40 protein-coding genes (2 of these 40 running past the window's edge) are annotated in these 57671 nt (G+C 71.4%); 18 read left to right on the top strand and 22 right to left on the bottom strand.

The genetic code is table 11. The features are described 5' to 3' along the window. Together Q8X39_RS03505 and Q8X39_RS03500 are read left to right on the top strand one after the other, a co-directional pair. Window positions 1–552, top strand: the 3' portion of a protein-coding gene (locus Q8X39_RS03505) for a heme utilization protein (protein WP_305748221.1). The gene continues 8022 nt to the left of window position 1, outside the view; 552 of the gene's 8574 nt are visible here — the last part of the coding sequence; the start codon falls outside the window, past its left edge; it ends in the stop codon at window positions 550–552. Window positions 553–827: 275 nt separating this feature from the next. Then, on the top strand, window positions 828–2783 hold the full coding sequence (locus Q8X39_RS03500) for an O-linked N-acetylglucosamine transferase, SPINDLY family protein (protein WP_305748220.1): 1956 nt from the start codon (window positions 828–830) through the stop codon (window positions 2781–2783). A gap of 7 nt (window positions 2784–2790) precedes the next feature. On the opposite strand, the gene Q8X39_RS03495 is transcribed toward Q8X39_RS03500, so the two are convergent. The 3 genes from Q8X39_RS03495 to Q8X39_RS03485 form a co-directional block, all read right to left on the bottom strand. Next, a complete protein-coding gene (locus Q8X39_RS03495) occupies window positions 2791–3237 on the bottom strand; it encodes a four-helix bundle copper-binding protein (RefSeq protein WP_305748219.1) in 447 nt (148 codons plus the stop codon). A 141-nt stretch (window positions 3238–3378) separates the two neighbouring features. Next, the gene (locus tag Q8X39_RS03490; protein ID WP_305748218.1) at window positions 3379–4158 is read right to left on the bottom strand and encodes a helix-turn-helix domain-containing protein; all 780 of its coding nucleotides are present in this window, start codon (window positions 4156–4158) and stop codon (window positions 3379–3381) included. A gap of 107 nt (window positions 4159–4265) precedes the next feature. Continuing rightward, the gene (locus Q8X39_RS03485) at window positions 4266–4673 is read right to left on the bottom strand and encodes a DUF2946 family protein (RefSeq protein WP_305748217.1); all 408 of its coding nucleotides are present in this window, start codon (window positions 4671–4673) and stop codon (window positions 4266–4268) included. 288 nt (window positions 4674–4961) lie between these two features. On the opposite strand from Q8X39_RS03485, the gene glf reads away from it, so the two are divergent. The 7 genes from glf to Q8X39_RS03450 all read left to right on the top strand — a co-directional run bounded on the left by glf (window position 4962) and on the right by Q8X39_RS03450 (window position 15716). Further along, window positions 4962–6173 carry a UDP-galactopyranose mutase gene (gene glf / locus Q8X39_RS03480; protein ID WP_305748216.1) on the top strand — a complete coding sequence of 404 codons (1212 nt, stop codon included), beginning with the start codon at window positions 4962–4964 and terminating at the stop codon, window positions 6171–6173. Next, entirely contained in the window at window positions 6170–7159 is a 990-nt protein-coding gene (locus Q8X39_RS03475) for a hypothetical protein (protein ID WP_305748215.1), read from the top strand. The genes glf and Q8X39_RS03475 overlap by 4 nt, the downstream gene beginning before the upstream one ends. A 46-nt stretch (window positions 7160–7205) precedes the next feature. Beyond that, window positions 7206–8636, top strand: a complete 1431-nt coding sequence (locus Q8X39_RS03470; protein ID WP_305748214.1) for a hypothetical protein — start codon at window positions 7206–7208, stop codon at window positions 8634–8636. A 53-nt stretch (window positions 8637–8689) separates the two neighbouring features. Continuing rightward, on the top strand, window positions 8690–9910 hold the full coding sequence (locus Q8X39_RS03465) for a glycosyltransferase family protein (RefSeq protein ID WP_305748213.1): 1221 nt from the start codon (window positions 8690–8692) through the stop codon (window positions 9908–9910). A 190-nt stretch (window positions 9911–10100) separates the two neighbouring features. Further along, window positions 10101–12461, top strand: coding sequence for a type I secretion system permease/ATPase (locus Q8X39_RS03460; RefSeq protein WP_305748212.1), 2361 nt, complete (start codon window positions 10101–10103; stop codon window positions 12459–12461). A 26-nt stretch (window positions 12462–12487) separates the two neighbouring features. Next, window positions 12488–14098: an HlyD family type I secretion periplasmic adaptor subunit gene (locus Q8X39_RS03455; protein WP_305748211.1), complete on the top strand. Its 1611-nt coding sequence runs from the start codon at window positions 12488–12490 to the stop codon at window positions 14096–14098. 145 nt (window positions 14099–14243) lie between these two features. After that, the gene (locus tag Q8X39_RS03450) at window positions 14244–15716 is read left to right on the top strand and encodes a TolC family protein (protein ID WP_305748210.1); all 1473 of its coding nucleotides are present in this window, start codon (window positions 14244–14246) and stop codon (window positions 15714–15716) included. Window positions 15717–15734: 18 nt separating this feature from the next. On the opposite strand, the gene egtD is transcribed toward Q8X39_RS03450, so the two are convergent. The 3 genes from egtD to Q8X39_RS03435 are packed head-to-tail and all read right to left on the bottom strand — an operon-like array spanning window position 15735 to window position 18200. Next, window positions 15735–16697: an L-histidine N(alpha)-methyltransferase gene (egtD, locus tag Q8X39_RS03445; RefSeq protein ID WP_305748209.1), complete on the bottom strand. Its 963-nt coding sequence runs from the start codon at window positions 16695–16697 to the stop codon at window positions 15735–15737. Continuing rightward, window positions 16697–17911 carry an ergothioneine biosynthesis protein EgtB gene (gene egtB / locus Q8X39_RS03440; RefSeq protein ID WP_305748208.1) on the bottom strand — a complete coding sequence of 405 codons (1215 nt, stop codon included), beginning with the start codon at window positions 17909–17911 and terminating at the stop codon, window positions 16697–16699. The genes egtD and egtB overlap by 1 nt, the downstream gene beginning before the upstream one ends. A 7-nt stretch (window positions 17912–17918) precedes the next feature. Continuing rightward, the gene (locus tag Q8X39_RS03435; RefSeq protein WP_305748207.1) at window positions 17919–18200 is read right to left on the bottom strand and encodes a DUF427 domain-containing protein; all 282 of its coding nucleotides are present in this window, start codon (window positions 18198–18200) and stop codon (window positions 17919–17921) included. Window positions 18201–18460: 260 nt separating this feature from the next. On the opposite strand from Q8X39_RS03435, the gene Q8X39_RS03430 reads away from it, so the two are divergent. From Q8X39_RS03430 to Q8X39_RS03415, 4 genes are all read left to right on the top strand, one after another. Next, window positions 18461–18784, top strand: coding sequence for a BufA1 family periplasmic bufferin-type metallophore (locus Q8X39_RS03430; RefSeq protein ID WP_305748206.1), 324 nt, complete (start codon window positions 18461–18463; stop codon window positions 18782–18784). 94 nt (window positions 18785–18878) lie between these two features. Then, a complete protein-coding gene (bufB, locus tag Q8X39_RS03425; protein ID WP_305748205.1) occupies window positions 18879–19730 on the top strand; it encodes an MNIO family bufferin maturase in 852 nt (283 codons plus the stop codon). Continuing rightward, window positions 19727–20503: an HvfC/BufC N-terminal domain-containing protein gene (locus Q8X39_RS03420; protein ID WP_305748204.1), complete on the top strand. Its 777-nt coding sequence runs from the start codon at window positions 19727–19729 to the stop codon at window positions 20501–20503. Before bufB ends, Q8X39_RS03420 begins: the two co-directional genes overlap by 4 nt. Beyond that, window positions 20500–21054, top strand: a complete 555-nt coding sequence (locus Q8X39_RS03415) for a DoxX family protein (protein WP_305748203.1) — start codon at window positions 20500–20502, stop codon at window positions 21052–21054. Before Q8X39_RS03420 ends, Q8X39_RS03415 begins: the two co-directional genes overlap by 4 nt. Before the next feature lie 63 nt (window positions 21055–21117). On the opposite strand, the gene Q8X39_RS03410 is transcribed toward Q8X39_RS03415, so the two are convergent. The 7 genes from Q8X39_RS03410 to Q8X39_RS03380 all read right to left on the bottom strand — a co-directional run bounded on the left by Q8X39_RS03410 (window position 21118) and on the right by Q8X39_RS03380 (window position 34089). Next, window positions 21118–26262: a DUF7151 family protein gene (locus tag Q8X39_RS03410; RefSeq protein ID WP_305748202.1), complete on the bottom strand. Its 5145-nt coding sequence runs from the start codon at window positions 26260–26262 to the stop codon at window positions 21118–21120. A 319-nt stretch (window positions 26263–26581) separates the two neighbouring features. Beyond that, window positions 26582–27613, bottom strand: a complete 1032-nt coding sequence (locus Q8X39_RS03405) for a class 1 fructose-bisphosphatase (RefSeq protein WP_305748201.1) — start codon at window positions 27611–27613, stop codon at window positions 26582–26584. A 37-nt stretch (window positions 27614–27650) separates the two neighbouring features. Then, window positions 27651–30344 (bottom strand): aminopeptidase N, encoded by a 2694-nt coding sequence (gene pepN, locus Q8X39_RS03400; protein WP_305748200.1) that lies wholly within the window; start codon window positions 30342–30344, stop codon window positions 27651–27653. Between the two features lie 48 nt (window positions 30345–30392). Next, entirely contained in the window at window positions 30393–31091 is a 699-nt protein-coding gene (locus tag Q8X39_RS03395; RefSeq protein WP_305748199.1) for an HAD family hydrolase, read from the bottom strand. Then, a protein-coding gene (gene prfB, locus Q8X39_RS03390; protein ID WP_305748198.1) for a peptide chain release factor 2 occupies window positions 31091–32195 on the bottom strand; the annotation gives its coding sequence in 2 pieces (ribosomal slippage) (window positions 31091–32113 and window positions 32115–32195; 1104 coding nt in all). The genes Q8X39_RS03395 and prfB overlap by 1 nt, the downstream gene beginning before the upstream one ends. Before the next feature lie 146 nt (window positions 32196–32341). Further along, the gene (locus Q8X39_RS03385; protein ID WP_305748197.1) at window positions 32342–33301 is read right to left on the bottom strand and encodes an alpha/beta fold hydrolase; all 960 of its coding nucleotides are present in this window, start codon (window positions 33299–33301) and stop codon (window positions 32342–32344) included. Next, window positions 33298–34089, bottom strand: a complete 792-nt coding sequence (locus Q8X39_RS03380; RefSeq protein WP_407067950.1) for a 2OG-Fe dioxygenase family protein — start codon at window positions 34087–34089, stop codon at window positions 33298–33300. Before Q8X39_RS03380 ends, Q8X39_RS03385 begins: the two co-directional genes overlap by 4 nt. 110 nt (window positions 34090–34199) lie before the next feature. Between Q8X39_RS03380 and Q8X39_RS03375 the strand changes: the two genes are divergently transcribed. Continuing rightward, entirely contained in the window at window positions 34200–35990 is a 1791-nt protein-coding gene (locus Q8X39_RS03375; protein ID WP_305748196.1) for an acetate--CoA ligase, read from the top strand. Here the strand turns inward: Q8X39_RS03375 and Q8X39_RS03370 are convergent. The 3 genes from Q8X39_RS03370 to Q8X39_RS03360 form a co-directional block, all read right to left on the bottom strand. Beyond that, window positions 35981–36328 carry a hypothetical protein gene (locus Q8X39_RS03370; RefSeq protein ID WP_305748195.1) on the bottom strand — a complete coding sequence of 116 codons (348 nt, stop codon included), beginning with the start codon at window positions 36326–36328 and terminating at the stop codon, window positions 35981–35983. The two genes, Q8X39_RS03375 and Q8X39_RS03370, sit on opposite strands and share 10 nt — an antisense overlap. 14 nt (window positions 36329–36342) lie before the next feature. Beyond that, a complete protein-coding gene (locus tag Q8X39_RS03365) occupies window positions 36343–38463 on the bottom strand; it encodes a S8 family peptidase (RefSeq protein WP_305748194.1) in 2121 nt (706 codons plus the stop codon). A 141-nt stretch (window positions 38464–38604) separates the two neighbouring features. Next, the gene (locus Q8X39_RS03360) at window positions 38605–39840 is read right to left on the bottom strand and encodes a hypothetical protein (RefSeq protein WP_305748193.1); all 1236 of its coding nucleotides are present in this window, start codon (window positions 39838–39840) and stop codon (window positions 38605–38607) included. A gap of 353 nt (window positions 39841–40193) precedes the next feature. Here Q8X39_RS03360 and Q8X39_RS03355 point away from each other — a divergent pair, with 353 nt between their 5' ends. From Q8X39_RS03355 to recD, 4 genes are read left to right on the top strand one after another with little or no spacing between them, the layout of a single operon-like run. Next, window positions 40194–41192, top strand: a complete 999-nt coding sequence (locus Q8X39_RS03355) for a helix-turn-helix transcriptional regulator (RefSeq protein WP_305748192.1) — start codon at window positions 40194–40196, stop codon at window positions 41190–41192. Continuing rightward, window positions 41192–45145 (top strand): exodeoxyribonuclease V subunit gamma, encoded by a 3954-nt coding sequence (locus Q8X39_RS03350; protein WP_305748191.1) that lies wholly within the window; start codon window positions 41192–41194, stop codon window positions 45143–45145. Before Q8X39_RS03355 ends, Q8X39_RS03350 begins: the two co-directional genes overlap by 1 nt. Next, window positions 45138–49133, top strand: a complete 3996-nt coding sequence (locus Q8X39_RS03345) for a UvrD-helicase domain-containing protein (RefSeq protein ID WP_305748190.1) — start codon at window positions 45138–45140, stop codon at window positions 49131–49133. Before Q8X39_RS03350 ends, Q8X39_RS03345 begins: the two co-directional genes overlap by 8 nt. Beyond that, on the top strand, window positions 49130–51454 hold the full coding sequence (gene recD, locus Q8X39_RS03340) for an exodeoxyribonuclease V subunit alpha (protein WP_305748189.1): 2325 nt from the start codon (window positions 49130–49132) through the stop codon (window positions 51452–51454). The genes Q8X39_RS03345 and recD overlap by 4 nt, the downstream gene beginning before the upstream one ends. Window positions 51455–51610: 156 nt before the next feature. Here recD and Q8X39_RS03335 read toward each other — a convergent pair whose 3' ends face one another. The 6 genes from Q8X39_RS03335 to Q8X39_RS03310 all read right to left on the bottom strand — a co-directional run. Next, entirely contained in the window at window positions 51611–52804 is a 1194-nt protein-coding gene (locus Q8X39_RS03335; RefSeq protein ID WP_305748188.1) for an ABC transporter substrate-binding protein, read from the bottom strand. Between the two features lie 174 nt (window positions 52805–52978). Then, window positions 52979–54523 carry a TRAP transporter large permease gene (locus Q8X39_RS03330; RefSeq protein WP_305748187.1) on the bottom strand — a complete coding sequence of 515 codons (1545 nt, stop codon included), beginning with the start codon at window positions 54521–54523 and terminating at the stop codon, window positions 52979–52981. After that, window positions 54520–55128, bottom strand: coding sequence for a TRAP transporter small permease subunit (locus Q8X39_RS03325; RefSeq protein ID WP_305748186.1), 609 nt, complete (start codon window positions 55126–55128; stop codon window positions 54520–54522). Before Q8X39_RS03325 ends, Q8X39_RS03330 begins: the two co-directional genes overlap by 4 nt. Window positions 55129–55324: 196 nt before the next feature. Further along, a complete protein-coding gene (locus Q8X39_RS03320) occupies window positions 55325–55963 on the bottom strand; it encodes a response regulator transcription factor (protein ID WP_305748185.1) in 639 nt (212 codons plus the stop codon). Further along, a complete protein-coding gene (locus Q8X39_RS03315) occupies window positions 55941–57440 on the bottom strand; it encodes a cache domain-containing protein (RefSeq protein WP_305748184.1) in 1500 nt (499 codons plus the stop codon). Before Q8X39_RS03315 ends, Q8X39_RS03320 begins: the two co-directional genes overlap by 23 nt. Window positions 57441–57479: 39 nt before the next feature. Continuing rightward, on the bottom strand, window positions 57480–57671 hold the 3' portion of the coding sequence (locus tag Q8X39_RS03310) for a protein tyrosine phosphatase family protein (protein WP_305748183.1). 162 nt of this gene lie beyond the right edge of the window; the window shows 192 of its 354 coding nt (coding positions 163–354); its start codon lies beyond the right edge, outside the window; it ends in the stop codon at window positions 57480–57482.

Below are 57671 nucleotides of genomic sequence, written 5' to 3'. Positions count from 1 at the left end.
CGCGCCGGCACCGGCTACGCCGCGATGGCCGACCTCGACAGCAACCATGACGGTCAGCTGAGCCAGTCCGACGCCGCCTTCCGCGAGCTGAAGGTCTGGGTCGACCGTGACGCCGACGGCATCACGGACACGGGCGAACTGCGCAGCCTGGCCGACCTGGGCATCGTCTCGATGGACCTGCATGCGGTCACGGGCCAGACGGTCGAGAACGGCAACCTGCTGGGCCTGACCTCGAGCTACCAGACGGTCGACGGCCAGTCGCACCAGATGGCCGACGTGTGGTTCGCCAAGCAGACCGGCGTCGATGCGACGGCCCCGGTGGCGGCGACGACGACCTCCGTGCCCGTCAGCCTGCAGGACGTCCTGGTCGAAGCCCCGGACCACCTGCTGCAGACACCGGCCACGCCGACCGCTGCCGGCGCCGCGAACGAGACGGCGACTCACGCCGCCGACACCGCAGCGGCCGACAGCCAGATGGTCCACGCCGCCGTCATCCTGCCCACCCCCGACAGCAGCCTGGAAGACCAGCTGCGCAACACGCCGCTGATCTGAGCATGAACTGATCCTGCGAAGGGAACTGCCGCCGAGCCCGACGAGCCGTCACAGAACGGCCGCCGGCCGGCACCTCGAACGCCGCTGTCCGTCCCCTGGTCCGCCGCACGCCTCACGGGTGCGCCGGGCCAGGGGCGGCGCGGCGTCCGTCCTGGTGGGGCAAGCCGCGAACTGGCCCGCTCCCCAGCCCGTTTTTCGTGCTTCGGGCGGCCGGGTGCTCGCCAAGATCCGGGGTGTACAGGCGCACCCCCGTGCGCTGGAAAGACACCCTGCGCATGTCCGCCGCCACCCTCGAAGCACGTCCCCCGTCTGTCGCCGCCACCGCCGCGGCCGCGCCCGCGCCTGCCGTGGATCCGCGCGAGCGGCTGATCCAGGCCATCACGCTGCAGAACGCCGGCGAGCTCGACCGTGCGCGGGTGCTGCTGGAGGCCTACCTGGTCGATCAGCCGGCCGATCCGGCCGGGCTCTACTCGCTGGCCGTGATCCTGCTCAAGCAGCCCGACATGCCGGCTGCCCGGACGCTGCTCGACCGCGCCGTGCAGCTCGCGCCCGGCTACGGGCCACTGTGGTTCGCCCATGCCACGGCACTGCAGGGCGCCGGCGAGCGCGACGCCGCGCTGGCCAGCTACGACCGCGCGCTTGCGGTCCAGCCCGACTTCACCGAGGTCCTGATCAACTCCGGTGTCCTGTTGCGCGAGATGCTGCGCCACGCCGAGGCGCTGGCCCGCTTCGAGCGCGTGCTGGCGATCAAGCCGGAGCATGAGACCGCCTTGGCCAACTGCGCGGTGCTGCTGACCGACTTCAAGCGCAGCGAGGAAGCGACCGCGATGTTCGAGCGGCTGCTGGCCATCAACCCCGACTACGACTACGGCCCGGGCATGCTGCTCTACGAGCGCCTGCACCGCTGCGACTGGACCGGTTTCGACGAGCTGCGCACGCAGATCGTCGAGGGCCTGCGCGCCGGCAAGCGCACCTGCAAGTCGCTCGCGCTCATGGCCATCACCGACGACGCGGCCGACCACCAGCGCGCCGCCCAGCTGTTCTCGCGCCAGCGCTACCCGACCCGCGAACCGCTGTGGCGCGGCGAGCGCTACCGGCACGACCGCATCCGCATCGCCTACGTCTCGCCCGACCTGCGCGAGCACCCGGTCGGCCACCTGATGGCCGGCGTGTTCGAGCGCCACGACCGCCGTCGTTTCGAGACCATCGCGATCTCGCTGGGCATCGACGACGGCAGCCGGCTGCGTGCGCGCATGCAGGGCAGCTTTGACCGCTTCATCGACGCGCGCCCCTTCAGCGCGCCGCAGATCGCCCGGCTGATGCGCGCGCTGGAGGTCGACATCGCCATCGACCTGGCCGGCTACACGGCCGACTCGCGCAACGAGATCTTCTCGGAGCGCCCGGCGCCGGTCCACGTCAACTTCCTCGGCTACCCCGGCACGCTGGGCAACCCGCACATCGACGTGATCGTGGCCGACCGCCACGTCATCCCGCCCGAGCACCAGGCGCATTGCGACGAACGGGTGGTCTACCTGCCCGACAACTACCTGCCGGCCGCCGCCGGCCTGGAGATCGCCGAGCGCACGCCCACGCGCGCCGAATGCGGCCTGCCCGAGACCGGCGTGGTGTTCTGCTCCTTCAACCACGACTACAAGATCTCGCCGCCGATGTTTGCGACCTGGATGCGCATCCTGGCCGCCACGCCGGGCAGCGTGCTGTGGCTGATGTCGCGCGGCGCCGCCTCGCAGCACAACCTGCGCGCGGCCGCGCAGGCCGCCGGCATCTCGCCCGATCGGCTGGTGTTTGCCCAGCGCGTGCCGCGGGTCGAGGACCACCTCGCGCGCTACCGCCAGGCCGACCTGTTCCTCGACACGCACCCGTACAACGCCCACACCACCGCATCGGACGCGCTGCTGGCGGGCCTGCCGGTGCTGACCTACAGCGGCCAGTCCTTCCCGTCGCGGGTGGCCGGCAGCCTGCTGCACGCGGCCGGCCTGCCCGAGCTGGTCACGCACCGCGTGGCCGACTACGAGGCCCTGGCGATCCGTCTGGGCCAGCAGCCGGCCGAACTCGCCGCCTGCCGGCAGAAGCTGGCCGCAGCCCGCCCGACCAGCGCGCTGCTGGACATCGACGGCTACACGCGCAACCTCGAAGCGATCTGGATCGCGCTCTGGCGCGAAAGCCAGCTGGGCGGCGCCCGCGACGCGATGTCCGGCGCGCTGCGGCGCTGAGGCGCGTTCAGGCGCCGACCGCCTTGCACTGCTGCAGGCAGTCCGCGCAGCTGTCGGCGCAGGCCTTGCACTCGGCATGCTTGGACGCGTGCTTCTTGCATTCCTTCTCGCAGGCTTCGCAGGTCCTGGCCGCGACCTTGGCCAGGTCCTTGAGCATGCTGCCCTGCTGGATCGCGACCTTCTGCAGCGCATCGCAGATCGCCAGCATCTGGTTGACCGACTGGGCGCAGGCGGCCATTTCCTTGTCGCCCTGGCCCAGCAACACCAGGCAGTGCGCCAGACAGGCCTGGCCGGTGATGAGGCAGGCGCTCAGCGAGCTGACCAGTGCCTCGTTCATGCCGGCACCGTGGTGATGGTGGTGCGCATGCGGGTCCTTGGCCTGGGCGGCAGCGGCCGTGGCGAAGGCGGCCAACGCAGCGGTGCTGGCGGTCTGGATGAGGGTGCGACGATCCATGGTTTTCCTCCGGATGGTTGGATGGGCCGCGTCTTCAGCGGCCGTTTTTTCATTCTCACCGCCGCTGTCTCGGTTTTCCAGCTTGGGCAGCCGAGCGCGGGCTGACGCGCGTGCTCCGCCACTCCGACCGGATGGTTTCGTTCAGGCTGCGGCCTTCGCCCGACGCTTGGACGCCTTGCCAGGCAATTCCCCGGCCGACAGTCTCAGGCCGGGCATCAGCCGCAGGCGACGGCCGCCGGCTTCTTCCAGCAGGCCCAGCTTGCGCAGGCCGGACACCACGCGGCAGACCGTCTCCTGGGTCGAGCCGGTGATCGCAGCCATCAGGGTCAGCGGTGGCAGCTCGCAGGTGGCCAGTGCGCCGTCGGTTGGCGGGGCCGGCTGGCCGGCTTGCGCCAGCAGCAGCAAGAGCCGCCGCACCCGCTCGCCCACCGGTCCGACCCGCAGGCCGGCCAGGCCGGGTTCGGACTGGCGACGCAGCAGGGCGTGCAGCAGCAGCTCGCGCCATTCGGTGTCGCTCATGCGGCGCAGCGGGGCGAGTTCGCAGTCGACCAGCGCCAGCACGCGCCGTTCACCGGGCCGGACCTGGAAGGTCTCCAGCCCGATCAGGTCGCCCGGCTGCAGCAGTTGCAGGTCCTCGTGCGGGTCAACCGGGCGGCGGCTGATGGCCACGCCCGAGACCAGCACATGCGGCAGCACCAGCGTGCGGAAGGTGTCGATCTCCTGACCGGCCTGCAGCACGCGACGCGGCTGGACGGCGCCGGCACCGCTGGGCCGGTGGGCGGGCAGGCCGCCGTGGGCCGGGTGGCTGTCGTGCAGCCTCGGCGGGTGCAGCGAGGACGTGCCCAGCGGAGATGGACGCGCCAGACCCAGATGGACAAGGGAGGGCGCCAGGGCGCCGCTCGGGTTGGGAAGAACTTGCATGCCTGAGCTCCTGGACGGCGCACGACCGCAGGGGGCGGCAGCCGTCGTTGGGAAGAGGGTCGCGGCTGGCCTTGATCGGGCCGGCGGGAGCGACGCGGGACGGGGTCTCAGGCGGATGCGGGAGGGCCGCGCGGGTGCGGCTGGCGCCAGGGCTGCAGGCCCTGGCGGGCGGGATCGATCGTCAGCGTCCAGCCCGGACCGATGACCGGGCGGACCGCCGGCACAGCTACGACGGGCAGGTCGGGCAGCGTGGCCGCGCCGAGGCAGAGCGCGCAGTGGACCTGGCCATGTTCGAGGGCGGGCAGGCCGGTCCCGTCGGTGGCGGGCAGGCCCGTGTCGCCGCGGTCCGGCACGGCGGTGGCACACCAATCCGACAGGTCTGACGGCGCAAGGCCGCTCGATCCCTGCAGCACCAGGCCCCAGCCCGGCATGGCACCGCTCCACAGGAGCGCCAGGACGATGAGCCAGGCGCGCAGCCAGCCCCTGGCCGACGGCACCGCGCCGTGGCGTGGCAAGGCCGGGGTCAGGGGGGAGCGGGACGGCTTGGGCTGCACAGGCGGAAGTCTAGAGGCCGATCAGGCGCGATCGGCCGGGCCGATTGACGCCTGTCAATCGGCGCACCCGATTCCGGTGCCGAACGTGACCGCTTCGACACGGATCGCCGCAGGCCAGCCCTTCAGCCGGACGCTAGCGGGCCGAGCCGGTCAGGGAAATGGCGGCCAGAGCGGGCCGATATCCACGCATTGCCGAACCGGCAGCTGCCTAGAGTCCCAGGTGAGAAAAGTGAAAGCCGGCAGTCCCGCATGGACGTTGACGTCGCTTCCTCCACCCCCGTACCTGCCAGGAGTCTCAGCATGCGTTTTCTCGTCGTCGGAGCCGGTTTTGCCGGGGCCACCTGCGCCCGCCAGCTGGCCGAGGCCGGCCATGACGTCCACGTCGTCGACCGCCGCGAGCACATCGCCGGCAATGCCTACGACCACCTCGACGAGCATGGCGTGCTGGTGCACCGCTACGGTCCGCACATCTTCCACACCAACAGCGACAAGGTCTTCGACTACCTCTCGCGCTTCACCGCCTGGCGTGCCTACGAGCACCGCGTACTGGCCTCGGTCGACAACAAGCGGGTTCCGATCCCGATCAACCGCACGACCATCAACACCCTCTACGGCCTGGACCTGGACGAGGCCGGCGTGGCCGCCTTCCTGGAGCGGGTGCGCGAGCCGCGCGAGAACCTGCGCACCAGCGAGGACGTGGTGCTGAACTCGGTCGGCCGCGAGCTGTGCGACAAGTTCTTCCGCGGCTACACCCGCAAGCAGTGGGGCCGGGACCTGGGCGAGCTGTCGGCCGGCGTGGCCGCGCGCATCCCGACGCGCACCAACGACGACGACCGCTACTTCACCGACCGTCACCAGGGCATGCCCGCCGAGGGCTACACCCGGCTGTTCGAGCGCCTGCTGGACCATCCGGCCATCCGCGTCAGCCTGGAGACCGACTGGCGCGACCTGCGCCAGGACGACCCGGTCGACGGCTGGGACCGGCTGGTCTACAGCGGCCCGATCGACGAGTACTTCGGTGGCGTGCTGGGCAAGCTGCCCTACCGGTCACTGCGTTTCGAGCACCGCCATGTCGCGGACGTCGATGCGCTGCAGCTGCCGGTCGGCACGGTCAACCATCCGAACGAACATGGCTACACCCGCGAGACCGAGTTCCGTCACCTGACCGGTCAGGACCATGCCGGCACGTCGCTGGTGCGCGAGTTCCCGACCGACGAGGGCGATCCGTACTACCCGATCCCGGCGGCCGAGAACGAGGCGCTGTACAAGCAGTACCAGGCCATGGCCGAGGCCGAGGCCACGCGCGGCGTGCTCTTCGTCGGCCGGCTGGCCCAGTACCGCTACTACAACATGGACCAGGTCGTGGCCGCCGCGCTGCATGCCTGCGAGGAACTGCTCGCCGAGCTGGCCCCGCCGGTCAACACCGCCACCGCCGTCCAGGCCGAGGAAAGCGTCGCATGAAGGTCCACGTGCTCTGCCCGGCCACCACCGTGACCGGCGGCCCCGAGGCGCTGCATCAGCTGGTCGATGCCGGCCAGCGCCTGGGCTACGACATGGCCATGGTCTACGCGCCCGAAGGCCATCCCGACCCGACCCCGCCGGTCTTCCGCATGTACGCGCCGCGCACCGCGCTGCGCGTGGCCGACACGCCCGACAGCGTCGTCATCGCCGCCGAAACCACCGCGCCGGCGCTGCAGGGCCTGCAGCACGCCACCCGCGTGCTGAGCTGGCTCAGCGTGGACCACTACCGCAACTTCGCCGAGCAGTCGCGGCCGTCGCCCGGTGCGGCCAGCCCCTTTGACTTCGTGCTGGACCCGGCCCAGCAGGTCGTTCACGTCGCCCAGTCCGAATACGCCCGCCGCTGGCTGGCCGATCAGGGCCTGGACTCGCTGATGCTGACCGACTACATCCGCGACGAACTGGTCGAGCGGGCGAACGCGGTGCGCGGCTCGGTCAAGGAGGACATCGTCGCCTTCAATCCGAAGAAGGGCCTGGAGTTCACCCGCGCGCTGATGGCCGCCGCGCCAGCGCATGTCCGCTGGGTGCCGATCCAGAACATGACGCCGGTCGAGGTCGCCGGCCTGCTGGGGCGGGCCAAGGTCTACATCGACTTCGGTTCGCATCCCGGACGCGACCGCATCCCGCGCGAGGCCGCGCTGTGCGGCTGCGTGGTCGTCACCGGCACCCAGGGCAGCGCCGCCTTCGACGAGGACCTGCCGCTGCCGGCCGGCTTCAAGTTCGACGAGCGCCAGGCGATGGCCGTGCCGCTGGTGCTGCGCCGCATCGAGACCGCCATGAACGACCACGACCGCCTGAGCGCCCGCTTCGAGCCCTATCGACGCTGGATCGCCGGCCAGCGCGAGGTCTTCTTCGACGAGGTCCATGTCCTGCTCGCCACGCTGGAGGCGCGCCTGCACCAGAAGCGCGAGCTGCGCGCGGCCGCCTGACCGATCCCGTTCCCGACCTCGTTCCCGTTCCTGTTCCGGAGCCCGCATGCACGCCATCCACCTCTGCGTTGTCCACCCCGCCGGACGGCCCGCCGAACAACTGCAGGCGCTGGCCGGCCTGGACATCGCGCTGATGCTGCGCACGGCGCTGCAGCGCAGCGGTCGCGGCCCGGTCACGCTGGCCCGCAACCGGCTCAGCGACACGGCCGTCAACCTGGTGATCGGCGCGCACCGGGCCGTTGATCCCTCGGCCTGGACCGACGCCGCCTGCGTGCTGGTCAACGCCGAGCCGCTGGGGCAGGGCGGCTCGCCGCTGTCGCCGCTGTCGCCGCACTACCTCAGGCTGCTGCAGGAGATGCCGGTGCTGGAGCTGGACGCCGCCAACCTGCCGCTGCATGCGGCGGTCGCCACCGGCCAGGTCACGCTGCTGCACCCCTCGGTGGCCGCCGCCCCGTCGGCGGACCTGGCCCACCGGCCGCTGGCCGATCGCGCCATCGAGCTGCTGCACATCGGCCGCCTGACGCCCTGGCGCATCCAGCGGCTGCAGGCCCTGCAGGCCCTGGGTGTGCGCGTGGCCCGCATGGACGACGCCGTGCATGGCCCCGAGCGCGACGAACTGGTGCGCAACGCCCGTGCCGTGCTGCTGCTGCCGGAGGACGCGCAGGGGCGTCCCGACAGCGTCACGGCGATGCGCACGGTGGCGCAGGGCACCCCGGTGATCGCCGAGCTGGCCGACAGCACCCGCATCGATCCGCTGTGGCGCGAGACGCTGCTGTGCGTCAGCCCCGATCGCAGCGCCGACGTGTTCGGGGCCGCCACATGGAACCAGCCGGCCTTGTTCGCGCGCCTGCAAGCCGGCCTGGACGCCCATGCGCGCCAGTCGACGGACGGCGAATGGGCGGCCTTCGACGCCCTGGTCGCCCAGGCCGCGACGACGCGCCGGGCGCGGCCCGCGCCGGACCGCGTCAATGCCGACATGGCGCGGCAGGGGCATCGCCCAGGCTGGCTCAACGTCGATCCCGATGCGCTGCGTCAGCCTGACCACCTCCTTGGCCTGGCCGACCCGGCCGATACCCACGCCGCCGTGGCCGCCCTGTTGGCGCAGCGTGCGGGACAGTGCGCCCAGGTCGACGTCGGAACGCTGGCGCTGGACGACTCGCCCGCGCTGCGGCGCACCTTCGACCACGCGATGACGCTGCTGCAGCCTGGCGGCGTGCTGGTGTTGCGCGCACCCGGTCTGAGCCCCGGCCAGGTGCGCGAGCGGCTGGCCGCGCAGACCGGCGCCTTCTGGCGCAGCGGCTGGTTCGGCCACCGCCTGGCGCTCACCTCGACCCTGGCGCTGGACGCCTGCGGCCTGCCCAGCCGCGAGGCCGTGCCGCACGAGGTCCGCGTGGTCCTGCGCAAGGTCGAGACCAGCCTGGCCGAACGCACGCTCGCCCGCGTCGCACGCGAGGACTACGCGCTGCCCGAAGCCTGAGCGCGGCCAGAACCGCGCCATGCCCTGAACCGAATCCACCCCGTCGATCCAGCATGCCCGTCTTCTTCCTCGAAGAGTCCCCCACGCCGATCTATGCCCGCATCGCCCGGGCGCTGGGCCAGGAGCTGGCCCGGCGTGGCCACGAGGTCATGCTGGTCAAGCCGGCGGGCTTCAGCACCACGACCTTCCCCGAGTTCCTGCGCGGACAGCCACAGGCCGTCTACCTGTCGACCGCCGGATCGAACGTGATCCAGCAGCGTGCCGATGCGCGCGCCGGCCACTTCTTCGAGGACTTCCCCGGTCGGCTGATCTTCCTGCACCAGGATGCCCTGCTCGGCGGCCTGAGCTTCGAGGCCGCGCAGTCACGCCTGCGGGCCTGGCAGCGCGTCGCCGATCGCTCCGCCCACCTGTGCATCGAGCCTGACAGCGTCACCGCGCTGGCCGCCGTCGGCATCGAGCGAGCGGCCTGGGTGCCCCATGCCAGCGAGTTCGCGCCGACCCCGCCGCTGGACACGGGCGACTGCCGCCATGGCGCCAGCTTCGTCGGCCATGCACTGCCCTGGTCCTACCAGCCGAGGATGGCAAGCGCCTCGCTCGAACAGCTGCTGGCTGGCCTGCTGGAACAACGCAGCGCCCAGCTCGACACGCCGCTGCACCCGGCGCTGCTGCCCTGGGTCGACCGCAGCCTGGCGGCCTTCAGCGGCATGCCCGATGCCAGCGACGTCGGCGTCTCGCGCCAGGCCTACGTCCACTGGCTGCGTGGCCAGTGCAACCTGCGCACGATGGCCTTCCGCGGCCGCCTGCTCGAACAGGCCGCCGAGGCCGGCATGACCGATGTCACCGTCTACGGTGGCGATCCGGCCTACCTGCACCGCGTCGACCGGCAGGCCACGCTGGGCCACGGCATCCGCCATGAGCCGCCGGTCTACGACGACGCGACCGTCCACGGCATCTACCGCAGCAGCGCCTGCAGCATCAACATCAGCTCGCTGCAGTTCGACCATGCCGTGGTCAACCGGGTCCACGACGTCTTCATGGCCGGCGGCCTGTGCCTGACCGATCGCCGCCCCGGCCTGCCCGAGCTGACCCGCGAACACGCCGCCATCAGCTACGCGACGCCGGACGAGCTGCACGACCGCGTGCGCCACTTCAGCAACCCTCGCCATGCCACCCAGCGCCGCCTGCTGATCGAGGCGGTCCAGCGCGACGTCATGGCGCATTCCGGCTACCCGAAGGTGGTGGACGGGATCGAGGCGATGCTCCAGCGCCTCTAGGAACCGCGATCGACCGCCCGCTGCCGGCGCGTCCTGACGGCCCGGATCAAGCCCCTCCGGCCCCCCCTTTTCCACCCGCTGCATCAGAACAGGCTGGGCCACAGTTGGACCTGGCGGACCCACGATGGGCGAGCCCGGTGCGTGCCACGTCGAGGGCGCGTGCCGATCGACACGAGTCCCCACCTGCACGATGACCTCAGCCGCTGCCCACGCCCTTGCGCCGGACGCCCACGCGAACGGTGGCGGTGCCGCCGTCGACAGCATGGACGACGCGCTGCTCGGTGCCGTGCTCTGGCTGGTCCGGCACCACGGCGTCCAGCGCACCCCGCAGTCGCTGCTGGACGGCCTGGGCATCGCCCAGACCCTGACGCCGCCGCTGGCGGTGCGGGTGCTCGATGCGGCCGGCTTCAACGCCAGCGTGGTCGAGCGCGAGCCGCGCCAGATCCTGGCGCTGCTGCTGCCGGCCATCCTGCTGCTGCGCAACGGCGATGCCTGCGTGCTGGTCGAGCGGGTGGTGCGTGGCCAGCAGGTCGCCTACCGCATGCTGATGCCGCCGGGCGAGGCGGGCGGGGCGCCGGTGGAGGTGCTCGCCAGCGAGGCCGAACTCCAGGCCGAGTACTCCGGCCACGTGCTCATGGCCACGCCGCGCCTCGGTGCGCCGCTGGCCGGTCGTCGCGCCGACGAGGACCTGCTCAACCCCGGCGGCCACTGGCTCTGGAGCACGCTGCGCCGCTTCATGCCGTACTACCGCGGTGCGATGCTGGCGGCGCTGCTGAGCAACGTGCTGATGCTCTTCATCGGCCTGTTCACCTCCGTCGTCTACGACCGCGTGATCCCCAACCAGGCCTTCGTGACCCTGTGGTCGCTGGCCGCCGGTGCGGGCCTGGCGATCGTCTTCGACCTGATCTCGCGCCAGCTGCGCAGCCACCTGATCGACCAGGCCGGCAAGAAGGCCGACCTGGCGCTGGGCGCGATCCTGTTCCGCAAGGCGCTGTCGGTGCGGCTGGAGAACCGGCCCGAGTCGTCCGGCTCGTTCGCCCACCACCTGGCCCAGCTGGAGGTGGTGCGCGACTTCTCGACCTCGGCGACGATGTCGGCGATCAGCGACCTGCCGTTCATCTTCCTGTTCATCGGCATGATCTGGTTCGTCGGCGGCGAGCTGGTGATCGTGCTGCTGGTGGCCGTGCCGCTGATCCTGGCGATGACGGTGGGCGTGCAGCACGTGCTGCGCAAGGCCTCGACGGCCAACCAGCGCCAGCAGGCCGACATGCAGGGCATCGTCATCGAGTCGATGGAAGGCATCGAGACCGTGCGCGCTGCCAGCGCCCAGGGCCATTTCCAGCGCCAGTACGAGGAAAGCAACGCGATGGCCGCCCAGGCCGCGCTGCGTGCCCGGGCGCTGTCGAGCTGGGTCAACAACCTGACCATGGTGTCGCAGCAGATCATCACGGTGGCGATGCTGGTCTGGGGCGTGCACCTGATCGCCGATGGCCACCTGACGGCCGGTGCGCTGATCTCGGCGGTGATGTTCGCCGGCCGCGTCGTCGCCCCGCTGGGTGGCGTCGTCAGCCTGGCCTCGCGCTACCAGGGCGCCCGCGCCGCGCTGCGCATGCTCGACCAACTGATGGCCCAGCCCAGCGAGCGTGATCCCGCCCATGCCTACCTGCCGCGTGCGCGCATCGCCGGCCAGGTCGGCCTGCGCGACGTCGGTTTCGCCTACAGCCAGGCCAACGCCAGCGGCGGCACGACCCAGGGGCCGAGCGTGCTCAAGGGCGTGAACCTGCGCATCGAGGCCGGCGAGCGCGTCGCCATCCTCGGCAAGATCGGCAGCGGCAAGAGCACGGTGCTGCGCCTGCTGGGCGGCCTCTACCTGCCCACCGAGGGCTACACCGAGGTCGACGGCATCGACCTGCGCCAGATCGACCCGGCCGACTTCCGCGCCCAGGTCGGCTTCGTGGCCCAGGAGCCGCGCCTGTTCAGCGGATCGCTGCGCGACAACATCCTCCTCAGCCGCGCCCATGCCAGCACGCACACGCTGGCCGAGGTGCTGCGCCTGACCGGCCTGGACCGCGTGGCCGCCGCGCATCCGCGGGGCATCGACATGCCGGTGGGCGAGGGCGGTCGCATGCTCTCGGGTGGCCAGCGTCAGCTGGTCGCGCTGGCGCGCTGCCTGGTCACCAGCCCGAAGGTGCTCTTGATGGACGAGCCGACCAGCTCGATGGACGCGCAGAGCGAGATGCAGTTCATCGCCCAGCTCAAGCCACTGGTGAAGGGGCGCACGCTGGTCGTGGTCACGCACCGGCCGGCGCTGCTGGAACTGGTCGACCGCATCGTCGTGGTCGACGCCGGCAAGGTCGTCATCGACGGCCCCAAGCTGCAGGTGCTGCAGGCGCTGGCCGGCGGACCCAAGCCCGGTGCGGCGCTGCCGCAGCAGGCGGCCCAGCCGGGGGTCACGCCGGGCTCGCTGAACACCGGCCTCTACGTCGGTCCGCCCGGCGGCATGGGCCAGCCGGCGCATGCCGGGCGTGGCCCGTTCAGCGTGGTCTCCTGACCTGACGAGACCGGATCGATCCGCCCATGGCCTTCAAGCTCAGCCTCCCGCAACCTGGTGCCTGGCTCGCCGCGCTCGCGCGGCGCGTGCCGTGGCGTCGCCCGGTCAGCGCCGAGCCGGTTGACGTCGCCGACGCGCCGGCAGTGGCCCGACGGTCGCGACCGGAGCCGCAGGCCGAGCGACCGCCAGTCGGCATCCGCCGCAACGGAGCCGGCCGGCGCGCCACCGACCAGGTCCGCCAGGAGCCCGCGATGGGCCTGGAAGCCGAACTGGCCGCGCTGCGCCGGGGCGAGCGCCGCACGCCGCCCGGCATCGCGATGCCGTCCGACGAGGGCGCCAGCCCAGGGCTGGCGATGCCCCGTGCCGGCGAGCGCGGCTGGGGTGCCTACAGCGCCGAACGCGACTACAAGGACGACGTGCGGTCGGACCGGCTCGGCCAGGTCCGTCCCGGCGACGAGGACTTCCTGCAGGGCCTGAAGGCGGCCCGCGCGGTCGAGGCCACGCCCGGCGCGATCTGGCCGCTGTGGCTGCTCGCGCTGATCGTGGCCAGCGCCATCGGCTGGGCCAGCCTGGCCAAGGTCGACGTCATCACGCGGGCCGAAGGCAAGGTCGTGCCCGATGCCCGCGAGCAGGTCATCGCCAGCCTGGAAGGCGGCATCCTGCGGGCGATGCATGTGCGCGAGGGCGACCTGGTCGAGGCCGGCCAGGACCTGGTCCAGCTCGACCCGACCCGCTTTGCCGCGGTCCAGACCGAGGGCCGCACCCGCCAGACCGCCCTGCGGGGCACGGTGGCCCGGCTGTCGGCCGAGGCCAATGGTCGCGCCCTGAGCTTCCCGCCGGACGTGCGCAACGACCCCGGCGTGATCGCCGCCGAGACCGAGGCCTACGAGGCCCGCCGTCGCCTGCTGGAAGAGGCGGCAGCGGTGATCCGGCGCAGCATGGGGCTGATCGACCGCGAGCTGGGCACCGCCCAGGAACTCGCCGGCCAGGGCCTGATGTCCGACGTCGAGGTCATGCGGCTGCGACGCCAGCGCAACGACCTGCAGATGCAACTGCAAGAGCGCATCAACCGCTTTCGCCAGGACGCCAGCACCGAGCTGCTGCGCGTGCGCACCGAGCTGGCGCAGCTGGGCGAGCAGCAGGTTGCCAAGGATGACCAGCTCAAGCGCACCACGCTGACCTCGCCGCTGCGCGGCATCGTCAAGAACATCCGCATCGCCACGCTGGGCGGCATCGTCGGACCCGGCGCGCCGATCCTGGAGATCGTGCCGCTGACCGACCGCGTGCTGATCGAGGCCCGCATCAAGCCGGCCGACATCGGCTTCGTGCGCGCCGGCCTGACCGCCGAGGTCAAGCTCAGTGCCTACGACTACTACACCTACGGCGGGCTCAAGGGCACGATCGAATACCTCAGCCCCGATGCGCTGGGCGACGAACGCGCCGCCGGTCCCGACAACACCTACTACCGCGCCCGCATCCGCACCGATGCGGCGACCCTGCGGGGCAAGGACGACAAGCCGCTGCCGGTGCTGCCGGGCATGACCGCCAGCATCGAGATCCGCACCGGCGATCGGTCGGTCATGCACTTCCTGCTCAAGCCCATGATGAAGGGCACCGAGGCCTTCCGCGAGCGCTGAACGGGTCGTGCCGACCGGCTGCCGCGTTCCGGCCAGGATCGTGAAGCGGGGCGCGATCACCGTGCTTTTCCGGGCCGACCGGCACGCGAAAATCCGTACAGTCGCCCCCGAAACACCGCGCATGCGCGGTCCGAGGAGCCTGTCCATGTCGATCCGAGTCCGTCGTTCTTCCATTGCCTTGCCGGGTCCCGTTCCGGTGGCCACGATCCGGCCGCTGCGCCAGGTCGCACTGGCCTGCCTGATGAGCCTGCTGGGTGCGACCGCACCGGGGCTGGCGCTGGCCTATTGCGACGAGGCCGATGCGGTTGCCGGCGTGCCCGCCGGTCGTCCGGCCTTGCCGGACACGCAGGCCTTCAGCGCCTCCGAGCTGTTCGACGGTCCGGCCCAGGGTGATGGCATGACGCAGCTGGCGTCGCTGGCCCGCGAGGCCGTGACGGCCAGCCACGACGTGCGCAGCGCCGAACACGGCAGCCGGGCCGCGCGCCAGGACTTCAAGCAGACCGAGGCGGGCGGCAGTCCGCAGGTCTCGGTCAACGGCACGCTCGGCATCGGCCAGAGCGCGGTCGCCGGCCGCACGCTGTCGGTCGGTGGCGTCGGCGGTGCCGGCGTCAACGCCAGCGCGCCGCTCTACGACGGCGGCCGGCTCGATGCGCTGAAGGACTATCGCCAGCGCCTGGTCGCCGCCAGCGACGAGGGCATCGGCAACGCCCGTGAGCGCGCCTTGCGCGAGGCGCTGCTGACCGTCATCGACCGCAACCGCTTCCGCCTGCAACTCAAGGTGCATGGCCAGCAGGTGGCCAAGCTGAGCTGCCTGGCCCGTTCGATCGAGCAGATCGTCGCCCGCGACCGGGGGCGTGCCAGCGAGCTGGTGCAGGCCCGCAAGGGCGTGCGCCAGGCGGAGATCGCACGCGACGAGGTCCAGTCCCTGCTGCGCCAGGCCGATGCCCGGCTGCGCCGCGTGGTCGGCGACAACGTCGCGCCCTGGGGCGCCGTCGGCGTGCCGCTGATCGAGCTGCCGGCGCTGGACACGCTGCTGTCCCAGGTGCCCGAAAGCCCCGAGATCCGTGCGCTGCGTCTGCAGGCCGAGGCCCTCGACCGCCTGGCCCGTGCCAACGCAGCCGAAGGCTCGCCGCAGGTGCGCTGGCAGGTCGGCGCCAACTCGACCCGCCAGGCCCAGGTCACGTCGAGCGCCTGGAACGCGGGCATCGCCGTGAACATGGTGATCGACGACGGGGGCTCGGTCAGCGCCGCCGCCAGCGCCAGCCGCGAGCGGGCCGAGGCGACCCGCCAGGCGATGGCGTCGGGCATCAACGAACGGTCCAAGCAGATCGGCACCTTCCACGACGCCGCCCGCAGCGCCTACCTGCGCGCCCGCCACGTCGCCGGCGTGCTGCAGGACAGCGACCAGCTGCGCAACGCGACCTTCGAGCAGTGGTCCAAGCTGGGCCGTCGTTCGCTGTTCGACCTGATCTCGGCCGAGAACGAGCACTACCAGCTGCGCATCGCCTACATCAACGCCCTGCACGACGGCTTCAGCGCCTCGGCCCAGCTGCGCAATGCCAGCTCGGGCCTGCTGCCCTGGATCGCGCCGGAACTGGCGGGCGTGCCGGCGCGCTGAGCGTCGCGCCGCACGGGCTCAGTTCGTGAGCCAGTGCAGCGAGAACAGCCCTTCCGGATCGCTCCACACCCGCTGCGGCTGCCAGCCGGCACGCCCGGCCAGCGCCTGGAAGCCGGGCACCGTGTACTTGCAGGAGTTCTCGGTGTGCACGCTGTCGCCCTCGATGAAATCGAAGGTCCGGCCGGCCACGTGAACTTGCTGATCGCGCCGGCTGACCAGGTGCATCTCGATGCGCTGGCGCAGCGGGTCGTAGAAGGCGGCGTGGTGCCAGGCGCCCAGGTCGAAGTCGGCGCCGGCCTCGCGGTTGGCGCGGGCCCAGAGGTTCAGGTTGAAGGCCGCCGTCACGCCGTCCGGGTCGTTGTAGGCCGCATGCAGCCGGGCCGGGTCCTTGACGCGGTCGACACCGATCAGCAGGCCGCCGCCGGGGCCGATCCAGTCGGCGAATCGGTGCAGCAGGGCGATCGCCTCGTCGTGCTCGAAGTTGCCGATCGACCCGCCCGGGTAGAAGCCCACGCGACGGCCGTCGGCCAGCGGCGCGGGCAGCACCAGCGGCCGCAGGAAATCGGCCGCCAGCGGGCGCACGGGCAGGTCGGGCAGGACCTCGTGCAGGTCCGCGCGCAAGTCGTCGGCGGCGGCCAGCAGGTGCGTGCCGGAGATGTCGACCGGCAGGTAGCCGGCCGGCCGCCAGCCACCGCGCTGCATCGCCCGCAGCAGCACGCGCACCTTGCGGGCCGAGCCGGCGCCGGGCTCGACGATCTCCGCGTCGGGGCCCATCGCGGCGGCGATCTCGTCGGCATGGTCGGCCAGCAAGGCGGTCTCGACCCGCGTCGGGTAGTACGCGTCCAGCGTGCAGATGCGGTCGAACAGGGCCGATCCGGCCTCGTCGTAGAACCACTTGGGCGACAGGCGTCGCGGGCTGGCCGACAGGCCCGCCACGAGGTCGTCGGCATAGCTCGACGCGGGAGGGGCAGCTGCGTGCATCAGAGGTCCTTGGCCAGCCGCAGGCCGGTGAACTGCCAGCGCGCGGCCGGCGGGAAGAAGTTGCGGTAGCTGTCGCGGGCGTGACCCGGCGGTGTCGCCAGGCTGGAGCCGCGCAGCACCAGTTGCCCGACCATGAACTTGCCGTTGTATTCGCCGACCGCACCGGCGGCCGGGCGGAAGCGCGGGTAGGGGTCGTAGGACGAGCGGGTCCATTGCCAGGCCACGCCATGGGCCTGCGCCAGCGTCGGCTGCGCACGCACGGCCGCTTCCCACTCGAACTCGGTCGGCAGGCGGGCGCCGGCCCACTCGGCAAAGGCGGCGGCCTCGTAGAAGCTCAGGTGCTGCACCGGCTGGTCGGCCTGACGCGGCTGCACGCCGTGCAGCGTGTAGCGCTGGCCTTCGGGCAGCCAGTGCAGTGGCGCCTCCCAGCCCTGCGCCTGCACGGTGGCCCAGCCGTCGGACAGCCACCAGGCGGCGCGCCGGTAGCCGCCGTCGTCGATGAAGGCCTGGAACTCGCCCTGCGTGACCAGCCGGGTCGACACGGCATGGGCTTCGAGCCGCACCGCATGCACGGGGCCCTCGTTGTCGAAGGCGAAGCCCGGGCCGTCGTGGCCGATGCGGACCTCGCCGGGTGCCCGTTCGATCCAGCCGGTCGCGGCGACGTCGACGCGCAGCAGCGGACCGCTGCGCAGCGACGGTCGCAGCGGGTTGAGCGAGAACAGGTGCAGCAGGTCGGTCAGCAGCAGCTCCTGGTGCTGCTGCTCATGGTGCAGGCCCAGCTCGACGCGATCGCGGAGCGCGGCCAACGCCGCATCGCCGCTGCGGGACTCCAGGGCACCGATCAGGTCGTGCATCGCCGCATCGACGCTGGCGCGGTAGGCCAGCACCTCGCGCAGCGTCGGGCGGCTCAACAGGCCGCGCTGAGGTCGCGGGTGACGCGGGCCGAGCGCCTCGTAGTAGGAATTGAAGAGCTGCTGGAACAGCGGGTGATGGGCCTGGTAGCCCTGCGCCAGACGGGTCGATGCGGGCTCGGCCTGCGGCAGCAGCACCAGCGTCTCGAAGAACCAGGTCGTGTGCGCCAGGTGCCACTTGGCCGGACTCGCGTCCGGCATGGACTGCACGCACAGGTCCTCCGCATAGAGCCCATCGACCAGGGCCAGCGTGTGGCGGCGGACCGCGTCGTAGCGGGTGGCCAGCGTGGCGGAGGCGCTCATCACCGGCTCACTCCACGACCTTCACGCCCTTCCAGAAGGCGACCCGGCCCTTGATCTCGGCGGCGGCCTCCTTCGGGTCGGGATAGAACCAGACCGCGTCCGGGTTGGCGTTGCCGTCGATGAAGAGCGTCAGGTAGCTGGCCTGTCCCTTCCACGAGCACATCGTGTGCGTGTTGCTCGGCAGCACGTAGGCGTCGTTGAGCGCCGTGCGCGGGAAGTAGTGGTTGCCTTCGACGATCACCGTGTCGTCGCTCTCGGCGACGACCGTTCCGTTCCAGATTGCTTTCATGTCGGTGCTCCTGCCCGGTTGTCGGGCGCAGGTTGAGTCGGGGGTTGGATGGATTTCTTGCAGCCGGCGAGCGGGATCGCAGCCCGCGTTCAGCTTGCGCCGAAGCCAGCATACGTGGCGGACGTTTCTTCTGTGCGACCCCGTAAGAACCGTGGGGCTTCGGCCGTCCAAGCAGCACGGTCGCTGGAAACCTTCCAGTGGCCGGGATCGGTCCCCGATCCATCCACCCCTCGACCCACTTGATCTCCACGGAGTCCGACATGACCGCTTCCATCGCCACCCGCCTGCCCGCCGCCGCCCTCGTGATCGCCCTGGGCTCCGCCTTCGCCGCCTTGCCGGCCGCCGCCCAGTCGGCCGACAAGGAAAAGTGCTTTGGCGTCGCCGCAGCCGGCAAGAACGACTGCGCCGCCGGCGCTGGCACGACCTGTGCCGGCACCTCGAAGATGGACCACCAGACCAACGCCTGGTCCTACGTGCCCAAGGGCAGCTGCGAGAAGACCGTTTCCAAGTCCTCCTCGACCGGCTACGGCCAGCTGGTGGCCTTCAAGGCCGCGGCGATGAAGGACGACATGATGAAGAAGTGAGCCGAAGACCGCTGGCGCACCGACCGGGTCCGGCGCGCGGCCACGTGGCCTGTGCCGACCCGGATCTTCTGACCCCCGAGGCCCGGAACACCCGATGAACACGACCCTCCCGCCGGCTGGCGCCGGCATCGGCCTGAAGCATGGGCAGGTTGCCGAACTGCTGGCGATGCGGGCCGAGATCGGCTTCGTCGAGGTCCACGCCGAGAACTACCTCGTCGATGGCGGCCCCTTGCACCACGCCCTGTCCCGTGTGCGTGAGCAGCATGCGCTGACGATCCATGGCGTCGGCCTGTCCATCGGCGGTGAAGAGCCGCTGGACACCGCTCACCTCGACCGGCTGGCCACGCTGATCGCGCGCTACCAGCCGGCGGTCTTCTCCGAACACCTGGCCTGGTCCAGCCATGGCCTCAACTTCTACAACGACCTGCTGCCGCTGCCCTACGACGGTGCCAGCCTGCAGCGGGTCTGCGAACACGTCGACCAGGTCCAGTCCCGGCTGCGCCGCCAGATCCTGCTGGAGAACCCGTCCACCTACGTCGAGTACGCCGGGTCCACGATGGACGAGGCCGGCTTCCTGGCCGAGGTGGTGCGCCGCACCGGTTGCGGCCTGCTGCTGGACGTCAACAACCTGCACGTCAGCTGCGTCAACCACGGTCGCAGCGCAGCCCGTGAGCTGCGTCGGCTGCCGCTGCAGGCCGTCGGTCAGATCCACCTGGCCGGGCATGCGGTCGAGCGCGACAGCCTGGGCGCGCCGCTGCTGATCGATGACCACGGGGCGCCTGTCGCCGAGCCGGTCTGGGCCCTCTACCGCGAGGTGCTCAGCCGCATCGGCCCGGTGCCGACGCTGATCGAGCGCGACCACGACATCCCGCCGCTGCCCATCCTGCTGGCCGAGGCCGACCGGGCCCGCCGCACGCTCGACAGCCTGAGCTGGGCGCTGGCATGAGCCCGCAGGACCACTTCGCCGCCGCGCTGCGCGACACGTCGCGGCCGATCCCGCCCGGCCTGAAGACCTGGAACGGGTCCGACCCGGCGCAGCGCTTCGCGGTCCACCGCAACAACGTGCGGGTCGCGCTGGTCGATGCGCTGGCAGGCACCTTCCCCGTCACGCGCTGCCTGGTCGGGGACGACTTCTTCCGGGCGATGGCCGCCGTCTACGCCACGCAGCACCTGCCGCGCAGCCGCGTCGTGGCGCTCTACGGCGACACGCTGCCCGAGTTCATCGATGCCTTCGAGCCCGCTGCCACGCTGCCCTGGCTGGGCGACGTCGCCCGGCTGGAGCATGCCCGCGTGCAGGCTTGCCATGCCGCCGATGCCGAACCGGTGCTGGCTCGGCATGTGAGCCAGGCGCTGGCGCTGGGCGAGGCCCTGGCCGACGTCCGCCTGGGCCTGCATCCGTCGGTCCGCCTGCTGCGTTCGGCCCATGCGGTGGCGACGGTCTGGGCGGCCCACCAGACCGAGGACGGCGAGCCCGAACCCTTCGACCCGGACGGGCCCGAGGACGTGCTGGTCGTGCGCCCGTCGCTGGACGTGCAGGTGCTGCGCCTGCCCCCCGGCGCGGCGGCATTCCTCGCGGCGGCCGGGCAGGGCTCGCCCTTCGGCGATGCCGCCGCCGCCGCGCTGGCCGACGCGCCGGCCTTCGACCTTCCCACCACCCTGGGCCTGCTGCTGGTCCAGGGCGTCATCACCGACCTGATCCTTCCCGAGGAAACGCCATGAACACCACCCGGCCCGTGTCCGCCGTCACACCGTCCGAGGGCCGGCCTCCCGCCAGGCTGGGCCGCCGTGCGCTCGCGCTGTGTGCCAGCATCCCGCAGGACGGCATCGCGCTGCTGGCGCGCTTCGGCATCGCGGCGGTGTTCTGGCTGTCCGGCCAGACCAAGGTGCAGGGCTTTGTCGCCAACCCCTTGAGCGGCGAGTTCCAGCTCGGCTGGCCGCGCCTGTCCGACAGCGTGGTCGACCTGTTCCGTGACGAGTACCGGCTGCCCCTCATCGACCCGACCGTGGCAGCCGTTCTGGCCGCCACCGCCGAACACGTCTTCCCGCTGCTGCTGCTGCTCGGCCTGGCCACGCGGCTGTCTGCGCTGGCGCTGCTGGGCATGACGGCGGTGATCCAGCTGCTGGTCTACCCCGGCGCCTGGCCCACCCACGCCACCTGGGCAGCGCTGCTGCTGATGCTGGTCGCGCAGGGTGCGGGGCGGTGGTCGGTGGATGCGTGGCTGGGGGCCAGGGCTTGCGAAGCGCCACGTCAGCCGAAGGATGGCGGGTGAACGGTTGAACGGTTGAACGGTTGAACGGCTGAACGACCGGCGGCATCCACATCGAACACACCTTCAAGGTGTCTGCGTGGCCCGGTAGGTTGCCTGACGCAATTGGTCCGCGAGCTTGCGCGCCACGACGCCGCGAAGTGCGTCGCTGCTGAAGTGCGATGCCCAGGTGGAGGACGTGCGGTGATCGGCCCCTGTCGGGTTGTCGGTGGCGTGGTAGGGGTTGTCCGCGTTGGTCGAGGTCTCGCTGCCGTTCGCGTTGAACATGAAGGGCACGAAGGACACGTTCGGCAAGCTGCTGGCGCCGTAGTTGTTCAGATACACGTTGTTGTAGCCCGCGGCGGAGACGGTGTCGTTCTTGGTCAGCCAATAGAACGTGGTGTCGCCCGTGACCCAAGGTGTCCTGCCACAGTCCGAGCGCAGGCACTGCGTGCGGTGGGTCAGGTTCAGGTCCGTGCCCAAGGTCCTGACCTGTGCTTCGAACATCGACTTGTGGAGCGTGGGGTTGCCGAGATCGAATTCACCCTGCATCCAGACCACGCCCACGAAGACATTCTGGGGGTTCTGTTCGAGTGCCCATTTGATGCGTTCGCGCATGTCGAGGTAGAGCCCGGTCTTGCCGCCTTCATTGGTCGCCACGCCGCCGCTGACTCCCCATTTCGTCCAGGTTCCGGTCGATGTGCTGCCGCCACCGCCGTCCACATAGACCTTCGTGGTGCCCACGGTGTAGGCGTTGTCCGTGCCAGTGGTGAAACCCGAGCCGCCCCGTGCAGTGGGCACCAGAAGGATGCCGACATGGGGCGGCAAATAGGGCAACAGATTCTTGCCGATGCTTTGTCCAGCACCAACCGTGCCGCCATAAAGCGGCCACTCGTAGGTACCGTCTCTGACCTTGCTGTGGTTGTGGATCAGGGTCGAGCGGGATGCCGACATGTCTTGCGCATGGTCCAGGCTGTGGGTGGCCGGCACGATGGTCTTGTCGCGGCCGTCCGCACGCCCGACCTGTTTGACGCGTGGATGCGGCAGGTCCAGACCCAGCGGGTCGGGCAGCGATTCGCCATAACCCACCATGTTGGACTGGCCGGCCAGGGCTACCACGTAGTAATACTCGGGCGCACGGGTGCCGACCGTTGTCGCGGCCGTGGTGCTGAAGGGCGCGGGAGACGCGCTGCTCGGGTTGAGGTAGGGGCCGCGGTAGCCGCTGTTGATCACCCGCGAAAAGTAGAACTGCGCAAACTCCTTGATCGCACTGGCGGTGTAGTGAACCCCGTCCGCGTTAAACAGCGAGCCTTGAGTCGTCTTGTTCATGTGCGGTTGTTGGACGGTGCCGCTGTAGTGATAGGGGTCAAGCAGCCAATATCCGCGCCCACGGTCCGCGATGAAGCGGTCAAACGCTGCATTGACGGGACCGGGGTAGCCGTAAGTGCTGGTGTCGTTGCTGCGCAATTTAATGAAGGTGGTAGGAATGGGCACGCCGACCGCCGTGTCGAACAGCTCAAACAACTTGGTGGCTTCGTTGTGATAGTCGTTGGCGTCCAGCGTGCTCGCGGAGTCTTGCTCGCCTTGCGCCCAAACATTGCCGATGATGCGAACCTTCTTGCGCGTGGCCTGGAGGTTGGTGATGGCTTTCTGCAGCACATACCTGGTGAAATAGGACGCCTTGTTGATGTCGGTGGTGGCTGGGTCGACTCCCGATACGCGCCAGTGGTTGTAATTGGTGTTGTATCGCCCGATGCCGTTGCCGGGCCATGTGACGCGCACGATATAGAGATCAGGCAAACCTTTTGCATTCCCCGCCGTGATATGGGCCTGCCAGTTGCGAGCGAACTCGGTTGCCACGGATGTCTTGCCGGTGTACATGCTCGCGGCTGCCGTGCCAGCGTCCACTCCGGTATTGCCCCGACCCAGGTCGAAACCCACCGTGCCCAGGGCGGCCGTGAACTGGTAGGGCGACCACGTGACATCGGACATCGTGAACGAGAAGTTGTCTGCCCGTCCCAGGCCATAGACATTGGGCATCGTGCTCAGGTCACCGCTCATCGTGGCACCTGCGGCTGAGGCGTTGCTCTGCCCCGTTTCGATCAGCACGGCCACCTCGTTGTCCTTGTCCCATGGGGGATCGTCGCAACTGAGTAGGGGCGCGATGGTGTTGCCGGTCGCCGTCCCGCTCCCATGGGTGATGCTGCAAACCAGGCCGGTGGGCTGGGTCTTGATGGTCACGGCGTAGGTCGCGCCATAGGGCAGGCGTGTCGGAAAGGCAAAACTGCCCGCGTTCAGCGGCACGCTCAGGTCATCGGTCCCATTGTTCTGCAGGACCAGTCCGGCGCTGGTCAACGTGTTGTCGGGAATCAGGCCGCTGACCTGTCCGGTGTAGACGGTGAGATTCCCGGCGAAGCGCGTCGGCGTGAACTGTCCACCGCCGATGTATTGCAGGGTCAGGGACTGGTAGGCCAGACCGACCAGGGTTCCGCTGCCCGCATCGATTCGGGCCACGGCCGCGCCGCCGGCCTCGGTGTTGGTCTGCGAGATGCCGTTGAGCCCGACCACGCTCTGGTCCGCCTGCAACAGGATGCGCCAGCCGCCGACGCCGACGCCGGTCACCGAGACCTCGTCGCCCACCGCGAGGCTGGCGGTGTCGGGCAGCGTCAGCAGCAACTGCGTGTCGCCCTGGGCCTGGACGTTCTGGTTGGCGTCGAGCGTACGGGGCGCATCGACCACCTGGGTGGTGGCACTGCCCGAAGCGGGACGGCCGTGGCAGAGGTAGGCGGTCTGGCCGATCTCGCTGTCGGCCAGCGTGTTGTTCCGGTCGCCGTCGAGACCGGAGTCCACCCGCTGTCCACCGTAGGGACAGTGGCTGTCGCCGCTCGGCAGGTTGGCCATGCGGATCAGGGTGGACAGGCCATCGGTTCCGTTCGTCCCATCCGTGCCGTTCGTGCCATTCGTGCCGTCCGCACCCGCCGCACCTGTCGGGCCAGTCGATCCTGTCGCGCCCGTGGCTCCCTGCGCACCCGCTCCACCGTTGCAGACGTAGAAGGTGGTGACGATCTCTGCGCCGCTGAGCGCATCGTCACCGTCCTGGTCGAGCCCCACTTCGACGCGGGTGCCGGAGGCGGGGCAGTGGATGCCCGCCGGCTCGGGCGTGACATGGACCTGCGCGCTCTTGCCGTTGACGCCGCTTGCTCCCGACGGTCCCGTGGGGCCGGTGGGGCCGGCAGGGCCCGCCGCACCGCTGGAGCCCTGGATGCCGTTGCAGACCCATCGGCTTTGCGTCACCTCGCCGGCCGAGAGGCTGCCGTCACCATCGGCATCGAGGCCCGCATCCAGCCGGGTGCCACCTGCCGTGCAGGTCGATCCGGGCGTTTCCAGGCTCAGGCTCACGAGGGCATTCCTGCCGGCGGTACCTGTGGCGCCGGTGGCGCCCGTCAAGCCGTTCAGGCCGCGCGCGCCATGGCAGACATACCGGGTGCTGTTGATCTCGCCGCTGGCCAGGTTGCCGTCGCCGTCCAGGTCCTGGCCCACGTCGATGCGGGTGCCGCCTTCGGTGCAATGTGGGCCGGTCGCTTCCTCGCTCACCCGGGCCAGCGCCGTGACGCCTGCCGTCCCCGCCGCACCTGCCGCACCTGCCGCGCCCGCGGAACCGTGGCAGACGTAGCGGATGCTGGTGACCTCATCGCCGTCCAGCAGGTGGTTCTGGTTGCTGTCGAGTCCGATCTCGAAGCGCACGCCACCATTGCCGCAGTTCGGCCCCGATGGCTCGACGGTCTGGCGGATCACGGTGTCCTTGCCGGCGGGACCGGCCGCGCCCGAAGTGCCAGCCTCACCGGTCGCTCCGGTCGCTCCGGTCGCTCCGGTGGCGCCATGGCAGATGTCGCGTGTCTGGGTGGTCTCGCCAGCGGAGAGTTCACCGTTCCCGTCGGTGTCCAGTCCCGCCGTGATCCGGGTGCCACCGGACGGACAACCGATACCGTCCGGCACGTCCGTCAGACGGACCAGTGCGTTTCGGCCGGCGATGCCGGCTGCACCGCTCGCACCCGTTGCACCCGTCGCACCCGTCGCCCCGTGGCAGACGAATCGGTTGCCGGTCACCTCGCCCGGATCGAGTTCGCCGCTGCCGTTTCGGTCCAGTCCGGTGGCGACGCGCACGCCGCCGGCGGGACACGTCGCGCTGCTGGCGGCGAGTTCACTGAGGGAGACGAGCGCATTCAGGCCGGCGGCGCCATCTTTCCCGTTGCTCCCGTTGGTTCCGTCCGTCCCGTTTGTGCCATTCGTTCCATTGGCCCCCGAGGCCCCGTCCGATCCGTGGCAGACGAACCGGATGCTGCTGATCTCGTCGCCGTCCAGGGCGAGGTCGCCGTTGCGGTCCAGGCCGATCTGGAGACGCACGCCGCCGTTGGCACAGTGGGCGCCGGGCACCTCAACCGCCGTGAGCATCAAGGTGGCCTTGCCCGCAGCACCCGCAGCACCCGTGGCACCCGTGGCACCCGTGGCACCCGTGGCACCCGTGGCACCCGTGGCACCAGGCGCTCCGGCGCAGACGTAGCGGGTGCTGGTGATCTCGTCGGTGTCCAGCCGGTTGTCGTCGTCCAGGTCCAGACCGGCCAGCAGCCGTGTTCCGCCGTTCGGGCAGGCGGCGCCGGCGGGTTCGGGTGTCGCGTCCAGCAGCGTGTTCTTCCCGGCGGCCCCCGTGGCGCCCTGGGCACCGTTGACGCCGTCCGAGCCCTGGCAGATGTATCGGGTGTTCTCGATCTCGTCGTCGGACAGGCTGCCATCCCGGTTCATGTCCAGCCCGGCCTGCACCGTCGTGCCGCCGACGCGGCAGATGGCGCCGGCTGGCAGGTCCGAGAGCTTCTCCAGCGTGCCCAGTCCGTCCTGACCGGTGGCGCCGGCGGCGCCGTTCGCGCCGTGGCAGACATACTGGGTCGCCGAGATCTCGCCGTCGTCCAGCACGCCGTTGACGTTGCGGTCGACGCCCGAATCCACCCGGGCACCCACGCCGGCCGGGCAGGCGCCGGGTGTGGCGGCCTGCGTGCGGGTCAGGGCTACGCCGTGACCGACGGTGGCGGCCGGTGTCCCCGTCGTCGGCGAGCCGCCGCCACAACCGGCCAGCATCGAGCCGAGCATGCAGACCAGCCAGGCTCGCCGGCAGAATCTCGCATGCGGCGCGAGCAGGGGTTTATCCGGGTGGACGGGGAGATATTCGACGCGGGGCATGGCAGGCACTCTCGAAAACAAGGGAGATGCGTGCCGATATTCCTGTTTGGTTTTTTGTTCCAGGGTTTCGGCACGATCGGCGAATGTGCCTTTTGCCGGAAAAACCTGTCAATGTGGAATGCGGTTTGACGGGTGTGGTTCCACCTTAAGGTGGGGCGACCTGAAAACCGTCCCTGGGGCCTTTCCTGCATATTCAAGCAGTATGTTGACTTGAATATGCGCTTGAGTCACGCGGCCGGACCCGATTCCTGTGGGCCCTCAAACGCCGACAGGCCCCGCAGGGCCTGTCGTGTCGATCCGGGAAGAGCGGTGTGCGGGCTCAGTCGCCCGGCGTCGCGGCTTCTGCGTGCTGTTGGTGGTAGTGCGTGACGCGCGCCACCTCGTTCTTCGAGCCCAGCATCACGCTGACGCGCTCGTGCAGCGCGGTCGGGACGATGTCCATGATGCGGCGCTCGCCGTTGGTCGCCATGCCGCCGGCCTGTTCGACCAGGAAGGCCATCGGGTTGGCCTCGTACATCAGGCGCAGCTTGCCGGGCTTGCCGGGCTCGCGGGCGTCCCAGGGGTACATGAAGACGCCGCCGCGGGTCAGGATGCGGTGCACGTCGGCCACCATCGAGGCCACCCAGCGCATGTTGAAGTCCTTGCCGCGGGTGCCGTCCTTGCCCGCCAGGCATTCGTCGATGTAGCGCTTCATCGGCGGGGCCCAGTGGCGCATGTTGGACATGTTGATCGCGAACTCCTTGGTGTCCTCCGGGATCATCACGTCCTCGGCGGTCAGCACGAAGCTGCCGGTCTCGCGGTCGAGCGTGAACATGGCGACGCCGTCACCGACCGTCAGCACCAGCGTGGTCTGCGGGCCGTAGACGCAGTAGCCGGCCGCGGCCTGCTGCTTGCCGGGCTGCAGGAAGTCTTCCTCGCTGACGCCGCGCTGGTTGTTGACCTTGCGCAGCACCGAGAAGATGGTGCCGATCGACACGTTGACGTCGATGTTGCTGCTGCCGTCGAGCGGGTCGAACAGCAGCAGGAACTCGCCCTGCGGGTAGCGGTTGGGCACGACGTGGATGGAGTCCATCTCCTCGGAGGCCATCGCCGCCAGGTGGCCGCCCCATTCGTTGGCCTCGATCAGCACCTCGTTGGAGATGATGTCGAGCTTCTTCTGCACCTCGCCCTGCACGTTCTCGCTGCCGGCACTGCCCAGCACCTCGCCCAGCGCGCCCTTGTTGACGCTGATGGCGATGCGCTTGCAGGCACGGGCGACGACCTCGATCAGCAGGCGCAGCTCGGACGTGATGTGGCCGTGCTTGCGGTGCTGTTCGACGAGATAGCGTGTCAGGCTGATGGGTTGGGCCATGAGGTGTTCCTGGGAAGACGGGGAGAAAGTGTCGTGCTCAATCCTGCAGGGCACGCGTGACGATTTCGCGCGTGTCCGGGGAAAGATCGGCTCGTCCGGACACCCGGATGAGGGCTTCGCGCGCCGCGCTGCGGTAGGGCTCGGCCAGCGTGCGCCAGCGGTCCAGGCCGCGTGCCAGGCGCGCGGCCAGTTGCGGGTTGAAGGCATCGACCTCGACGACCTTGTCGGCCCAGAAGACGTAGCCGGCGGCATCCTCGCGGTGCAGGGCCGACGGGTTCATGACGAACAGCGTGGCGAGCAGGCTGCGGGCCCGGTTCGGGTTGCGCAGCGAGTAGTCCGGGTGCAGCGCCAGCGCCTTGATGCGGGCGAAGACGCGGCCGTCGCGCTCGGGCGTGCCGGCCTGCAGCGCGAACCAGCGGTCGATCACCAGGGCCTCGCCCTTGAACTGCGCATGCACGCGGGCCAGCGCCGGTTCGGCCAGCTCATGGTGGGCATGCAGCAGCGCGATCAGCGCGCCCTGGCGGTCGGTGAGGTTGCCGGCGTCCTTGACGCGCTGGAAGGCCTTGCCCGGCCAGACGGTGTCACCGCTGCGGGCAGCGTCCAGCACCAGGTGCGACAGCGCGAGATTGGCCAGCGCGCGGCGGCCGGACGAGACCGGATCGGGGCGGTAGGCGCCGTTGTCCTGATGGGTCTCGAAGGCCCAGACCCAGTCGTCGTGCAGGGCCTGCGCCAGCTGGGCCCGCAGCGACTCGCGGGCCGCGTGGATGCGCGGCGGGTCGACCGGCACGCCATCGGCCGCGAGCTGCTCGGCCAGGTAGCCCGCGCTCGGCGGCGTCAGCACGAGGTCCTTGAAGGCAGCGTCCAGCGCCGGGTCGCGCAGCACCGCGCGCTGCGCGTCCAGCCAGGCGGCGTCGAGCTGCAGCGGCTGGCCCGAACGCACCGCCGACAGCAGGCGCTGGACCGCCAGGCGCTGGGCCGCCTCCCAGCGGTTGAACGGGTCGGTGTCGTGGCGCAGCTGGGTGAACAGCGCCGCCTCGTCGGCCTGCCATTCGAGGATGACCGGGGCCGAGAAGCCGCGCAGCAGCGACGGCACCGGCGCGGCGGTCAGGCCGTACAGGCCGGTGAAGACGAAGGTCTGGCTGGCCTGGTCCAGCACCAGCACGCGGTCGGTGCCGCCGTAGTCCGCCTCGCCCTGGAGTTGCAGCAGCAGCGGACGGCCGTCGGAGTCCAGCAGGCCCATGGCCACCGGGATCACGAACGGCGCCTTGACCGGCTGGCCCGGCGTGGCCGGGGTCTGCTGGCTCAAGGTCAGCGTGTAGCTGCCGGTCTCGGCGCTGTAGACGCCCTGGGCGCTGACGCGCGGCGTGCCGGCCTGGGCATACCAGCGCTTGAAGGCGTCCAGCCGGGTCGCCAGCGGGCTGCCGGGGTTGGCATCGGCGATGGCCTGGGCGTAGTCGTCGCAGGTCACGGCCTGGCCGTCGTGGCGCTGGAAATAGAGGTCCATGCCGGCACGGAAGCAGGCCTCGCCGACCAGCGTGGCCATCATGCGCACGACCTCCGCACCCTTCTCGTAGACGGTGGTGGTGTAGAAGTTGTCGATCGCCTGGTACTGCTCCGGGCGGACCGGATGGGCCATCGGGCCGGCGTCCTCGGGGAACTGCATCTGGCGCAGCTGGCGCACGTCCTCGATGCGCTTGACCGCGCGGGCCGAGGCCTCGCCGGCCATGTCCTGGCTGAAGGTCTGGTCGCGGTAGACGGTCAGGCCTTCCTTCAGGCTGAGCTGGAACCAGTCGCGGCAGGTCACGCGGTTGCCGGTCCAGTTGTGGAAGTACTCGTGGCCGACGACGGCCTCGATGTTCGCGTAGTCGACGTCGGTGGCGGTGGCCGGGTTGGCGAGAACGAACTTCGTGTTGAAGATGTTCAGGCCCTTGTTCTCCATCGCGCCCATGTTGAAGTCGCTGACGGCGACGATCATGAAGCGCTCGAGGTCCAGGCTCAGGCCGAAGCGGGCCTCGTCCCACACGACCGAGGCGATCAGCGAGTTCATCGCGTGCTCGGTCTTGTCGAGGTCGCCGGCCCGCACGTAGACCTGCAGCAGGTGATCCTTGCCGGAGCGGCTGCGCACGCGCTGCTCGCGGCAGACCAGCTCGCCGGCCACCAGCGCGAACAGGTAGGACGGCTTCGGGTGCGGGTCGACCCAGGTGGCGTAGTGGCGGCCGTGGTCGAGCTTGCCTTGGTCGACCCGGTTGCCGTTGGACAGCAGCACCGGGTAGGCGCGCGCATCGGCGCGCAGCGTGACGCGGAACAGCGCCATCACGTCCGGGCGGTCCAGGAAGTAGGTGATGCGGCGGAAGCCCTGGGCCTCGCACTGCGTGAAGAAGCTGCCGCCCGAGGTGTACAGGCCCGACAGCTCCAGGTTCTTCTCGGGCGCGCAGGTGTTGCGGATCTCCAGCGCGAAGGGCTCGGCCGGCAGGTTCTCCAGCACCAGCTGGCCGCCCTCGTTGCGGAAGGAGATCGACTCGCCATTGACCAGCACGCGCGTGAGCACGATGTCCTCGCCATCGAGGCGCAACGCCTCGCCGGGCCGGTCGGCGTTGGGCTCGACCTGCATGCGGTTGATGACCAGGGTCTTGGCCGGATCGAGGTCGAAGCTCAGGTCGACGCTGCGGATCCAGTGCGACGGGGCGGTGTAGTCCTCGCGCCGCACCAGCGGGGTCGTGCCTTCACGCATGGGAGTTCTCTTTCAGGTCGGGGGTCGGGCCGGCGTTCAGGCCGGTGGTCAGGCTGGCAGACGGATCGGCAGGCTGTAGCCGGTGTAGTCCGCGATCGTGTCGATGACGTTCGGGTAGGCGGCGAAGGCGCTGGCCGGCAGCGTGGTGGTCAGCGCCACGGCCGACATGCCGGCGCGGCGCGCGGCCTCGATGCCCAGCGGCGCGTCCTCGAAGACGAGGCAGTGCGCCGGCGCGATGCCGAAGCGGCGGGCCGCCTCCTCGAAGATGTCCGGGTTCGGCTTGCCGCGCAGCATCTCGCCGGGCGCGCCACCGAACTTCAGCTCGGACGGGCTGGTGATGGTGTCGATCAGCGCTTCGAGGCCGAAGCGCTCGAAGGTCACCGCGATGTTCTCGCGCGGCGCGGCGGTGCACAGCGCCACCTTCAGGCCACGGGCGCGGGCCTGGGCGCAGACCTCGGCCGCACCGGCGATCAGCTGCAGCTCCCGCGCGGCCAGCTCGCGGTAGAGCACCTCCTTGCGCTCGGCCAGCAGCAGGCGGCGTTCCTCGTCCCAGTCGGGCCAGTGGTCGCGCACGATCTCGTGCTGGGTCCGTCCGGCGGTGGCCAGGAAGAAGCCGTCCGGATCGTCAAAGGGCAGTTCCAGCTCGTCATGCCAGATCACCCATGAGCGCTCGTGCAGCGGCATGCTGTCGATCAGCGTGCCGTCCATGTCGAACAGCACGGCCTTGAGTTCACGACCGGCGCTCATCACAGCCCCGACTTCAGGCTGGCCTCGATGAAGGCATCGAGATCGCCGTCGAGCACCTTCTGCGTGGCCGAGGTCTCGTGGTTGGTGCGCAGGTCCTTGATGCGGCTCTGGTCCAGCACGTAGCTGCGGATCTGGTGGCCCCAGCCGACGTCGGTCTTGGTGTCTTCCAGCTTCTGCTGCGCTTCCTGGCGCTTGCGCATCTCGAAGTCGTACAGGCGCGAGCGCAGCCGCTTCCAGGCGACGTCGCGGTTGCTGTGCTGGCTGCGGCCGTCCTGGCACTGCACGACGATGCCGGTCGGGATGTGCGTCAGGCGCACCGCCGAGTCGGTCTTGTTGATGTGCTGGCCGCCGGCGCCGGAGGCGCGGAAGGTGTCGGTGCGCACGTCGGCCGGGTTGATCTCGATCTCGATCGAGTCGTCGATCTCGGGGTAGACGAACAGCGAGGCGAAGCTGGTGTGGCGGCCGCCGGAGCTGTCGAACGGGCTCTTGCGGACCAGGCGGTGCACGCCGGTCTCGCTGCGCAGGTGGCCGAAGGCGTAGTCGCCCTCGACCTTGATCGTGGCGCTCTTGATGCCGGCGGTGTCACCTTCGGTCTGGTCCTCGACCGTGGCCTTGAAACCCTTGCGCTCGCAGTACTTGAGGTACTGGCGCAGCAGCATGCTGGCCCAGTCGCAGGCCTCGGTGCCACCGGCGCCGGCCTGGATGTCGATGAAGCAGTTGCTCGGGTCGGCCGGGTTGCTGAACATGCGGCGGAACTCGAGCTTCTCGATCATCTCGCGCAGCCCGGCGACCTCGGCCTCGATCGCGCCCAGGCCGTCGAGATCGCCGTCGTCCTTGCTCATGTCGTAGAGCTCGGTGTTGTCGGCGAGGTTGCGCGTGAGGTGGTCGATGGTCATGACCACGTCCTCCAGCGCCTTCTTTTCCTTGCCCAGTTCCTGGGCCCGTTTCGGGTCGTTCCAGACGCTCGGATTCTCGAGCGCGGCGTTCACCTCGGCGAGCTGCAGCGACTTGCGTTCGTAGTCAAAGATACCCCCTTAGCGCGTTCGTGCGCTCGCTGAGGTCGGCCAGGGCGGTGCCGATGGCATTGATCTGTTCGATGTCCATGGGACGGTGTCCTTCGACGGTGCGACTTCGGAATTCCGGTGCGCCGCAGCCGGCCCGGGAGGGCTGTCGGCTGCGGGACGGCAAGCCGGCGATTTTCGCATGACGCTTGGGGTCGTCCCAGGCCTGATCAGCGGCACCGCTCGGGGTCAGCCGTCCAGGAACGGCTGGATCAGCGCGGCCAGCGCGGTGGGCTGGTCGTGGTGCAGCATGTGGCCGCAGCCGTCGATGACGTGGCTGCGGATATCGGCGACGCAGGCGATGCGGCGGTCGACCTCGGCGCGCACCGCCGCGGCCGGCATCTGCCAGAAGCCGAACACCTCCGTCTGGGCCGCCTCGATCCACAGCACCGGCGCGGTGATGCGGCGCCAGCAGGCTTCCATCTCCTCCTGGCGGGCCAGGATCGGGTTGGCGTGCTTGTGGGCCGGATCGGCGCACAGGTGCCGGCGGCCGTCGTCGCCGGGGCGCGACCACTGCGCCGCCAGCCACAGCGCCCGCTCCGGCGCGAGCCTCGGGTTGTTGGCACGCAGCCGCCGGGCCACGCCGGCGAGGTCGTCGTAGGGCCGCAGCGTGGCGGGCTCGCGCAGCTCGTCGAGCCAGCGGGCATAGCGGTCGGGGGCTTGCGCCGCGCGGGTCGGCGGCATGCCGAAGCCTTCGAGGTTGACGACCCGGCGGACCCGTTGCGGCCGCACGCCGGCATAGAGCATGGTCACGTTGGCGCCCATGCTGTGGCCGACCAGGTCGACCGGCGCGTCCGGGCTGAGTTGCGCCAGCAGGTCGTCGAGGTCGGCCAGGTAGTCCGGGAACCAGTAGGCATCGGTCGGGGCGCTGCGGGTGTCGCCGAAGCCGCGCCAGTCCATCGCCAGCAGCGTGCGGCCGGCCAGGAAGGCATCGTCAAGGGCATCGACCAGGAACTGGAAGGAGGCCGCGACGTCCATCCAGCCGTGCAGCAGCACGATCGGCGGCAGCCCGGATGTGGCCGCGTCGACGCCATCCCAGCGCAGCACATGGGCATCGACCAGCGGCGCATCGGGCCGGCCGCGCAGGGCCATGCGGGTGGACCGGGCGGGGCGGCGGGGCGTGTCGTCCATCGTCATGGGGATCGTCATGCCGCCGGCGGGTCCTGGAAGCCGCCGGCCCGGTAGGTCAGCACGAGGGTGTCGCGCCAGCCGCCGGGCTCGGCCGGCTGGATTGGGGTGGTCTCGTGGATCACGCGGGCGTCGTCGAGCAGCAGGGCGCTCCAGGGCTGGTCGAGCGTGAAGCGCACGCCGCGCGGGCCGTCGGCCTCGAACACGCGGGTCTCGCCGCCGATCACGCCCTGCCGGTCGACCAGCAGCACCGCCACGAAGGCGACGCCGTCGCGGTGCGCGCCTTCGGGCGTGGGCCGGCCGACACCGCCGGTGGTGTCGATGCGGAAGGCATGGGCCTCGATGGACCAGCGTCCGTCAAACACCGGCTCGCCCGCGACCGGTGGCAGCTGCCGTGCGGCCTGCGCGAAGACGTCGCCCAGGCGGGCCATCACATCGAGCAGCGCCGGCGCGACGGCGAGCGCCGGCTGCAGCGGATCGAACCAGCGCAGCATGCCGCCGTGCAGCGCGTTGTAGGTGGTCGGCTGCCAGTGCGCGCGGTGCGGCACGGCCACCAGCGTGCCGGCGGCGGTGTCCTGCACATAGCTGCCGTGCCGGCGCCGCCGGTAGCGTCCGCCGTCCTTCAGGTGGGCATCGGGCGGCAGGTCGCGCCAGTGCGGGCCGAGGGCCAGCAGCGCGTCCAGCGGCTGGTGGGCAAGGGCGGCCAGCGCAGCGGGCGTCAGGCGCACGTGGCCTTGCTCGCAGAGGCGGTCGGCACAGGCATCGGGCGCGGCGGCGTCGAGCGGGTCGGGGTGTCGGAACATCGGCATGGGGCGCCGATTCTGCCCGGCCGGCATCGGCCCGGCCTTGCGCCGGGGGCTTGCAACCCCGGGTCGATCCGACCTGCCGGCGCGCCGCCCCGGCCCCTATGCTGGCGACCATGCGACCGACCCCCGCGTGGCACGACGCCGCTCAACCTGCCGATCACGCTGCTGATCCCCATGCCGATCACCATGCCGCACTGCACGGCGGGTTCCGCTGGCAGGTGCCGCCGGTCTTCAACATCGCCCAGGCCTGCGGCGAACGCTGGGCCCGCGAGACGCCCGGGCGCACCGCCATCCTGGCCGAGGACGCCGACGGTCCGGTCGCCGGCCCGGACGGCGCCATGAGCTGCGCCGAGCTGTGGCGACAGGCCGGCGCACTGGCCGCCGCGCTGCTCGATCTGGGCGTGGCGCGCGGCGACCGCGTCGCCATCGTGATGCCGCAGCGGCCGGAGACGGCGGTGGCGCACCTCGCGATCCATGCCATCGGCGCGGTGTCGATGCCGCTGTCGGTGCTGTTCGGCCCCGAGGCGCTGGCCTACCGGCTGGCCGACAGCGAGGCCCGCATTGCCATCGCCGACGCATCGGCCTGGGCCGCGCTGGAACAGGCCGTTGCCGAGGCGCCGCTGCTGACCACGCGCATCGCGGTCGGCGAGGTGCCGGGCCGCGCCGGCATCGCCTGGCAGGACCTGCTGGCCGGCCGCAAGCCGATCGAGCAGGCGCTCGAGACCGCCGCCGACGAGGCCGCCGTGCTGATCTACACCAGCGGCACCACCGGACCGCCCAAGGGCGCGTTGATCCCGCACCGCGCGCTGATCGGCAACCTGACCGGCTTCGTCTGCAGCCAGAACGCCTGCCCGCAGCCGGGCGACGTGTTCTGGAGCCCCGCCGACTGGGCCTGGACTGGCGGCCTGATGGACGCGCTGCTGCCCTGCCTCTACCTCGGCGTGCCCATCGTCGGCCTGCGCGCGCGCTTCACGCCGGAGCGCGCCTTCGAGCTGATGCAGCGCCACCGCGTCACCAACACCTTCCTGTTCCCGACCGCGCTGAAGGCCATGATGAAGGCGGTGCCGCGCCCGCGCGAACACTGGGACCTGCGGCTGCGCGCGGTCATGAGCGCCGGCGAGGCGGTCGGCGACGCGGTCTTCCAGTGGTGCGACGAGGCGCTGGGCGTGCGCGTCAACGAGATGTTCGGCCAGACCGAGATCAACTACATCGTCGGCAACTGCGGCGCCTACCAGGGCCGCGACGGCCGCCTGCACCCCGGCTGGCCGGCACGCGCGGGCAGCATGGGCCGGGCCTATCCGGGCCACCGCGTCGCGGTGATCGACGACCAGGGCCGCGAGTGCCCGCGCGGCACGCCCGGCGACGTCGCGCTGCACCGGCTGGACGTGCATGGCCAGCCCGACCCGGTGTTCTTCCTGGGCTACTGGAAGCGCGAGGACGCGACGCGCGCGAAGTTCACCGGCGACCCGTCCGACAGCTGGTGCCGCACCGGCGACACCGCCGTGATGGATGCCGACGGCTACCTCTGGTACCAGGGCCGCAGCGACGATGTCTTCAAGGCCGCCGGCTACCGCATCGGCCCGAGCGAGGTCGAGAACTGCCTCGTGCGCCACCCAGCCGTCGCCAACGCCGCGGTGGTGCCCCGGCCGGACCCCGAACGCGGTGCCGTGGTCAAGGCCTACGTGGTCGTCGCCCAAGGCCACACGGCCGACACGGCGCTGGTGGCCGAGCTGCAGGCCCACGTCAGGGGCCGCCTGGCACCCTACGAATACCCCAAGGAGATCGAGTTCATCGATGCGCTGCCGATGACGACCACCGGCAAGGTGCAGCGGCGGGTGCTGAGGATGCAGGAAGAGGACCGGGCGCGCGAGCGTTCTGCGCCGACGGGATCGGCTCAGTCCTGATCCTCGACCTCGACCTCGACCACGCTGTCGCAATCGCAGCCGATGCCGGCGGCGATCCAGCGGTGGGCGCGGCGGGAGAGCCAGCCCGACAGCGGGCGCAGCGCGCGGGGCAGGACGTCGGCAGGCTGGCTCAGCAGGCCGCAGTGGTAGCGGCCGGCGGCGTCGCTCCATCTCAGCGCGTCGCACGCGCCGTGTCGGCGCAGGCTCAACAGCGCGCCGACGGGGCAGGGCTCCTGCAGGCAGCAGACGCCGCAGCCGTTGCAGGACTGGCCCCAGGCCGGCTTGGGTGGCGCAGCCGGGTGGATGGCGATGAGGCGGGCCGCCGCCGGTTCAGGCACGGCAGGCGGTCCGCTCAGGCATCGGCTGCCGCCTGGTCGAGCGCCGCCCGCCGCAGCCAGCCCAGCAGCACGACCGCTGCGGCCAGGCCCAGCAACCAGCCCGGCTGCATCGCGCCGCCGCCGCTGCTGGGGGCCACCGGGGGCGTCACCACGCTGACCGCCGCATCACCGGCGCGCAACACCACCGTGCTGCTGGCCGACCGGGCCGCCGCGGTCGGCGAGGCCGCGGTGCTGACGGTCAACCGCACCTTGACGATGCCGGCCGCGTGGACGGTCAAGGTGGTCAGGGAGGTGTCGGTCGCGTTGCTGCCGAAGCTGGCGATGCCGCTGCCTTCGGCGATCTCCCAGCGGTAGCCGATGGCACCGAAGGGGCGCGAGCGGCCGCCGTCGAGCACGACGGTCGAGCCAGGGACGATCTGGGTGGTCGACGGTTCGATCGTCGAGACCGGCTCGCCGCCGGCGATGGCGAGGTTCAGCGCGGCGGCAGCGTCCAGCAGGCCGGCACCGCAGGTGGCGGTGGTGCAGGCGCAGCGTCCCTGTGCCGTTGCCGACGGCGCGACGCAGGCGGATTCCGCACCGGCAGGAAAGGCCCGCGCACTCCGGGTGATGTAGCCGGTCAGCTCGCTGACCGACGCATCGGGCTTGACCGACAGCAGCAGCGCAGCCACGCCCGAGACCAGCGGCGTCGAGTAGCTGGTGCCGGCCGCCCGGTCGGTCGTTCCATTGGTGTAGTCGTTGGCGGCCGGACCCTTGGGGCCCTTGTTGATCGTGCTCAGGATCGGGTAGAGGCAGCTCAGCGAGACACAGGCCCCGTTGCCCGACGGTGCGCTGACGGTGACCTGGCGGCCCAGGTTCGAGAAGTAGGCCTTGTAGCCGTCGTGGTCGACGCCGCTGACGGCGATGACGCCGTCGCAGTTGGCCGGATCACCGACGAACTTGCCGTCGTTGCCAGCCGAGGAAACGACGATCGCGCCCCGGTTGCGGACGGCGGTGATCGCGTCCTGGTAGGTCTGCGAACAGGTGGTGGCGGTGCCGCCCAGGCTCAGGCTGATGATGCGGGCCGGATTCGGGTTCGGCCGCACGCCGCTGACCGGGAGGCCGGCGGCCCAGCGGATCGCGTCGGCGATGTCCGAGGTGTAGCCGCCGCACTTGCCCAGCACCCGGATCGGCACGATGCGCACGTGCCGGCCGGTGCCGGCCATGCCCACGCCGTTCTGGGTCATCGCGCCGATCAAGCCGGCCATCTGCGTGCCATGCCAGCTGCTGCTGGGGTCGATCAACGCATCTGCGCAGACCCCGTTCGGGCTGGTGGTCCGGTCGTTGGCCGTGACCCAGTCGCCCGGATCGGTCGGGTCGCCATCGCGGCCGTCGCCGTCGTTGCCGACATAGGCGTCGCTGACGAAGTCGTAGCCGGGCAGCAGCTTGCCCGCCAGGTCGGGATGGTCCGGCCGCACGCCGGTGTCGAGCACCGCCACCACCACGTCGGCGCTGCCGTTGCTGATCGACCAGGCGTTCTCGGCGTTGATCGCGGCACGCAGCGTCGCGTCCGGCGTGCGCAGGTACCACTGGCCCGCCGCCGGGTCGTTGGCGGAACTGACCGCATAGAGCGGATCGTTCGGCGCCGCATGCCGCCAGGCGCGTCGGTCCTCCTCGACATAGGCGACGTCGGGATCGGCGGCGAGCCGGCGCATCACCTCGGTGCGGTCCTGGCCGGCATCGACCAGCACGACCTGGCCGGCACGGCCGACCGGCGTGCCGTCGCGCAGGCTCAGGCCATGACGCTGCGACAGCGAACCGGCGCGGCGCAGGGCGCCGTCGTCTTCATCGGCTGGCTCGGACGGCTCGACGTGCGCGGCCGATGCGGCGCGGCCCGAGGCCTCCAGCCGCTGCGCGGTCGTCGACCGGACGGACGGGAGCGCGGCATCGCGGTATCTGACGATCAGGCGTTGCACCGGCTGGCTGCTGGTGGCGGCATGCACGGCCGCGTCCGGCGAGATCGGCGTCAGGGCCAGCAGCAGCACGGCGCCCAGCAGCGCCAGGTTCAGGGCAGCCCAGCGGCGACGACCGGCTGCGGGGCGGGGCGGGGCGGCGTCAGGTTCTCGGGCGGTCGTGCTGGACCGGTCGGGCAACGGCATGGAGACAGGTCGTGGCGTGCAGGGTGGCACGAGTGTAGACAGCGCCCACCGCCGCCGAAGACCCGAAGTGCCCCCCTGGTTGCAGTCTCTTTCCGGCCTGCACGCCTGGTCACGATCGTGAGGCGATCGTGAATCAACGGCTCAGGCCGCCCAGGGCAGGCTGAGCTGGACCGGGCCGCTGCGCGCGATCGGCAAGGGCGTCGGGCGGGCCAGTGGCCGGGGCAGCGCCCGATGCAAGGCCGGCGACAGGCTGCGGCGCGGCGCGAGGCCGGTCCGGACCACCGGACGAAGCGGGCCGCGATCGGCCGCCGCCGCAGACGTCGTCGGCACCGCGTCGCGTCCGTCCGGGTGGCACAGCACCGCCGTGTCGCACAGGCCCAGCGCAGCGGCGCGTTCGATCAGCGCGGTGCAGCGGGCCGCGTCGAGCTGCAGGGCCAGGCGGGTCCACAGCCGCAGCACCTCGGCATCCCGCCAGGCGTCCTCGACGGCCCAGCGTCGCTGCAGCGGCTCGGCCGGGTGGCCGGCCTCCAGCACGCGGGCCAGCAGGGCCAGGAAGAAGCGCTGCAGCGCCTCGCGCTGGGCCGGTTGCGGCAGCAGCGCCTGCCAGCCCTGCAGCCGGCTGGTCCAGCCGCTGCGCAACAGCAGCCGGCTCAGCAGGGCCTGCAGCGCCTGCACCGGGTTGGCCAGGTGCAGGCGGTTGGTCGGCAACACCCGCAGCGGCCGCACGGCGGCCTCGTGGTGCGGCATCGGGGTGACCAGGCTCATCAGGCAGGCCAGGCGCTCGCGCTGCGCGGCATCGCGGCCGGTCGGGCCGTCGATCGAGGCCAGCGGCTCGGACAGCTCGTCCAGATCGTGGCAGTCGACCCACGCGGCGGCGCGCCGGCTGAGCATCACCAGCAGCCCGGCGGCCACGCCACGGGCCGGGTCCAGGCTGATGAGCACGGCATCGTCGACCTGCGGCGCACGTGTTGACGCATGTGTCGGCACATGTGTCGGCGCGGTCAGCGCGGCCCGGTCCAGCGCGCAGCGCGTCACCGGGCAGTGGCTGGTGTCGAGCCGCCCGACCAGGTGCGGCGTGACCTCGGCCAGCTCGAAGGCCTCGCCCCGCAGCCAGGCGCGCAGGCGCAGCTGCAGCCAGCGGCGGGTGCGCAGGTCGGCAGGCCAGGGCCGCGCGCCGTCCCGGTCCCGCGCGGCTTGTCCGGCCTGCCAGCCGAGCCAGAGCGGGTCACCGGGCCGCGCCACGCGGTCTGGCAGGGGCAGGCCATGGCGGGCCAGGTCGCGGCCCAGGGCCTCGGCGACCGGATCGTCGGCGGACGCCAGGTCGGCACCGACCCGGTGCGCGGTGGAGAGGGCGGAACGGTTGACGCGAGCGGACATCGGTGTCTCCTGCGACCGCCGGACACGCTTGTCCGGCTTGGGATGCAGTCTCGCGGCCGGCTGGCTCAAGACGTGAGCCACCCCCGCGCGGCACGCGCGGCTGGGCTCGCAAACGGTTGCGAGAGGTCGGCGGCGCACGGCCTGTGGCGCAGCCGACGCGCCACAGCCCCCCGGACCCGGGGGGAAGCCTGCGGCTTCTCGACCGTTCCCCCGGCCTGAGGGATGATGGGCGCGCCGAAGGGGTGCCAAGCCACCCTTAAGATGGCCGAACAATGAAGATCACGGCGTTCGCCGGGCTCAGTCCCTGAGCCAGCGGGCACCGGATTCAAGGATCGAGGGAACGGAGAACGACGATGGATCGCACCGAACGCTTCTACAAGATCGAGATGCTGATCAAGAGCCGCGGCTCGGTCAGCTTCGCGGCGCTGATGGACGAACTCGAGGTCTCGCGCGCCACGCTCAAGCGCGATCTCGACTACCTGCGCAGCCGCATGGATGCGCCCATCGTCTACGACCGCGACAGCAACGGCTACCGCTTCGAGCAGGTGACCACGCGCGGCGCCGGTGGCAAGGCCCGCGAGGCCAGCCACGAGCTGCCCGGTGTCTGGTTCAGCGAGCGCGAGATCCATGCGCTGCTGACCTTGCACCACCTGATCCAGGGCCTGGACAGCGCCGGCATGCTGGGTCGTCACCTCGCGCCGCTGCTCGACAAGCTGCACGGCATGCTCGGCACCAGCGAGGGCGAGGCCCGCGAGCTGATCCGCCGGGTGCGCATCGTCCACCCGGCCCAGCGCCCGGTGGTCGGCAAGTTCTTCGAGCGGGTCGCCAGCGCGCTGCTGGAGCGTCGCCGGCTGCAGATCACCTACTACAGCCGCAGCAAGCAGAGCGAGTCGAAGCGGGCGGTTTCGCCACTGCGCCTGGTCCACTACCGCAGCACCTGGTATCTGGACGCCTGGTGCCACGAGTCCGATGGCCTGCGCCGCTTCGCTCTCGATGCGCTGCGCGATGCCGAAGGCCTGACCCAACGTGCCAAGGACGTCGCGATGAAGACCGTCGAGGCCGAACTCGACGGCGGCTACGGCATCTACGGTGGCAAGGACGTCAAGCAGGCCACGCTGATGTTCAGCGCCGAGGCGGCCCAGTGGGTGGCCAACGAGTTGTGGCATCCGCGCCAGGTGCTCGAACCTCAGGCCGACGGCCGGCTGCGCATGAAGCTGCCGTACACCGACGACACCGAGCTGCTGATGGACCTGCTGCGCCACGGCCCCGACGTGCGGGTCGAATCGCCCGCGGCGCTGCGCAACAAGCTGCAGCAGCGCCTGCAGGCCGCGCTGGGCCAGTACGCGGCGTGATGCCCCGGTCCGATGACGCAGCCCCGATCGCACCGGGGCTGCTGGTCCTTCAGGGCAACCGACTGGAAGACCTGCTGGCGGTGCTGCTCGACTGGCTGGCCCGCACCCCGCTGGCACCGCTGGAAGAAGAGGTCCTGCTGGTCCAGAGCAACGGCATCGCCGAGTGGCTGAAGATGCGCCTGGCGCAGGCGCGCGGCATCTGTGCGGCCACCCGCGTCGAGCTGCCGGCGCGCTTCCTGTGGCGCAGCTACCGGGCCATGCTCGGCCGCGACGGCGCTCCGGCGCGTTCGCCGCTGGACGAGGGCCCGATGGCCTGGCGCCTGATGCGCCTGCTGCCCGGGCTGCTGGACGATCGCCGCATGGCGCCGCTGGCGCAGTTCCTGGCCGGACCGGTCGGCCTGCCCGACGAGGGGCGCACGCCCGATCTGGCCCGCCGACTGCAGCTGGCCCGCCACCTCGCCGACCTGATCGACCAGTACCAGGTCTACCGGGCCGACTGGCTGGCCGACTGGGCCGAGGGCCTGGACCAGCTGCGCGATGCGGAGGGTCGCGCGCGCGAACTTCCGGCCGACCAGGCCTGGCAGCCGGCGCTGTGGCGCGCGCTGATCGATGACGTTCGTGCGCGGTCCGGCTCGGCCGAGGGCGACCCGGCGCAGGCCGACGCCCGTGACGTGCTCGCCAGCATCCGTCCGGCGGTCCACCGCCGCTTCGTCGCCGCGCTGGCCGAGGGCTGCGAGCCGCGCCGGCCACTGCCGCGCCGCGTCGTGCTGTTCGGCCACAGCCACCTGCCGGGCCAGACGCTGGACGCGCTGGCCGCGCTGGCCAGCCGGTCCCAGGTCATCCTGGCCGTGCCCAATCCCTGCCGCTACCACTGGGCCGACCTGATCGACGGCCGCGAGCTGCTGCGCGCCAGCCACCGCCGCCTGCCGCACCGGGGCGGTGTCGACCTCGGTGCCATCAGCCTGGCCGATGCGCATGCGCAGGGACATCCGCTGCTGGCCGGCTGGGGCCGCCAGGGCCGCGACTTCCTGCGCCTGCTCGACGATTTCGAGGAGCGCCTTGGCGCCCACGAGGCCGACGCGCTGCGCAGCCAGCTGCCGCGGGTCGACGTGTTCGACGACGCGCCCGGCACGACGCTGCTCGAGCGCGTCCAGGCCCGCATCCGCGACGCCGTGCCGCTGCCCGAGCATGCGGCGCTGGAGGCCGGCGCACCGCTGCCGGCCGACGACCGCTCGCTGGCCTTCGTCCGCTGCCACAGCGCGCTGCGCGAGCTGGAGGTGCTGCACGACCAGCTGCTCGGCCGCCTGGCCGAGGCCGGCGGCACGCTGGCACCGCGCGACATCGTCGTGATGGTCCCGGACATCGAGGCGACCGCGCCGCTGGTGCATGCGGTGTTCGGCGCGGTGCCGACCGGCGACCCACGCCACATCCCTTACGAGATCGCCGACCTCCGCCCGCGCGGCCGGCATCCGATGCTGCTGGCGCTCGAATGGCTGCTGCGCATCACCGAACAGCGCTGCACCGCCAGCGAGCTGCGCGAGCTGATGGAGGTGGCGCCGCTGGCCCGCCGTTTCGGCCTGGACGACGAGGACCGCGAGGTGCTGGCGCGCTGGTTGGACGGTGCCGGCGTGCGCTGGGGCCTGGACGTCGAGCACCGCGCCAGCCTGGACCTGCAGGCCTGTGGCGAGGCCAACACCTGGGCCTTCGGCCTGCGCCGCATGCTGCTGGGCTATGCGTCCGGCGACCTGGCGCTGGACCCGCCCGTGGCGGTTGCCGGGTCGGCACCGACCGGCGAAGACCGGGGCGAAGGCGACGCGGCGCCGAGCGTGCAGCCGCCGGGTCAGCCCTGGCACGACATCGCACCCTATCCCGAGGTGGCGGGCCTGGCTGCACGCGCGGCCGGTGCGCTGGACGCCTTGGTCGACACGCTGCGGCGCTGGTGGCGCTGCGCCCGCGAGCCAGCCACGCCGGTCGACTGGGTGCAACGTGCCCGCCTGCTGCTGGCCGACGTGATGAGCGCCCACGACGACGGCGAACGCGAGCTGGTCGACGCCCTGCACGAGGCGCTGGCACGCTGGCTGCACGACTGCGAGGAGGCCGGCTTCGACCAGCCGGTGCCGCTGGCCGTGCTGCGCGAGGCCTGGCTGTCGGGCGTGGCCGAACCGGGCCTGCGCAGCCGCTTCCTGGCCGGGGGTGTCACCGTCTGCACGCTGATGCCGATGCGGGCCATCCCCTTCCAGGTCGTCGCGCTGCTGGGCATGAACGAGGGCGACTACCCGCGCCGCGCGCCGCGTGCCGACTTCGACCTGATGGGCCTGCCCGGCCAGCGCCGTCCTGGTGACCGGGCCCGCCGCGACGACGACCGCATGCTCATGCTGGAGGCGCTCTTGAGCGCGCGCCGCCACCTGATCGTCAGCTGGGTGGGCCGCAGCGTGCGTGACCAGAGCGCGCAGCCGCCGTCGGTGCTGGTCGGCCAGCTGCGCGACTACATCGCGGCCGGCTGGGGCGAGGCGCGGCTCGCGGCCATCACCACCGAGCACCCGCTGCAGCCCTTCAGCCGGGCCTATTTCGAGGCCGTCGACGACGGACCCGGCCGGCCGCCGCGCCTGTCCACCCATGCGCTCGAATGGCGCGCGGTTCACGAGCACCGGCTGGACGAGGACCTGCCCGCGCCGATTGAGCGGGGCGCAACCACGGCCGCGGTCCCGGCCACGCTGAAGGTGGACCAGAAGCGCCTGCTGGCCTTCCTGCGCAACCCCGCCCGCGATCACCTGGCCGAGCGACTGGGCATCCGCCTGGAGGACCTGGCCGATGCGGCCCGCCTGGGCTGCGGCGACGACGAGCCGATGACGCTCGATGGGCTCCAGGAACAGCGCATGCTGTCGCTGCTGATCGAGCACGCCAGCCGCCCGGGTGCGGCGGCGGGCGACAGGGCGGCGGGTGTCGATGTGCCAGAAGGCGAAGGTGGAGGCGAAAGTGGAGGCGAGGGCATCGCCGCCATCTCGCCGGCCGAGCGCGAGGCCCTGCTCGACGCGCTGCACGCCGGCGCCGCCGACCTGCAGCGCCAGGGCCTGCTGCCGCTGGCCGGCCTGGGCCAGCGCTGGCAGCGCCGCTTCGTCGACACCAGCCTGCCGCTGCTGGCGGCCTGGCGGCGCGAGCTGCTGGCCCTGCCGCGACGCCTGCCGCCGCTGGCGCTGCATCAGCGGTGCTTCCAGGCGGCGCCGGCCGCCACGGTCGAGTTTTCCGACTGGCTGGATGGCCTGCGCGAGCCGGCGGTCGCTGGGGTCGATCCGGCCGCTCCGGCCGATGCGGCCAACGCCGACGGCGCATCGGTCCCCGTCTGGCTGGACCGCCACGCCAGCAAGCTGATCCAGAGCGCGACCCCGAAGGCGGTCATCCCCCGGCCCGACAAGCTGATGCCCGCCTGGCTGGCGCTGATCGCCGCGCAGGCCGGCGGCCAGCCGCTGCGCGCGGTGCTGATCGGCCGCGATGCCCGCATCGAGATGGACCCGCCGCCGCGCGACATCGCCGAAGTCGCCCTGCAGGGCCTGCTGCGCTTCTGGGCCCAGGCCCGCCACACGCCGCTGCCGCTGGCCATGCGGGCCGGCCTGGCCGGTTGCCGCAAGGCGATCGAGAAGGCGAAGCTCGACGGCCTGCCATGGGACGACGAGGTCTGGGATGCCGTCGTGCGGACCTATGACGGCAACGGCTCGCGCCTGGGCCTGCGGGCCGAACGAGAGGACCCGTCGCTGGCCCGGCTCTACCCGGATGCCGAGGCGCTGCTGGCCGATCCGGTCGCCTTCCAACTCGCGGCCGAGGCCCTGCTGATGCCGCTGCTGCGCTGGAGCCGCGACACCACGCGGGTCCGCATCGCGGCCTTGCCGCGTCTGCAGTCCGCGGACCCGGACGACGCCGACCCGGCCGACGATGAGGCGGAGGACGCCGATGACTGAGCCGCTGCATCAGCCCGTGCCCGCCGCCCTTTCGCCCCAGTTGCTCGACCCGCTGACCCTGCCGCTGCACGGCAGCCGCCTGATCGAGGCCAGCGCCGGCACCGGCAAGACCTGGACCATCGCGGCGCTGATGCTGCGCCTGGTGCTGGGCCACGGCGTCGCCGGCAGCGCGCCGCCGCGTGCGCTGGTGCCCGGCGAGATCCTGGTGATGACCTTCACCCGCGCGGCCACCCGCGAGTTGAGCGACCGCATCCGCGCCCGCCTGCTGGAGGCCGCCCGCTGCTTCCGCGACGAGACCGATCCGGCCGACGCCGACGATTTCCTGCGCCAGCTGCGCGCGGCCTATCCGGACGGCCCGGCCCGCCGCGAGGCCGGCCACCGCCTGGCGCTGGCGGCCGAATCGATGGACGACGCGGCGGTCCACACCATCGACGCCTGGTGCCAGCGCATGCTGCGCGAGCATGCCTTCGACAGCGCCCAGCTGTTCGACGAGGCGCTCGAAGCCGACGAGGCCGGCCGGCGTCGCCAGGCGGTGCAGGACTACTGGCGCCAGGAGGTCTATCCGCTGGGCCTGGGCGAGCTTGAGGCGGTGCTGGCGCTGTGGCCCGACGTCGAGGCGCTGGAGGCTCAGGTCGTGAGCCTGCTCAACCGGCTCGATGCGATCGAGCCTCCGGTCATGGTGCCCTTGGGCACGTGGCTGAACCAGGTCGACGGCGAGCGGCGCGCCGAGCTGGCCGCGCTCAAGGCCGGCTGGGTCGAGCGCATCGAGGACCTGCGCGGCTGGTTCATCGCCCGCCTGGCCGACAAGGACAAGCCCTTCAACGGCAACAAGGTCCAGCGTCGCTACGTCGACAGCTGGTGCGACCCGGTGCGCGACTGGGCCGCGTCGCCCGGGGCCGACGCCATCGACTTCAGCAAGACCGCGCGCTTTCGGCTGACCCACGAGGGCTTTGCCGACGCGCTCAAGCCCGGCGTGCGGCTGGCCCCGCCGCCGGTGTTCGACGACGTCGTGGCGCTGCTCGGGCAGCTGGAGCAGCGTGCGCCGCTGCACCAGGCCCTGCAGCGCCACGCCGCCCATGCCATCGCGGGCCGGCTGGCGGCCCTCAAGCGCCGGGCCGGTCGTTTCGGCTATGCCGACCTGAGCACGCGGCTGGACGCGGCGCTGCACGGCCCGCAGGGCGAGGTGCTGGCCGAGCGCATCCGGCGCCAGTTCCCGGTCGCGCTGATCGACGAGTTCCAGGACACCTCGCCGCTGCAGTTCCGGCTGTTCGACCGCATCTACCGCAGCGCCGAGGACCGGCCCGAGACCGGCCTGCTGCTGATCGGCGACCCGAAGCAGTCGATCTACGGCTTCCGCGGCGCGGACATCTACAGCTACCTTCGCGCCCGCCACGCCACCGCCGGCCGGCACCATGCGCTGGGCACCAACTTCCGCTCGACGGCGGCGCTGGTCGCGGCCGTCAACCACGTCTTCGCGCAGGCCGAGCGTGCGCGCGGGGAAGGCGCATTCGCGCTGGGCCGCGACGGGCCACAGGCCCTGCCGTTCGAGCCCGTCGGTGCGCGGGGCCGGGCCGAGCAGTTGCTGCAGGACGGTGCGGCCATCCCGGCGCTGCAGATCGCCTGGCTGCCGGACGTGCTGTCGCAGCGGCCCTTGCGGCGGGTGCTGGCCGACCAGGCGGCCGCGCAGCTGGCGAGCTGGCTGTCCAGCCCGCGCACCGGCTGGGCCGGCCCGGACGAGACGACGCCGCAACGCCGGCTGCGTCCCGGCGACGTCGCGGTGCTGGTGCGCGACCAGCACGAGGGCGAGGCGATCCGGCGCGCACTGGCTCGCCGGGCGATCCCGTCGGTCTACCTCTCCGAGAAGGACAGCGTGTTCGCCAGCCCCGAGGCGGCCGACCTGCTGCGCTGGCTGCGTGCGGTCGACCAGCCTCTGGACGCCACGCTGGCCCGTGCCGCCTACGGCTGCGCCAGCTGGGACCTGCCGCTGGCCGAGCTGGCCGCGCACCTGGACGACGAACTGCTGTGGGACCGCCGCGTCGCGCTGCTGCAGCGCCTGCGGATGGTCTGGCAGCGCCAGGGCGTGCTGACCCTGTTGCGACAGACGCTGCATGCGCTCGAATTGCCGCAGCGCTGGCTGGCCGGTGAGGCGGAACGGGGCGACTTGGCCCATGGCGCGCAGGGCGCGGGCCAGGCCCATGACACGCAGGGCGCGGGCCAGGCCCATGACACGCACGGCACGGGCAAGGCCCGCGGTGCCGAGCGCCGCCTGACCAACCTGCTGCACCTGGGCGAGTTGCTGCAGGCGGCCAGCGCCCGGCTCGAAGGGCCGGCTGCGCTGATCCGCTGGTTGGCGGCGCAGCTGCTGGACGGCGGCCGAGACGGCGGTTCCGGCCTGGGTGCAGCGAGCGCCGGTGCGGCGGTCGTCGGCGATGCCGAGGCCCATGTCGTGCGGCTGGAAAGCGATGCCCAGCGGGTCCAGGTCGTGACGGTCCACAAGTCCAAGGGACTGGAGTACCCGGTCGTCATGCTGCCCTTTGCGCATGCCGTGCGCGACGTCAAGCCTGCGCCGCGCCTGCCGGTCGAATGGGTCGACGAGGGGACCGGCACGCGCCACCTCGACTACCTGCATGACCCGCTCGCGCTCGCGCAGGCCCGTCGCGAACGGCTGCGCGAGGACCTGCGGCTGTTCTACGTCGCGCTGACCCGCGCCCGCCATGCGCTCTGGCTGGGCGTTGGCCTGAATGCGCCACGCCGCAAGTCCGAGCCGCCAACGTCCGCGCTGACCTGGCTGCTGATGGGCGGCACGCCCGAGGATGCCGGGGCGCTCGGTCCGGCCCTGCAGGCCTGGGCCGACGCGCAGCCGGCCATCTCGGTGCGGCCGTTCGTCCTGCCGGCGTCGAACCTGGCCTGGCGCGATGTGCGCAGCTGGACGCCGCTGCGGCCGGTGCAGCCCTACGACGCCCGCTTCGAGCGCCGCTGGGGCATCGGCAGCTTCAGCGCCCTGGTGCGCGACAAGGCCGAGGCCGGCCCGCTGGCGCCAGCGCCCGAAGCGGTGACGCCGATCCCTGCGCGCGCGCTCGACGCCGACCGGGTCCGCGCCGAAGGCAGTGCCGACGAATGGCGTGGTGCTGAGGCGGCCGTCGCTGCACCGCCGGACACGCCCGCCGCGCCGCAGGCCGAGGCCTGGCACCGCTGGACCCGCGGCGCCCGGGCCGGCAACCTGCTGCACGACCTGCTCGAATGGCTGGCCGACGAAGGCTTCGACCAGGTCGACCAGCCCGACGTCGCGGCCGCGCTGCGGCGGCGTTGCCGGCGCGCGCTGCTGCAGGTCCGGTTGAGCGATGCGGCCGATCCGGACCAGGAGGCCGACGCGCTGGCCGCCTGGCTGGCCGGGCTGGTCCGCACACCGCTGCCGCCGCTGGGCGCCACGCTGGCCGAGGTCGGGCCGATGCTGGCCGAGATGGAGTTCTGGCTGCCCAGCCCGTCGCTCGACCCAGGCCGGCTCGACGCGATCTGCCAGCATCACCTGCTGCCCGGCCGCCCGCGTCCGGCGCTGGCCGCGCGCACGCTGCAGGGGCTGCTGATGGGCTATGCCGACCTCGTCTTCGAGCACGACGGCCGCTGGTGGGTGATGGACTACAAGTCCAACGCGCTCGGCCCGGACGATGCGTCCTACACGGTCGAGGCGATGAACGCGGCCATGCTGTCGCACCGCTACGAGCTGCAGGCCGCCCTCTACCTGCTGGCCTTGCACCGCCTGCTGCGCAGCCGCCTGGGCGCGTCCTATGACCCGGCGCAGCACCTGGGCGGCGCGGTCTATGTCTTCCTGCGCGGCTGGCGCGGACCGGCGGCGGGCTGTGTCCACCTGCATGCCGATCCGGCCTGCCTGGCCGAGCTGGAGGCGGCGCTGGACGGCCCGCCCGACCGTCCTGCTGGCTCAGGCGATGAGCCTGCCGATCCGCCGCACCCCGACAGGGCCACCGCATGAGCCACCGCATGAGCAACCGCTTGAGCCGCACCGATGGCCAGCCGGACCTGTTCGAGCATGCGCCCGAGGCCGCCGATCCGGTTACTCCGGTTGACCCGGTCGACCCCGTCGTAGACATGCTCGCCGAGCTGTCCCGCTGGGTCGAGTCCGGCTGGCTGCGCGCGCTGGACCTGGCCTTGGCGCGGCTGCTGGTCGAGCAATGCCCGCAAGCCGACGCCGTGCTGCCGCTGGCCGCCGCGCTGCTGGCGCACAACGAAGGGCGCGGCCACACCTGCCTGCCGCTGGACGAGTTGCTCGGCCCCACCGCCCATCCCGCCCTTCCTGCCCTTCCTGCCCATGACCCCTGGCTGGCCGGCCCGGTGGCGGCCCAGGCCGCGCTGGCCGCCGTGCTGCGGCGCTTGCCGGTGTCGACGCTGGCGGGTTGGCGCGCCTCGCTGCTGGCCAGCGGTGCGGTCGACGATGCCGGCACCGCCGCGCCGCGCGTGCAGCCGGCGCCCTTGCTGCTCGATGGCGCGCGGCTCTACCTGCGCCGCCACCACCGCGACGAGGTCGAGGTCGCACGGGCGCTGCGCAGCCGGGTCGACACATCGGGCGCTGCCGTCGAACAGGATGTGGACCGCCCCGAGCCAGCCTGGGTGCGCGGCTGGCTGGATGGCCTGTTTGGTGCCGTGCCGACGGACCGCATCGACCACCAGCGGCTGGCCTGCGCGACCGCCTTGCGCGGCCGGCTGACGCTGATCACCGGTGGACCGGGCACCGGCAAGACCTACACCGTGGCGCGCCTGCTGGCGCTGCTGCAGGCCGATCACGAACGCCGTCATGGTCGACCGGCGGCGGGCTCGGACGATGAGCCTGTGGGCAGCGAGTCCAATGGGCAGGACCGTCTCGGCCATCGGCCGCTGCGCATCGCGCTGGCCGCACCGACCGGCAAGGCGGCGGCGCGGCTGCAGCAGTCGATCCGCAGCGCGCTGGAAGGGCTGCGCGCGGGCCTGCCCGACGCGCTCGACTGGCAGCGGCTCGTCGCCGACACCGACAACGCCCGCACGTTGCACAAGCTGCTCGGTGCGCGGCCCGGCACGCGCCAGTTCGCGCACCAGGCCCAACGCCCCTTGGAGGTCGACCTGCTGGTGGTCGACGAGGCCTCGATGGTCCACCTGGAAATGATGGCCGCGCTGCTGCGCGCCTTGCCGGCGCGTGCCCGGCTGGTCCTGCTGGGCGACCAGGACCAGCTCGCCTCGGTCGAGGCCGGCGCGGTGCTGGGCGACCTCTGCGCCGATGCGATCGACGTGGCACTCGACCCGGCCGATGCCCAGTGGCTGGCGGCCTGCACCGGTCAGGCCGTCCCGATGCCCGATCAGCCCGGCCGGCGTGCCAGCATCCTGGCCGCGCAGACCGTGCAGTTGCGCCACAGCCACCGCTTTGCCGGTGCGATCGGGGCCCTGGCGCGGGCGGTCAATGCCGGCGAGGTGGCCAACGCCCGCGCCTGCCTGGGCTGGCCGCAGCAGGGTGCCGACCCGGACCGGGTCCGCCACGATGCGAGCGTCGCGGCGCTCGGCGGCGTCGACCCGGCGCTGGCCGTGCGCGTCGCGCTGGACGGGCGGCCGACGATATCCAGCGAGCACGAGGCGGCAAGCGCCGGCTACCGCGCGATGCTGGCGGTGCTGCGGCAGCAGCGTCCCGATGCGAAACGGCTGGCCCAGCTCGATCCGGACGGGCGCCGTCACGTGCTGGAGGCCTGGGCCAGCGAGGTGCTGCGGGCCTTCGACCGCAGTCGCCTGCTGTGCGCGGTCCGAGAGGGCGACTGGGGCGTGGCCGGACTGAACGAGGCCATCGAGGCCGCCCTGCGCCGCGACGGTCTGGTCGCGCGCCAGGGCGAGTGGTACGAAGGCCGGCCGGTGATGGTCACGCGCAACGACCCGTCGCTGGGCGTCTACAACGGCGACATCGGCATCGCGCTGCGCCAGCCGGTTCTGGGTTCGTCACCCGTTCGCGCAGGTGGCTCAGGCCATGAGCCCGAGCCGCTGCGCGTCTGGTTCCTGGACGGCGAGGAGGTCCGCTCGGTCCTGGCCAGCCGCCTCAGCGCGGTCGAGACCGCCTGGGCGATGACGGTCCACAAGTCGCAGGGTTCCGAGTTCGCGCACACCGTGCTGGTGCTGCCGCCGCGCCTGAACCCGGTGCTCAGTCGCGAGCTGGTCTACACCGGCATCACCCGGGCCCGCCAGGCCTGCACCCTGATCGCGCCCGAACCCTCGGTCTTCGACGCCGCCCTGCAGCGCCGCACCCGCCGGGCCAGCGGCCTGCGCGGTCGCCTGCTGGGTTGACCCCCACCGCCAGACGTTCGGGCGCGCGCCCATTCGCACGCCACGTTGTCGACCGACGCGCGCCCTCGCAGGCCGTCGCCGGGCCGCCCCAAGGCGGCCTGCGCAGCCCCCTCGGGGGGCGGGTCAGGCGTAAGCGCCTGACCGGGGGCTCACATGTCACATCCTGCAGCCACGCGCCGGATCCGCGAGGCCCTTGGCGGCGAGGCCGACGTTCTTGTTGACCTTGCCGACCACCTGGCGCAGGTAGAAGTCCTGCACCGGGTTGTGCGCCTTGCTCAGCGTGAAGGGACCGCGCGGGCTGTCGATGCGGGCGGCTTCCATGGCCTTGACCATGCCGTCGCGGTTCTTGATGTCGCCCTTCACCGCAGCCAGGCCCGCGCCGAGCAGCTGGGCCGCGTCGTAGCCCTGCACCGCGTAGACGTCGGGCTGCAGCTTGTAGGTCTTGGCGTACTGCAGGCGGAAGGCCTGGTCGCGCTTGTTGCTCAGGTCGTCGGCATAGTGCAGCGCCGTCATGATGCCGGCGGCGGCGTCGCCCTGGGCCTCCAGCGTGCCATCGGTCAGGAAGCCCGAGGCATAGAGCGGGATCTTGTCCTTCAGGCCAGCGGCCGACCAGTCCTTGACGAACTTGACCGCGCCACCGCCGGCGAAGAAGACGAACACGACGTCGGGCCGGGTCGACGCGATCTCGGTCAGCAGGGCCTGGAACTCGACGGTGGGGAAGGGCAGGTTCAGTTCCTTGACGACCTTGCCGCCGCCGCCTTCGAAGGCTTCCTTGAAGCCGCGCACGGTCTCGTCGCCGGCCGCGTATTTCCAGGTCAGCGTGACGGCGGTCTTGAACTTGCGTTCGGCCGCGACCTTGCCGATGGCGTAGCCCGGCTGCCAGTTCGAGAACGACGAGCGGAAGATGTTGGGCGCGCACAGCGGGCCGGTGATCGCGTCGGCTCCGGCGTTCGGCACGATCAGCAGCGTGTCGTTGTCCTTGGCGACCTTGGCCATGGCCAGCGCGACGCCCGAGTGGACCGTGCCGACCATCACGTCGACGTTGTCGCGCTTGACCAGCTTGTTGGCGTTGTCGGCGGCCTTGGCCGGGTCGGACTCGTCGTCGACCTTGACGAACTCGATCGCCCGGCCGCCGAGCTTGCCGCCCTGTTCGTCGACGTACTGGCGAAAGCCGTTCTCGATGGCCACGCCCAGCGCGGCGAAGGTGCCGGTGTAGGGCAGCATCAGGCCGACCTTGATCTTTTCCTGCGCCACCGCCTGCAGGCTGAGGCCCGTGAAGGCGGCGACGAGGGCGGCGCCCAGGGCCAGCTGGCGCAGGGCAGGACGGCGGGGCGAGGCGGGGTGCTTCATGGCGGGTCTCCGAAGGGAATGGCCCGCACGATGCATGAAAGTGCCGCGCCGCAACATCCGGACTTGCTTGAAGACCGCGCGCCGCAGGTGCCGAAACGACACAGGCGGTGGACCCGCTTGCGCAGGGCCACCGCCTGTCGGGGTGGGGCGGACCGGATCAGGTCCGCCGCTCGATCACTTCTTGGCGTCGTCCTTGGCCGCGTCCTGGAAGACCGCCATCGGGTCTTCTTCCGCAGACGCCGCCGTCGCGGCTTCGAGCGCCGCGGTCGGGTCGCTGGCGGCGGCTTCGCTGGCACCGGGCTCGGCCGTGTCGACGTCCTGGAGCATCTGGGTCGCGGCCTCGACGTCGACGTCGACCTTCTTGTCGAGGAAGGTCGTCACCGTCTCGGGCACGAAGATCACGATGACCACCAGCAGCAGCTGCATCAGGACCCACGGGATCGCGCCCATGTAGAGGTCGCGGGTCTCGACCTTGCGGGGCAGCGAGCCGTTCTTGAACATGGTGTCGGAGATGCCACGCAGGTAGAACAGCGCGAAGCCGAACGGCGGGTGCATGAACGAGGTCTGCATGTTCACGCACAGCAGCACGCCGAACCACACCAGGTCGATGCCCAGCTTGTCGGCCACCGGCGCCAGCATCGGCAGGATGATGAAGGCGATCTCGAAGAAGTCGAGGAAGAAGGCCAGGAAGAACACGAAGATGTTCACGACGATCAGGAAGCCGGTCTGACCGCCGGGCAGGCCCGACAGCAGGTGCTCGATCCAGATGCCGCCGTCCACGCCCTGGAAGACCAGCGAGAACACCCGCGAGCCGATCAGGATGAAGACCACCATCGCGGTCAGGCGCATGGTGCCGACCATCGCGCCCTGGACCAGGGGCCAGGTCAGGCGGCCATGCATCGCGGCCAGGACGAAGGCGCCCAGCGCGCCGGCTTCGGTGGGGGTGGCCACCGCCGTGTCGATGCCGGGCAGGCCGCCCATGCTGCCGAGCACCGCGAAGATCAGCACGGCCGACGGGATGATCCCGCGCAGGCACTTCCTCCACAGTGCCCAGCCCTGCAGCGTGCGCTCGGTCGCCGCCACGCCCGGCACCCATTCCGGACGCACGCGCGAGACGATGAAGGTGTAGAGCAGGAAGATCAGGATCTGCAGGATCGACGGACCCCACGCACCCTTGTACATGTCGCCCACCGAGCGGCCGAGCTGGTCGGCCAGCACGACCAGCACGAGCGACGGCGGCACCAGCTGCGTGATCGTGCCGGAGGCTGCCAGCACACCGGTCGCATAGCGCATGTTGTAGCCGTAGCGCATCATGACCGGCAGCGAGATCATCGCCATCGCGATCACCTGGCCGGCCACGGTGCCGGTGATGGCGCCGAGGATGAAGCCCACGATGATCACCGAGTAGCCCAGGCCGCCGCGGATCGGGCCGAACAGCTGGCCCATCGAATCGAGCATGTCCTCGGCCAGGCCGCACTTCTCGAGCACGGCACCCATCAGCGTGAAGAAGGGGATCGCCAGCAGCAGGTCGTTCGACAGGATGCCAAAGACGTTGAGCGGCAGGTTGGACATGAAGGCCGGCTGGAACCAGCCCATCCAGACCGCGAAGGCACCGCAACCCAGGCCCAGCGTGGCCAGCGAGAAGGCCACCGGGAAACCCAGCAGCATGATCACGATGAGCCCCAGGAACATCAGGGGCGGGAAGTGCTCCATGCTCATTGCAGGGGCCTTTCGTAGTGGGTGTCCATCTCGTAGGTGTGGGTCAGCCAGCCGACGCGCTTGATGACCTCGGAGACGCCTTGCAGCATCAGCAGCCCGAAGCCGAGCGGCAGGGTCAGGATGGCGGGCCAGCGGATCAGGCCGCCGGCGTTGCTCGACATCTCGCCGCTGGTGAAGAGCTTGACGAGGTAGGCGCCGCTGCCCAGCGTCGCCATGCTGTCGGTGGGCAACATGCCCGAGGTCAGCTTGGCGATGAAGAGCTGCCAGGTCATGTAGGTCAGCACGCCGATGACCGGCATCAGGAAGAACAGCAGGCCGAACAGGTCGACGTAGACCTTGCCGCGCCCGCTGAGCTTGCCGTAGAACAGGTCAACCCGGACGTGCTCGTTGACGCGCAGCACCTGCGCACCACCGAACATCACGCAGGTGGCGAACAGGTACCACTGGATCTCGAGCCAGCCGTTCGAGCTGTTGCTGAAGACGTAGCGGAAGACGGCGTTGCTGCCGCTGATCACGCAGGAAAGCAGCACCGCCCAGCTCGCCAGCGTGCCGAAGCGGTCGCTGAGCGAGTCGATGCGATGCGCCAGACCGATCAATGCCTTCATGGCCGACCTCCTGTCTGTGCAGTCGTGACGAACATCTCGAGTCCTTCTGGAGTTTCTGGATGGGGAATGCAGGGCGGATTTCGACACGCCAGCACGCGGCGCGTATGACACTCGAAAACCCTGAGAGCGCGAATTGGGTCTTACGACTACGCGGCACTACGCAGAGGCCTGGGCGCGGGACGACGCCTGTGCGCCTTCAGCCGCTGCCATCGGTCTCGCCGACGGTGCGGCAGCGCTCGACCGCATAGCGGATCAGCTCGGCCTGGCCGGCGATGCGCAGCTTGCGGCGGATGTTCTGGCGGTGCGTCTCGACGGTGCGCACGCTCAGGTCGAACTGCGCGGCGATCTGCTTGCTCGACTGGCCGCGTGCCAGTGCGTTGAGGATCTCGCTCTCGCGCTCGGACAGCAGCGGCCGGGCCGATTCGTCGGCTGGCACGACCGGCTGGCGGGTCAGCTCGGCGCTGAGGTAGCTGCCGCCGGCGGCGATCGCATCGATGGCCGCGAAGATCTCGCTGGACGGCCCGTCCTTGAGTACGTAGCCGCGCGCGCCGGCCTGCAAGGCCTGGTGCACGTACTCGGGGTTGTCGTACATGCTCAGCATCAGCACGGCCAGGCGGGGATGGCGCCGCATCAGCTCGGCCGTCAGCACGATGCCGTTGGACTGGCGGATGCCGATGTCCATCAGCACCAGGTCGGGCTGGAGGTCGGCGATGCGCGCCAGCGCCTCGTCGGCCTGCGACGCCTCGCCGACCACCACGAGCGCGGGCTGGCTGGCGAGCAGGGCGCGCACGCCCTCGCGCACCAGCGCGTGGTCATCGACCAGGACGATGCGCATGGGCGGTGGTCTCTTCGAGTGGCGGGATGGCCGGGGCCTGAGTGGCCGGGCTGGCCGGGTTGCTGAAGCGGCGGATCGCCTCGCGCGGCACGTCGGCAACGACGCGGGTCATGCCGGGCCGCGACTGCATGCGCAGGCGGCCACCGATCGAGGCCAGGCGCTCGTCCATGTTGCGCAGGCCGATGCCGCGGCGTGGGTCGTCGCGCAGTGCCGCGGCGTCGTAGCCCACGCCGTCGTCCTGCACCGTCAGGCGCAGGCCGCTGGCGCTGAAGACCAGCCGCAGGTCGACCCGGCTGGCGCGGGCATGGCGCTGGATGTTGGTCAGGGCTTCCTGGGTGACGCGAAACAGCACGGTCTTGATCTCGTCGGGGAGGTCGACGGCCGGGCCCCGCTCGCGCAGGAAGAAGGCCAGGTCGGCGTGCTCGGCGAACTCCTCGCCCAGGTGGCGCAGCGCGGCCGGCAGGCCGAAGGTGTCCAACAGCGGCGGGCGCAGCCGGTGCGACAGGTTGCGGATCTCGCCGAGGGCGTCCTCGATGCGGTCGCGCGCCTTGTCCAGCGTCGGCGGCGCAGCGTTCGGGCCCAGCCGTCTGAGCTGGCCGATCGCGCTGTCCATCAGCAGCTTGATCGACACCAGCGTCTGGCCCGTGCCGTCGTGCAGCTCGCGCGACAGGTGGGCCCGCTCGGCCTCCTGCGATTGCACGACCTGACGGGCCATCAGCTGCAGCTGCGCATCGGCCGCGCGGGCGCCGTTGAGGTTGAGCACCAGCGCGCAGCCGCCGACCAGCGCGATGCCGAGCAAGGCGATCGCGGTGATCCAGGCCATCGTGGCCCAGATGTTGTCGCGGGCGCGCTGTTCCAGCTCGTGCAGGGTGGCGTCGATGTCGTCGAGGTAGAGGCCCGAGCCCATCATCCAGCCCCAGCGCTGCAGGCCGACGACGTAGCCCATCTTGGGCACCTCGGCACGCAGGCTGGGCTTGTTCCAGACGTACTGGAAGAAGCCGCTGCCCTCGCGCGCCTTGGCGATCAGCGACTGCACGACCGGGCGGCCGTCGCGGTCGCGGACCTCCCACAGGTTCTGGCCTTCCAGCTCGGGCTGCGGCGGCAGCACCAGGCACAGCCCCTCGAAGTCGTAGGCGAAGAAATAGTGGTCGCCGCCGCCGTTGTCGAGCGAGCGCAGCAGGCGCTTGGCCTCACCCTTGATGATCTCGTCGTCACGGCCGGTGTCATAGAGCGGCTGGATCACGCTGAGCGCCAGGTCGACCGACCGCTTGAGCTCCGTGCGCTTGCTCGACAGGTAGGCCGACTGGACCAGGTCACGCTCGCTGGCGGCGAGTTCCTGGGTCTGGTGGCGCACCGCCAGCGCGATCAGCAGCAGCGAGGCCAGCAGCGGCAGGGCCGCCAGCAGCAGCAGCTGGCGGCGCAGCGCACGCAGGCCGTGCGTCTCGTGGCGGGGCGAGGTCGCCGCAGCGAAGCTCATGCTCAGGACCGTTCGGGACGGTGTCGCCATCCGGCCGGATCAGCCCAGTTCGCAGGCCTGGGCGTAGAGCCTGCCGGAGCGCGCGCCGCTGCGGCAGAAGGCCAGCACCGGCGCGGGCAGTTCGTCGATCAGCCGCTTGAACTCGGCGATCTCTTCCGGCGACTGCCAGGCACCGGACACCGGCAGGTGGGCATAACGCAGGCCAGCGGCCAGCGCGGCGGCTTCCATCTG

The sequence above is a fragment of the Leptothrix discophora genome (assembly GCF_030705305.1).
GTDB lineage: Bacteria > Pseudomonadota > Gammaproteobacteria > Burkholderiales > Burkholderiaceae_C > Sphaerotilus > Sphaerotilus discophorus.
This window is presented reverse-complemented; position numbering and strand designations above follow the sequence as displayed.

Bases quoted from the DNA above. Each gene is read 5' to 3' on its own strand.
- Q8X39_RS03325 (WP_305748186.1), bottom strand. From the start codon at position 55,128: ATGAAGGCATTGATCGGTCTGGCGCATCGCATCGACTCGCTCAGCGAC.
- Q8X39_RS03435 (WP_305748207.1), bottom strand. From the start codon at position 18,200: ATGAAAGCAATCTGGAACGGAACGGTCGTCGCCGAGAGCGACGACACG.
- Q8X39_RS03380 (WP_407067950.1), bottom strand. From the start codon at position 34,089: ATGCCGATGTTCCGACACCCCGACCCGCTCGACGCCGCCGCGCCCGAT.
- Q8X39_RS03315 (WP_305748184.1), bottom strand. From the start codon at position 57,440: ATGAGCTTCGCTGCGGCGACCTCGCCCCGCCACGAGACGCACGGCCTG.
- Q8X39_RS03495 (WP_305748219.1), bottom strand. From the start codon at position 3,237: ATGGATCGTCGCACCCTCATCCAGACCGCCAGCACCGCTGCGTTGGCC.
- egtB (WP_305748208.1), bottom strand. From the start codon at position 17,911: ATGAGCGCCTCCGCCACGCTGGCCACCCGCTACGACGCGGTCCGCCGC.
- Q8X39_RS03375 (WP_305748196.1), top strand. From the start codon at position 34,200: ATGCGACCGACCCCCGCGTGGCACGACGCCGCTCAACCTGCCGATCAC.
- Q8X39_RS03320 (WP_305748185.1), bottom strand. From the start codon at position 55,963: ATGCGCATCGTCCTGGTCGATGACCACGCGCTGGTGCGCGAGGGCGTG.
- Q8X39_RS03420 (WP_305748204.1), top strand. From the start codon at position 19,727: ATGAGCCCGCAGGACCACTTCGCCGCCGCGCTGCGCGACACGTCGCGG.
- pepN (WP_305748200.1), bottom strand. From the start codon at position 30,344: ATGCGTGAAGGCACGACCCCGCTGGTGCGGCGCGAGGACTACACCGCC.
- Q8X39_RS03355 (WP_305748192.1), top strand. From the start codon at position 40,194: ATGGATCGCACCGAACGCTTCTACAAGATCGAGATGCTGATCAAGAGC.
- Q8X39_RS03490 (WP_305748218.1), bottom strand. From the start codon at position 4,158: ATGCAAGTTCTTCCCAACCCGAGCGGCGCCCTGGCGCCCTCCCTTGTC.
- Q8X39_RS03430 (WP_305748206.1), top strand. From the start codon at position 18,461: ATGACCGCTTCCATCGCCACCCGCCTGCCCGCCGCCGCCCTCGTGATC.
- Q8X39_RS03470 (WP_305748214.1), top strand. From the start codon at position 7,206: ATGCACGCCATCCACCTCTGCGTTGTCCACCCCGCCGGACGGCCCGCC.
- Q8X39_RS03330 (WP_305748187.1), bottom strand. From the start codon at position 54,523: ATGAGCATGGAGCACTTCCCGCCCCTGATGTTCCTGGGGCTCATCGTG.
- recD (WP_305748189.1), top strand. From the start codon at position 49,130: ATGAGCCACCGCATGAGCAACCGCTTGAGCCGCACCGATGGCCAGCCG.
- Q8X39_RS03385 (WP_305748197.1), bottom strand. From the start codon at position 33,301: ATGACGATCCCCATGACGATGGACGACACGCCCCGCCGCCCCGCCCGG.
- Q8X39_RS03350 (WP_305748191.1), top strand. From the start codon at position 41,192: ATGCCCCGGTCCGATGACGCAGCCCCGATCGCACCGGGGCTGCTGGTC.
- Q8X39_RS03450 (WP_305748210.1), top strand. From the start codon at position 14,244: ATGTCGATCCGAGTCCGTCGTTCTTCCATTGCCTTGCCGGGTCCCGTT.
- egtD (WP_305748209.1), bottom strand. From the start codon at position 16,697: ATGCACGCAGCTGCCCCTCCCGCGTCGAGCTATGCCGACGACCTCGTG.
- Q8X39_RS03455 (WP_305748211.1), top strand. From the start codon at position 12,488: ATGGCCTTCAAGCTCAGCCTCCCGCAACCTGGTGCCTGGCTCGCCGCG.
- bufB (WP_305748205.1), top strand. From the start codon at position 18,879: ATGAACACGACCCTCCCGCCGGCTGGCGCCGGCATCGGCCTGAAGCAT.
- Q8X39_RS03335 (WP_305748188.1), bottom strand. From the start codon at position 52,804: ATGAAGCACCCCGCCTCGCCCCGCCGTCCTGCCCTGCGCCAGCTGGCC.
- glf (WP_305748216.1), top strand. From the start codon at position 4,962: ATGGACGTTGACGTCGCTTCCTCCACCCCCGTACCTGCCAGGAGTCTC.
- Q8X39_RS03405 (WP_305748201.1), bottom strand. From the start codon at position 27,613: ATGGCCCAACCCATCAGCCTGACACGCTATCTCGTCGAACAGCACCGC.
- Q8X39_RS03395 (WP_305748199.1), bottom strand. From the start codon at position 31,091: ATGAGCGCCGGTCGTGAACTCAAGGCCGTGCTGTTCGACATGGACGGC.
- Q8X39_RS03365 (WP_305748194.1), bottom strand. From the start codon at position 38,463: ATGCCGTTGCCCGACCGGTCCAGCACGACCGCCCGAGAACCTGACGCC.
- Q8X39_RS03500 (WP_305748220.1), top strand. From the start codon at position 828: ATGTCCGCCGCCACCCTCGAAGCACGTCCCCCGTCTGTCGCCGCCACC.
- Q8X39_RS03360 (WP_305748193.1), bottom strand. From the start codon at position 39,840: ATGTCCGCTCGCGTCAACCGTTCCGCCCTCTCCACCGCGCACCGGGTC.
- Q8X39_RS03415 (WP_305748203.1), top strand. From the start codon at position 20,500: ATGAACACCACCCGGCCCGTGTCCGCCGTCACACCGTCCGAGGGCCGG.
- Q8X39_RS03465 (WP_305748213.1), top strand. From the start codon at position 8,690: ATGCCCGTCTTCTTCCTCGAAGAGTCCCCCACGCCGATCTATGCCCGC.
- Q8X39_RS03410 (WP_305748202.1), bottom strand. From the start codon at position 26,262: ATGCCCCGCGTCGAATATCTCCCCGTCCACCCGGATAAACCCCTGCTC.
- Q8X39_RS03460 (WP_305748212.1), top strand. From the start codon at position 10,101: ATGACCTCAGCCGCTGCCCACGCCCTTGCGCCGGACGCCCACGCGAAC.
- Q8X39_RS03475 (WP_305748215.1), top strand. From the start codon at position 6,170: ATGAAGGTCCACGTGCTCTGCCCGGCCACCACCGTGACCGGCGGCCCC.
- Q8X39_RS03345 (WP_305748190.1), top strand. From the start codon at position 45,138: ATGACTGAGCCGCTGCATCAGCCCGTGCCCGCCGCCCTTTCGCCCCAG.